The sequence below is a fragment of the Lactiplantibacillus sp. DA1 genome (assembly GCF_032681335.1).
Taxonomy (GTDB): Bacteria; Bacillota; Bacilli; order Lactobacillales; family Lactobacillaceae; genus Lactiplantibacillus.
The window spans coordinates 230,687-288,357 of record NZ_JAWHTQ010000001.1; the positions used below are offsets into that span (position 1 = coordinate 230,687).

The 57,671-nt window shown below is 42.3% G+C and carries 53 protein-coding genes, 1 tRNA gene and 2 pseudogenes (2 of these 56 running past the window's edge); 22 read left to right on the forward strand and 34 right to left on the reverse strand.

Annotated elements, in window-relative coordinates; translation table 11 throughout:
- Nucleotides 1-212 carry the end of a BREX-1 system adenine-specific DNA-methyltransferase PglX gene (gene pglX / locus RXV91_RS01115; protein WP_316438532.1) on the forward strand. It extends 1,912 nt beyond the left edge of the window, so only the last 212 of its 2,124 coding nucleotides appear in the window; the start codon falls outside the window, past its left edge; the stop codon is at nt 210-212.
- Nucleotides 212-1,300: a tyrosine-type recombinase/integrase gene (locus RXV91_RS01120; RefSeq protein WP_074161954.1), complete on the forward strand. Its 1,089-nt coding sequence runs from the start codon at nt 212-214 to the stop codon at nt 1,298-1,300. Before pglX (RXV91_RS01115) ends, RXV91_RS01120 begins: the two co-directional genes overlap by 1 nt.
- Nucleotides 1,301-1,357: 57 nt before the next feature.
- Here the strand turns inward: RXV91_RS01120 and pglX (RXV91_RS01125) are convergent, their stop codons facing one another.
- The 17 genes from pglX (RXV91_RS01125) to RXV91_RS01205 all read right to left on the reverse strand — a co-directional run bounded on the left by pglX (RXV91_RS01125) (nt 1,358) and on the right by RXV91_RS01205 (nt 23,219).
- Nucleotides 1,358-4,990, reverse strand: coding sequence for a BREX-1 system adenine-specific DNA-methyltransferase PglX (pglX, locus tag RXV91_RS01125; protein WP_316438319.1), 3,633 nt, complete (start codon nt 4,988-4,990; stop codon nt 1,358-1,360).
- A 24-nt stretch (nt 4,991-5,014) separates the two neighbouring features.
- A complete protein-coding gene (brxC, locus tag RXV91_RS01130; RefSeq protein ID WP_316438320.1) occupies nt 5,015-8,665 on the reverse strand; it encodes a BREX system P-loop protein BrxC in 3,651 nt (1,216 codons plus the stop codon).
- A 34-nt stretch (nt 8,666-8,699) separates the two neighbouring features.
- The gene (locus tag RXV91_RS01135; protein ID WP_251899319.1) at nt 8,700-9,281 is read right to left on the reverse strand and encodes a DUF1788 domain-containing protein; all 582 of its coding nucleotides are present in this window, start codon (nt 9,279-9,281) and stop codon (nt 8,700-8,702) included.
- Between the two features lie 2 nt (nt 9,282-9,283).
- Nucleotides 9,284-9,877 carry a DUF1819 family protein gene (locus RXV91_RS01140; protein ID WP_316438321.1) on the reverse strand — a complete coding sequence of 198 codons (594 nt, stop codon included), beginning with the start codon at nt 9,875-9,877 and terminating at the stop codon, nt 9,284-9,286.
- A gap of 199 nt (nt 9,878-10,076) precedes the next feature.
- Entirely contained in the window at nt 10,077-11,669 is a 1,593-nt protein-coding gene (locus RXV91_RS01145; RefSeq protein WP_316438322.1) for a hypothetical protein, read from the reverse strand.
- Between the two features lie 104 nt (nt 11,670-11,773).
- On the reverse strand, nt 11,774-12,106 hold the full coding sequence (locus RXV91_RS01150; RefSeq protein ID WP_021730203.1) for a PTS lactose/cellobiose transporter subunit IIA: 333 nt from the start codon (nt 12,104-12,106) through the stop codon (nt 11,774-11,776).
- A 362-nt stretch (nt 12,107-12,468) separates the two neighbouring features.
- Complete coding sequence (locus RXV91_RS01155; RefSeq protein WP_316438323.1) at nt 12,469-13,479, reverse strand: DUF4767 domain-containing protein; 1,011 nt, start codon at nt 13,477-13,479, stop codon at nt 12,469-12,471.
- A 131-nt stretch (nt 13,480-13,610) separates the two neighbouring features.
- The gene (locus tag RXV91_RS01160) at nt 13,611-14,411 is read right to left on the reverse strand and encodes a fumarylacetoacetate hydrolase family protein (protein WP_316438324.1); all 801 of its coding nucleotides are present in this window, start codon (nt 14,409-14,411) and stop codon (nt 13,611-13,613) included.
- Nucleotides 14,412-14,614: 203 nt separating this feature from the next.
- Entirely contained in the window at nt 14,615-15,055 is a 441-nt protein-coding gene (locus tag RXV91_RS01165) for an Asp23/Gls24 family envelope stress response protein (RefSeq protein ID WP_003641176.1), read from the reverse strand.
- A gap of 70 nt (nt 15,056-15,125) precedes the next feature.
- On the reverse strand, nt 15,126-15,548 hold the full coding sequence (locus RXV91_RS01170) for an Asp23/Gls24 family envelope stress response protein (RefSeq protein ID WP_021730198.1): 423 nt from the start codon (nt 15,546-15,548) through the stop codon (nt 15,126-15,128).
- A gap of 14 nt (nt 15,549-15,562) precedes the next feature.
- Nucleotides 15,563-15,745 carry a hypothetical protein gene (locus tag RXV91_RS01175; RefSeq protein ID WP_021730197.1) on the reverse strand — a complete coding sequence of 61 codons (183 nt, stop codon included), beginning with the start codon at nt 15,743-15,745 and terminating at the stop codon, nt 15,563-15,565.
- 12 nt (nt 15,746-15,757) lie between these two features.
- Nucleotides 15,758-16,303, reverse strand: a complete 546-nt coding sequence (gene amaP, locus RXV91_RS01180) for an alkaline shock response membrane anchor protein AmaP (RefSeq protein WP_316438325.1) — start codon at nt 16,301-16,303, stop codon at nt 15,758-15,760.
- 11 nt (nt 16,304-16,314) lie between these two features.
- Nucleotides 16,315-16,569: a GlsB/YeaQ/YmgE family stress response membrane protein gene (locus RXV91_RS01185; RefSeq protein WP_316438326.1), complete on the reverse strand. Its 255-nt coding sequence runs from the start codon at nt 16,567-16,569 to the stop codon at nt 16,315-16,317.
- 274 nt (nt 16,570-16,843) lie between these two features.
- A complete protein-coding gene (locus tag RXV91_RS01190; protein WP_316438327.1) occupies nt 16,844-18,688 on the reverse strand; it encodes an acyltransferase family protein in 1,845 nt (614 codons plus the stop codon).
- A complete protein-coding gene (locus RXV91_RS01195; protein ID WP_316438328.1) occupies nt 18,678-19,061 on the reverse strand; it encodes a hypothetical protein in 384 nt (127 codons plus the stop codon). The genes RXV91_RS01190 and RXV91_RS01195 overlap by 11 nt, the downstream gene beginning before the upstream one ends.
- A 483-nt stretch (nt 19,062-19,544) precedes the next feature.
- On the reverse strand, nt 19,545-22,049 hold the full coding sequence (locus RXV91_RS01200) for a CAP domain-containing protein (RefSeq protein WP_316438329.1): 2,505 nt from the start codon (nt 22,047-22,049) through the stop codon (nt 19,545-19,547).
- Nucleotides 22,050-22,535: 486 nt separating this feature from the next.
- A complete protein-coding gene (locus RXV91_RS01205; RefSeq protein ID WP_316438330.1) occupies nt 22,536-23,219 on the reverse strand; it encodes a CPBP family intramembrane glutamic endopeptidase in 684 nt (227 codons plus the stop codon).
- A 565-nt stretch (nt 23,220-23,784) separates the two neighbouring features.
- On the opposite strand from RXV91_RS01205, the gene RXV91_RS01210 reads away from it, so the two are divergent.
- Both RXV91_RS01210 and RXV91_RS01215 read left to right on the forward strand, forming a co-directional pair.
- Nucleotides 23,785-24,153, forward strand: coding sequence for a helix-turn-helix transcriptional regulator (locus RXV91_RS01210; RefSeq protein WP_316438331.1), 369 nt, complete (start codon nt 23,785-23,787; stop codon nt 24,151-24,153).
- A 233-nt stretch (nt 24,154-24,386) separates the two neighbouring features.
- Nucleotides 24,387-24,755 carry a membrane protein gene (locus RXV91_RS01215; RefSeq protein WP_003641164.1) on the forward strand — a complete coding sequence of 123 codons (369 nt, stop codon included), beginning with the start codon at nt 24,387-24,389 and terminating at the stop codon, nt 24,753-24,755.
- Between the two features lie 476 nt (nt 24,756-25,231).
- On the opposite strand, the gene RXV91_RS01220 is transcribed toward RXV91_RS01215, so the two are convergent.
- Nucleotides 25,232-25,825, reverse strand: a complete 594-nt coding sequence (locus RXV91_RS01220) for a type IV toxin-antitoxin system AbiEi family antitoxin domain-containing protein (RefSeq protein ID WP_316438332.1) — start codon at nt 25,823-25,825, stop codon at nt 25,232-25,234.
- Between the two features lie 238 nt (nt 25,826-26,063).
- On the opposite strand from RXV91_RS01220, the pseudogene RXV91_RS01225 reads away from it, so the two are divergent.
- A pseudogene (locus RXV91_RS01225) lies at nt 26,064-27,326 on the forward strand (ISL3 family transposase).
- 63 nt (nt 27,327-27,389) lie between these two features.
- Here RXV91_RS01225 and RXV91_RS01230 read toward each other — a convergent pair.
- Nucleotides 27,390-27,512 (reverse strand): annotated as a pseudogene (locus tag RXV91_RS01230) (helix-turn-helix domain-containing protein); the annotation flags it as partial.
- Nucleotides 27,513-27,652: 140 nt separating this feature from the next.
- On the opposite strand from RXV91_RS01230, the gene RXV91_RS01235 reads away from it, so the two are divergent.
- From RXV91_RS01235 to RXV91_RS01270, 8 genes are all read left to right on the forward strand, one after another.
- Nucleotides 27,653-27,994 (forward strand): helix-turn-helix transcriptional regulator, encoded by a 342-nt coding sequence (locus RXV91_RS01235; protein WP_316438333.1) that lies wholly within the window; start codon nt 27,653-27,655, stop codon nt 27,992-27,994.
- A gap of 5 nt (nt 27,995-27,999) precedes the next feature.
- The gene (locus RXV91_RS01240; protein ID WP_316438334.1) at nt 28,000-28,398 is read left to right on the forward strand and encodes an ImmA/IrrE family metallo-endopeptidase; all 399 of its coding nucleotides are present in this window, start codon (nt 28,000-28,002) and stop codon (nt 28,396-28,398) included.
- A 45-nt stretch (nt 28,399-28,443) separates the two neighbouring features.
- Complete coding sequence (locus RXV91_RS01245) at nt 28,444-29,298, forward strand: DUF4428 domain-containing protein (RefSeq protein ID WP_316438335.1); 855 nt, start codon at nt 28,444-28,446, stop codon at nt 29,296-29,298.
- Between the two features lie 36 nt (nt 29,299-29,334).
- A complete protein-coding gene (locus RXV91_RS01250; protein ID WP_316438336.1) occupies nt 29,335-30,189 on the forward strand; it encodes a DUF4428 domain-containing protein in 855 nt (284 codons plus the stop codon).
- 37 nt (nt 30,190-30,226) lie between these two features.
- Nucleotides 30,227-30,297, forward strand: a tRNA-Gly gene (locus RXV91_RS01255).
- A 147-nt stretch (nt 30,298-30,444) separates the two neighbouring features.
- A complete protein-coding gene (locus tag RXV91_RS01260; RefSeq protein ID WP_013355293.1) occupies nt 30,445-31,311 on the forward strand; it encodes a KilA-N domain-containing protein in 867 nt (288 codons plus the stop codon).
- A gap of 114 nt (nt 31,312-31,425) precedes the next feature.
- Nucleotides 31,426-31,611, forward strand: a complete 186-nt coding sequence (locus RXV91_RS01265; RefSeq protein ID WP_316438337.1) for a hypothetical protein — start codon at nt 31,426-31,428, stop codon at nt 31,609-31,611.
- Between the two features lie 5 nt (nt 31,612-31,616).
- A complete protein-coding gene (locus RXV91_RS01270; protein WP_316438338.1) occupies nt 31,617-32,792 on the forward strand; it encodes a tyrosine-type recombinase/integrase in 1,176 nt (391 codons plus the stop codon).
- 167 nt (nt 32,793-32,959) lie between these two features.
- Here the strand turns inward: RXV91_RS01270 and guaA are convergent, their stop codons facing one another.
- The 4 genes from guaA to helD form a co-directional block, all read right to left on the reverse strand.
- Nucleotides 32,960-34,516 carry a glutamine-hydrolyzing GMP synthase gene (gene guaA, locus RXV91_RS01275; RefSeq protein ID WP_219050783.1) on the reverse strand — a complete coding sequence of 519 codons (1,557 nt, stop codon included), beginning with the start codon at nt 34,514-34,516 and terminating at the stop codon, nt 32,960-32,962.
- Nucleotides 34,517-34,609: 93 nt separating this feature from the next.
- Complete coding sequence (gene coaA, locus RXV91_RS01280) at nt 34,610-35,539, reverse strand: type I pantothenate kinase (protein WP_021730178.1); 930 nt, start codon at nt 35,537-35,539, stop codon at nt 34,610-34,612.
- Between the two features lie 169 nt (nt 35,540-35,708).
- Complete coding sequence (locus tag RXV91_RS01285) at nt 35,709-36,638, reverse strand: nitronate monooxygenase (RefSeq protein ID WP_316438339.1); 930 nt, start codon at nt 36,636-36,638, stop codon at nt 35,709-35,711.
- 284 nt (nt 36,639-36,922) lie between these two features.
- A complete protein-coding gene (gene helD, locus RXV91_RS01290) occupies nt 36,923-39,229 on the reverse strand; it encodes an RNA polymerase recycling motor HelD (protein ID WP_316438340.1) in 2,307 nt (768 codons plus the stop codon).
- Nucleotides 39,230-39,433: 204 nt separating this feature from the next.
- Here helD and RXV91_RS01295 point away from each other — a divergent pair, with 204 nt between their 5' ends.
- From RXV91_RS01295 to RXV91_RS01315, 5 genes are all read left to right on the forward strand, one after another.
- A complete protein-coding gene (locus RXV91_RS01295; RefSeq protein WP_196241870.1) occupies nt 39,434-40,108 on the forward strand; it encodes a DedA family protein in 675 nt (224 codons plus the stop codon).
- A gap of 142 nt (nt 40,109-40,250) precedes the next feature.
- On the forward strand, nt 40,251-41,204 hold the full coding sequence (locus RXV91_RS01300) for a GrpB family protein (protein ID WP_316438341.1): 954 nt from the start codon (nt 40,251-40,253) through the stop codon (nt 41,202-41,204).
- Between the two features lie 21 nt (nt 41,205-41,225).
- A complete protein-coding gene (locus RXV91_RS01305; protein WP_316438342.1) occupies nt 41,226-43,082 on the forward strand; it encodes a cation:proton antiporter in 1,857 nt (618 codons plus the stop codon).
- Between the two features lie 70 nt (nt 43,083-43,152).
- Nucleotides 43,153-43,809 (forward strand): histidine phosphatase family protein, encoded by a 657-nt coding sequence (locus RXV91_RS01310; RefSeq protein WP_216781698.1) that lies wholly within the window; start codon nt 43,153-43,155, stop codon nt 43,807-43,809.
- Nucleotides 43,810-43,823: 14 nt separating this feature from the next.
- Nucleotides 43,824-44,501 (forward strand): histidine phosphatase family protein, encoded by a 678-nt coding sequence (locus tag RXV91_RS01315; RefSeq protein ID WP_316438343.1) that lies wholly within the window; start codon nt 43,824-43,826, stop codon nt 44,499-44,501.
- 329 nt (nt 44,502-44,830) lie between these two features.
- On the opposite strand, the gene RXV91_RS01320 is transcribed toward RXV91_RS01315, so the two are convergent.
- From RXV91_RS01320 to RXV91_RS01330, 3 genes are all read right to left on the reverse strand, one after another.
- The gene (locus RXV91_RS01320) at nt 44,831-45,028 is read right to left on the reverse strand and encodes a hypothetical protein (RefSeq protein WP_316438344.1); all 198 of its coding nucleotides are present in this window, start codon (nt 45,026-45,028) and stop codon (nt 44,831-44,833) included.
- A gap of 331 nt (nt 45,029-45,359) precedes the next feature.
- Nucleotides 45,360-45,674: a multidrug efflux SMR transporter gene (locus RXV91_RS01325; protein WP_316438345.1), complete on the reverse strand. Its 315-nt coding sequence runs from the start codon at nt 45,672-45,674 to the stop codon at nt 45,360-45,362.
- A gap of 141 nt (nt 45,675-45,815) precedes the next feature.
- The gene (locus RXV91_RS01330; protein ID WP_316438346.1) at nt 45,816-46,253 is read right to left on the reverse strand and encodes an NUDIX domain-containing protein; all 438 of its coding nucleotides are present in this window, start codon (nt 46,251-46,253) and stop codon (nt 45,816-45,818) included.
- Nucleotides 46,254-46,340: 87 nt separating this feature from the next.
- Here RXV91_RS01330 and hflX point away from each other — a divergent pair, with 87 nt between their 5' ends.
- Entirely contained in the window at nt 46,341-47,636 is a 1,296-nt protein-coding gene (hflX, locus tag RXV91_RS01335) for a GTPase HflX (protein ID WP_316438347.1), read from the forward strand.
- Nucleotides 47,637-47,748: 112 nt separating this feature from the next.
- Here hflX and RXV91_RS01340 read toward each other — a convergent pair whose 3' ends face one another.
- Nucleotides 47,749-48,309 (reverse strand): TetR/AcrR family transcriptional regulator, encoded by a 561-nt coding sequence (locus RXV91_RS01340; protein WP_316438348.1) that lies wholly within the window; start codon nt 48,307-48,309, stop codon nt 47,749-47,751.
- A gap of 87 nt (nt 48,310-48,396) precedes the next feature.
- Between RXV91_RS01340 and RXV91_RS01345 the strand changes: the two genes are divergently transcribed.
- Nucleotides 48,397-49,155, forward strand: a complete 759-nt coding sequence (locus RXV91_RS01345) for a sulfite exporter TauE/SafE family protein (RefSeq protein WP_316438533.1) — start codon at nt 48,397-48,399, stop codon at nt 49,153-49,155.
- A 119-nt stretch (nt 49,156-49,274) separates the two neighbouring features.
- Here RXV91_RS01345 and RXV91_RS01350 read toward each other — a convergent pair whose 3' ends face one another.
- The 3 genes from RXV91_RS01350 to RXV91_RS01360 form a co-directional block, all read right to left on the reverse strand.
- The gene (locus RXV91_RS01350) at nt 49,275-50,429 is read right to left on the reverse strand and encodes an MFS transporter (protein ID WP_041161656.1); all 1,155 of its coding nucleotides are present in this window, start codon (nt 50,427-50,429) and stop codon (nt 49,275-49,277) included.
- On the reverse strand, nt 50,429-50,860 hold the full coding sequence (locus RXV91_RS01355; protein ID WP_316438349.1) for a MarR family transcriptional regulator: 432 nt from the start codon (nt 50,858-50,860) through the stop codon (nt 50,429-50,431). The genes RXV91_RS01350 and RXV91_RS01355 overlap by 1 nt, the downstream gene beginning before the upstream one ends.
- A gap of 178 nt (nt 50,861-51,038) precedes the next feature.
- The gene (locus RXV91_RS01360) at nt 51,039-51,917 is read right to left on the reverse strand and encodes a TSUP family transporter (RefSeq protein WP_316438350.1); all 879 of its coding nucleotides are present in this window, start codon (nt 51,915-51,917) and stop codon (nt 51,039-51,041) included.
- Nucleotides 51,918-52,206: 289 nt separating this feature from the next.
- Here RXV91_RS01360 and RXV91_RS01365 point away from each other — a divergent pair, with 289 nt between their 5' ends.
- On the forward strand, nt 52,207-52,650 hold the full coding sequence (locus RXV91_RS01365; protein WP_316438351.1) for a transcriptional regulator, SarA/Rot family: 444 nt from the start codon (nt 52,207-52,209) through the stop codon (nt 52,648-52,650).
- A gap of 267 nt (nt 52,651-52,917) precedes the next feature.
- Nucleotides 52,918-54,249, forward strand: coding sequence for an amino acid permease (locus tag RXV91_RS01370; protein WP_316438352.1), 1,332 nt, complete (start codon nt 52,918-52,920; stop codon nt 54,247-54,249).
- A 121-nt stretch (nt 54,250-54,370) separates the two neighbouring features.
- On the opposite strand, the gene RXV91_RS01375 is transcribed toward RXV91_RS01370, so the two are convergent.
- The 4 genes in view from RXV91_RS01375 to RXV91_RS01390 are tightly spaced (at most 47 nt apart) and all read right to left on the reverse strand, a layout consistent with a single transcriptional unit that may run on beyond the window.
- Nucleotides 54,371-55,129 (reverse strand): ChbG/HpnK family deacetylase, encoded by a 759-nt coding sequence (locus RXV91_RS01375; RefSeq protein WP_316438353.1) that lies wholly within the window; start codon nt 55,127-55,129, stop codon nt 54,371-54,373.
- Between the two features lie 6 nt (nt 55,130-55,135).
- The gene (locus tag RXV91_RS01380; RefSeq protein WP_316438354.1) at nt 55,136-56,587 is read right to left on the reverse strand and encodes a PTS transporter subunit EIIC; all 1,452 of its coding nucleotides are present in this window, start codon (nt 56,585-56,587) and stop codon (nt 55,136-55,138) included.
- Nucleotides 56,588-56,634: 47 nt separating this feature from the next.
- Nucleotides 56,635-57,465, reverse strand: a complete 831-nt coding sequence (locus RXV91_RS01385; RefSeq protein ID WP_316438355.1) for a PRD domain-containing protein — start codon at nt 57,463-57,465, stop codon at nt 56,635-56,637.
- 33 nt (nt 57,466-57,498) lie between these two features.
- Nucleotides 57,499-57,671 carry the 3' portion of a PTS glucose transporter subunit IIA gene (locus RXV91_RS01390; protein WP_316438356.1) on the reverse strand. It continues 319 nt past the right edge of the window, so the window shows 173 of its 492 coding nt (coding positions 320-492); its start codon lies beyond the right edge, outside the window; it ends in the stop codon at nt 57,499-57,501.

Genomic DNA, 57,671 nt, shown 5'->3' on the forward strand with positions numbered 1-57,671 from the left:
TCAATAAGGATTTGGTCGAACCACTTGTACAAGCTAACGTGATGCTATCTAAAATGGATGAGGGATGCTTTGAACTATCTTGGGATTTCAACCGCCACCCGCTTCTGTCGCACATCGCTGACGATAATCTATCAATATGGTATTATTCAGTGGTATTGACCAATCGCGGTGCCAAAAATGTGCCAATATTTCGGCTTTGGGGGGTAAAATAATGGTTAGTTATCAAAAACGAGGCAATGTTTGGCAATACGAAATCTCATATAAAGATGCAGACGGAAAGTATAAAAAGCTCCGAAAGTCCGGTTTTACAAGAAAATCTGACGCTATCTTGGCTGCCAGCAAGATTCAATCGGAACATCCTAATTTAAAAACTGCGAAGGCGGGTAGCGAATCACTAGTCAGTTACTACGAGCGATGGATTAAGACTTATAAGCAGAACGCAGTATCACCTATTACTTACAATAAATACCAAAACACTGCTAAACATGCGCGAAAGTTATTTGGTAGCTTAAAACTAAAAGAGTTAACTAAATTAACTTATCAAGAAAAACTCAATGAGTTTGCAAAAACACATGCACGTCGAACCGTTTCTTGTTTACACAAGCAATTGCGCGCATGTATTTTAGAAGCAATGGATGAGCATATCATTGCTTCTGACCCCACGCGCAAAGCTGTTATTACTGGCCGATCACTGCCAAAAATGTCAAAAACGCTAAATTACAATGATTGGGCTAAATTGATTACGCACTTGGATACCGATCAAATTGATGAAATGACTATCTATCTAGCTGCAGTAACAGGCATGCGTTATGGGGAAATAGTTGGTCTAACAATCAATGACTTGGACTTACAAGCCGGCATTATCAATGTTAATAAAACTTGGGATTACAAATACAAGACGGGGTTTATGAAAACAAAAACGTCAACCTCCAATCGTAAGGTCTCAATCGATAACACAACCATCCATCGATTAAGTCACTATCTTTCAATCCACCATTTTGAACAAGATCAGCCTATTTTAATGGATAAGAATCATCACGTTTTAGTCAGTGCGGAAATCAATAATGCGCTAACAGCAAAACTACGAGTGCTGTCTATCCCAAGAATTACGTTCCACGGATTGCGTCATACCCATGCCTCTATACTCTTATACCGTGGTGTCAGTGTTCTATCTGTGTCCAGACGTCTAGGTCACAGCAACATCACCACTACTCAGTCTACCTATTTACACATCATTAAAGAGTTAGAGTCCCAGGATAAGAATAAGATTATATCCATTCTAAATGACACATTAAAATAATTGGCACTTTTTTGGCACAAAAGGAGCTCTCCGGCAAAGAGAGCTCCTTTATTATGACTATAATTTACTCAAAATTTTGTTTCCATCTTGTAACTTTTCATAGTTGACTAATACACCATCGTCTAAGTCAAGATTAATACGCTGGTCGGCAACATGTCGAACAATTGGATCATATTGCTTCAATTCTTTTAATTGTTGTGTGACATGTTTTAGTTTTTTCTCTAATTGCTTCTTAGTTTTAGTAACACTCTCATCTTGAACCCATTGCTGTAATTTCTCAATACGTTCTTCATAACGACTTTGTAACGGGTACATATAGTCAGTACGCATCATGGCTAATTCGCCCTCATCATAACGATGTAAGTACATCAATGCCTTCAGACCATTCTGCTTTCCACTGTTGAATTCCCAATAGATTGGCCGCTTCTGATACCCCTTCTTATGATCTTTAAAGAAGTCATCCACAAAATATTTACGAATAGCTTGCTCAGAATTATCGGCTTGTTTACCAATTACATAAGCAATGTAATCCATGTTTTCTTGAACATGCTCTTCTCCAAAAGTCACTGCTAAGAAGGTTCTGAATCGATTCATGATATCACGATCATCGTCAAAGTATCGGTCATCGTTTAACAACAACAAGTTGTCTTTATTTGGCACAAACTTCTGATATTTATCAGTATTCCACTCACCACCCGCATAGGCAAGTCCAAGAGTGTCTAACGAATATCTGCCGAACACAAGTCCAATAAAATACGATAACAAGGATTTAATATCACTTTCCTCATCTGCCCGACGCACGGAAACCTCTTTATCTTCAACTTCCGGCGTTAATTCATCGTTCAAACCGTACAAATCAATAAAAATTCGATTTAATTCTTCTTCATTTGCCTTTAATTGATCAAACCGCTCTTGTGCTTCAGTCTTCCAGATAGCGAAAGCATTTTCTAGTCGTCCACCGATCTCTGTTTGCTTATCGTCAGCGATGTGCAATAGAAGTGGATGAACTTTGAAATCCCATGAATTTTCATATTCATTCCAATCACTTTGGGCTAATAAAACATTTATTCTAACGACATGTTCAATATTTTGATCGAATATTTCTTTTTTTATCGGTAGCTTGTCCATATCACCATTCTGTAAAGACAATGTTGGATTTAAAACCTTAGTAATTAGAGTAGTTACTTTTGAGTTCAAAAATCCTAGCAGAGAAAATATTGTGCTATCATCATTTGAGAAAAGCATTGGCCCTTTGTTAGAATCAAATATACTACCTTGAGGACTATACCTGAACGTATTAGAAGCACTAGTCAATGCACTCCAAGTTATACCGCTGTGAAAGTAGTAATCTTTTCCCTGAAATCCAAAAGAGTTTTTGTTAATTTTGCCAAACTCAGCTATTTCCTGACCAGAATTGTAGTAGTTAACAATAAGCTCACGATTGCCGAACCATTTGTGGTTCTTTCCGCCTTTATTATACGGAAACCATTTTTTCTTAGACGTTTGATTTTTCCTCCAAGACCGGCTTACATCAACATGGTTGAATAGAACTTCCCACCAGTCATGAATAAATAAATTATTATTTCCGGTTGTCAGCCCACGCTGTGCGGGAGAAATATTTTTAAGGGGTATTCCTACTAAGAAATCATGTAACAGCTGATTGCTTACCCAATAAGCAATTGGACTTCCCGGAATCTTCTTGAAGTTCGCTTGATTAGTTCGATAAAGGTAGTCTACCGTTTGATCTCGAACGGCTGCTAAGTATGCCGTCTCTTTCCTATCTTGAGAATTAAAATCAATTAGACGTTCATACGTGCCCACATATTCAGTTAAGTTTTGCTTTTTCAGCACAAAAGCTGTCGATTGCACAACTTCGCCACCGATTTCTTCAAATGCTCGAGTTCCTAAATGAGCCATATTAATTAGTGTATCTTGTGTTAACGATTGTCTAAGCTTCTCGAAGCTAGAGAGAAACATCCATGCATGTTGTGTAATCATCGCATAGTAGCCATTGGCACTCACAAACATTCGCAATCGTTCCATGAAAGCAGCAAACAAATCTGCTTTTCCAGCAGTAAAATGTCGTTTTACGTATTTACTAAGAACATCATTCATTTTTCCTGAACCCATGTATGGTGGATTCATGACCCCTACTGTATATTTGTGACATAAAAGTTTCGAGACTGTAATAATTTCTTTTAGCTTATGTTTTTTCTCTTCTAATTCAATACTTTCAAAAGATAATTGATGTTCTCCGGGTTTTGTATCAATAATTGATTCAATTTCGAGAAAATCAATGGGGTCAGTAAAATGAATTAAGGAGCCGTAACTATTGCCATCATGAAAGGCGTTTAATAAACGCGTGATATCTGAAGACTGCTGGTCCGTAGTAATTAAATCTTCAAAATCCTGTACCGACAAATCTGTATATTCTGGAATATCAAAAACGTTTGGACTTAATCCCAAGGTTAAGAAATGCCGATTATATTCGCGCGCTTTCATAGATAAAGCAAAGTATGATAGTTGGAATGCTCGAGTATCAATGTCAAAACCATACAGATTATACTGAATAATATTTTCGGTAGCATCTCTCTTTGAATAACCTTCTGACTCATACAGCTGTAAAAAGACATCAAACGCGTAAACTAGCACGTGACCAGAGCCCATTGCTGCATCCACTAAAGTAATATCCTCGAGTTTCACTTCAGTAAGCTCTTTTTGTGCCTCTATAATCTTTAGAGATACTTGTTCGTTTTGCTGAGATTCGGGCATGTAATATTGCCAATGATAAGCCTGTGCTATTTCTACTTCTGATCGCGAATCATTTCTAGCATGTAAAACATCAATCCAATAACGGCCCAACGAGTTTTCAACCATATACTTGACAATCCAATCGGGCGTAAATAATTGGGTTACCGCAGGGATATCAGTTTCAGTGTATTTACGTTTTTTGAATGCTACTTCTTTTGGTTCAGTATTATAGTACTGATACAGCCACCCAATAATTTCAACCTGACCACCACGAGTAACGTCAAAATCGGCTTCATCAATATCGTTAATTAGATGCTGAATAACGCCGTCATGATAGTTTGGAGTGAACAATAATTCTGCATAATCGTTAGTTTTTTCGAATAAATGTGGTAGATTTGCATTTAAAGCGTTGGCTTGCTTAATAAATAGCATCCGATATTTGGCGTCCATGTCAACTGTGGCTTCAGTTTCCGAAGCATGTACCATAATTGCTTGCTCCTCGTTGCTAAAAGCACCAAGATACGGCACTAAATCGGCTTCGCTTCGCAACATAATATCAGGTTCATTGCGGCCTGATGAACTAGATAATACTCGAATCCGACTCGGCAAATAACCATTAACTTCCATAAACCGAATCGCAATTAGGCGATTGAACCAAGTATATGCAACCTCTTCGACCAACTCATTGTAGGCCGTCTCATAATCGGTTGCCTTCTCACGCTCATGTAATTCTACAACTAGTTTTTGGCGCTTAACAATGTTCGAACCAGTGATTGGGTTGCGGTCATCCACATAATACTCAATTTCAGACGTAGACGTTTCCAACTTATCGGAAATTTGTTCCTCAGTAATTCCCAACACTTTCATTTGTAATTTGATAGCCGCAATTAGTTTCCGTCGCGATTCAATTGCAAAATTTTTAATGGCTGTTTTGTCCATTTGTAATTCCTTTCAACTTGACTATTAAAGATCAATCTTCAATTCATCAACATTATCCAACTGAGCAATTAATACCTTTCGTAATTGTGCCAATTGCTCGTCAACCTCTTTGGCACTAGTTACTTGCCATGAACGGTTAACTGGCAAATTTTTAAGACTAACATGCTTCGTTGTCGGTACTTGAGGCGTTACCGTTATTGAAGTGGCCGTTGGAGTTTGGTCTTCATCTGTATTTGTTTCATCCTTATCCACTTGTTTCTGTGCACGTTGTAATGCAGCTTGTTTTCTCTCAATTTCAATGATTTCTTCATCAATGCGCGTCTGCAAGTTATCTTTCTTAACGGAAGCCTTAGATTTAATTACGACCAATTCATCCAAATTACGAGCTGCTTGTGCTTCTTGAATAAATTGTTCGAAAGCTTGATTGATGGTCGGTTCAAACTGACCAATTAAGTCCTTGTTCTTTGCATAATCCAAAGCTGCTTGCCATTCAATATTGACATTCGCTTTAATATCCGCCTCAGTTTTGTCAAACTCTGCACTATACGCGCTATTAAATTTTTCATTAAGACTGTTCAACTCATTTAACCGATCAGCCTTGTTTGCATCAACTCGATCTTTAATCTGCTTATAGATCTTGCCAACATCAGCCCCGCTAATAAATGAACTAGACTTCTCATAGATATCAATCTTAGAAAGTGCATCTTTCCAGATTTTCTCTTGAGTCGGATTATTGTAAAAATCGATCAACCCATAGTCATACATATCGTCGGACCAATCTAAGAAGTCATCTTGATGCTTAAATAATTTATTGTAAAACTGGTCCGTATCAGTCTGGCTAATTAAGCCATTCATCAGTTGTAAACCATTCTCTAAAACGTTTCTTCCTGGATAACGCGTAGATAGCCGCACGAACTCATTGAGTGCATCTCGCTCTTTAATCATACTTTGACGTAAATTGTTAACTAACGTATCATCTTCATCGTCATCAAAGCTCTGCCGGTTGAAGACGTCCTTAGCCACCGCTTTTAACGCTTGGCGTTTTTCCTCCGAAACAGCGACACGTGGAACAAACTGCATCTTGTCAACATACTGTTTCTTCACAAAATAGTTTGCTAGTTCAACTGGCTTAGTGGCATCTTCTATATTGATTAGTGCGTTGTTAACATATACTTTAATCCGGTTGTCAGCAAAAAGTTTGGCCACCATCCACTTAATGTCGATATCACGGTATCCATACGGTTCTACGCCAAAACGATCCAGAATCGACTTATAGGCCACTTTACTATGAGAACCGTTATCAGCATCCTGCACAATTCGATTCATGACTGCTTCCACCGCTTGTCTATTTTCATCGGGGGCAATTAACTCTTGATTAAATAGCGCAACAATATCTTTCTCCGATTTAATCGCCGTGATATAGCTTAAATTACGGTAAATTTCGTCAACTAGATGTTCCTGTGCCGTATTTAAACGTTGCTCAAAACTCTTGCTTCCTGCTTCCAGCAATTCGCCACCGACATAAATATCAGCATCTTCCAGTGCATCTTCCAAATCTACATGAACCTTTTCAATCAGACTTACCCGCTCAGCACGCTTAACATCAATAATATTGTTAGATCGAGCATCCTTTGCGTAAGCACCTGGATCCATTACAAATTTTTGAATTTTCAGTGCTTGTGATAAATTATGGGTGTAATCATCACGTCTAGGCATATCAATAATAATTTGTGGTTCACTAGGGGATAACGCGATTCGTCTTAATTCAGCTTCATCACGATTAGTATTACTTTCAGGAGTGTTCAATTTTAGGCTTAACGTATTGTTGGCCAACCCCAATGGCTGATCATCAACGAACTGATTGAAATTAAACGTATACTGCTTATTTAGCTTAGGATAGGTAAACTTTCGATCAATTTTTTTTGCCCCGAATAAATAGTTCCCAATTTCACGAGAAACTTCTCCAGGCTCTACATCTTGTTTTGAAATTGACCGGCTAATCTCTTGTTCAGCGTTAGTTAAAAATTCGAACCCTTTAGTCGTCTCTTCAATGAAGTTTTGATTCGTTAACTCAATCAAGGCTTCTTTAACTCGCTTTTCCAATTCAACCCGGTCGGTATCAATTGAATCAATCATCAACGTGACAACGTTATTCAGAGTAGCATTAAAATTATCTACATACTTCACCATGAACAGCGTTTCCAAAACCTGCACGGCAAATGGGTGTTCAACACCATCTGGATTAACACGTTCATTCTTAATCGCACGTTGAATCACAATCATGTGCGTGTGGTCCAAGAATTGATCAAGGCCCTGGAAGAAAATACTAAACGGAACTAACGCCCGCACGTCTTCATTTTCAATCCGTTGTGCTGATTCTTGAAAAACTGCTAGCATTGAACGTTCACCGTTTGCTAAGTGCTTACCGTCAGAACCGTTTTCCCGAATGGCAGTCAACGTATCTTGTAATAAATTATACTGATACGGTACAAATGGATAAACATCTGCAAAGCTTTCTGCACTTTGATAATGATCCCGCGTAATATCCGATTCAAATGTCATCAAGTTGTTGATGGCATGTTGATCATCTGAATACGTCTGCATCAGGGCCCGTTCACTTTCCGGCGTCTTGACTAATAATCGCTTATTAATTACTTCATCAACGTTCGCTGACGACATTGCAATTCGAGTATTAAAACGACCCTGAATTTTCGAGAAATCTTGTCCATTAATATGGTCCGTTACCTGATCGATTGCTTGTTGACTAGTCACAATTACCCAAGCTTTTCCATGCGTATATGTCCCCAAATCTTCGACAACACTTTGCAAATTCAGCATTCGTTGCTGACTATCGCCGATATATTGGCCAATCTCATCGACTAAAAACACAAGATGATAGTCTGGATCTGCTTGTTGTTCAATATATTCATTAACCCGTTGGGCAAAATCTTCTACACTGAGTGGGTATTCCGTTTTAAGCTGCTCGATAAAGCCATCAGCATTTTCTTCAGTCATTTCGCCGACAGCCACGAGTGCTTCTTTGATTGTATTTTTAAAAAATGCAAATCCATTTCGAGCCTCTAGCCAAGTTCTTCCCTTATCATCTAGTTCCTGGAACTTAGCCTGAAACGCCTCATATTTACCATCATGAATCAAGTTGCGTTCCATGTCGGCAATCCAAAAGTCAACGCCTATCAGACCAATTTTTTCATTAAAAACTTGCCAAAAAACATTTAAAATGGCATCTTTTTGTGATTTGCTACCATTCTTAGCTTTTGAATCAATATTAAACAATATCGTTTCATTATGTACTGAAGTTGCCAATTGAATCGCATCAACAGTCTCTTGACTACCAATCTTATTCTCTTTTAAGAAATAATCGATTGCTGGCTTGCCAGCAACACTCCGATTTTCCAACAAATAGGCCAGAATCTTTAAAAAGTGAGATTTCCCTGAACCAAAGAAACCTGAAATCCAGACTCCCATCTCCGAAGTGTCATGATTAATACTGGCAACGTATGCTTTAAAAAAATCATGGAAATGTTTTTGTAATTCGTGTGTGACAACATATTCTTCTAGTTCCTGTTTTACATTAGCATCTTGTTCATCACCAATGGTAATAACACCTTTAATATTACGATCAATTGGCTTAGCAAATATATCTTTAATCTTCATTATTTTGCCCCCTCAAGGCCTTGAAAAAGTAATTCTAATTTATTTGAAAAGCACGATAATAGTTATCTTCCTTAGTTTCCCCGAACATACTAAGACTTAAACTATTATATTCACCTGGGTAGAATAAAATAACGGGTACCGATGATATGATTTGGTGCATCGTATTCAGTATTTTATGTGCCCGAATTAATGGAAAAATTTCACCAATTCCAGTTAAAAAAATCACCGAGTTTTGGTTTTCTAAATGTTTTTCCATATACTTAACAAAAAGATTTTCTGAATCGGTCATCTTGAGTACATTATTTAACTGTTCAGTCAGGTACTCAATGCCTTCATTTTCCTCCATGTCAAAAACATTCTGTCTAATGCCAATTTCATCCAGTAATTTCCACATAATTTGATATACATTGAACTCAATAATATCAACACCAACTGAGGCTTGATTAAATCTACGTTCCATTTTATCAATAGCCTCCCGAACGATTGGCTTGTCCTGCGGTGCATAGCCTAGAATATAATACGAAACTTCGTTAGACAGTCCCCGACTTTCTTGAAAATCCTGATTCATAATTTTTTTCTGTAAATGCGCTAACTTCGTACTTGTGCTAACGATCATACTCACCTCCCTAAAAGCACGGCTAAATTGCGATGAGCGTGCTTAGCTTGTAACAAATCTTCTAATCTTAAATCTAGCATCGGCCGATTAACTTCGTCATAATCGCCAAGATCCTTGAGCAACTCTGCTTCGCGACAAAATGTTTTAAAAATTCCCGCTAATCGTTCAACGGTCTCCTCTGTCCAGTCTGCAATTTGCGCATTTTCAACCCGTTTCCGGTTAAAAAAATCCTCAATCTCATAATCATGTAAACGCGCATCGCCTAATAGCAATTCACCACGATAAACCTCATACATAAATTCGTTAAAGAGGCGATTCATGTTCATAATTGAAATAAGATTAACCAATTTTTGATTACTGATATCTAAACTTGAAAATAAAACAAAATAATCCTGGTCTAAAGTAACCAAACGTTTCTTTAGAACCTTCAAGAGATCTTGAGTTCGCGCAGCCGTTTTCTGTTTAAAATAATTATCTTCTTCTGCTTTAGCTCTAATATCATCTTCACTGTAGCCAGCATTAAGTAATTCAATATATGCTTGAAATTCAGCAAACCAAAAAGAATGTGAAACCATTGTTGCACTATATTTTGGCATTCAATTCCACTCCCAATTATCAACCATTGATTTGTCAACAACATTCCCAACTATATAAAAGTATATCATATGCATAGCTAATAAAAATTAGGAGTTCGACGATTCCCAAAAGGATTCATCAAGCTCCTAATCTTTGATGTAATTGACTTTTACGGTCTAGAGATACTACTCAATTTAAACAACTCGACTCAAGATATTTCTACCACGTATCTGATAAATATGTTCGTAGCAAGTATGCGGGATAACAGCTCCAGCCAAAACAATAACTATTTAGTAATGTCGATCCATATGGTGAATAATTGGCATCAGTTTGATCAAAGACTTCCCAAAAAGTATCCGCATCGTTAGCCACCATTGCCCCCCAATACTGCCGAATTATATCAGTTGCCACTTTAGTCTGACCATTTTGCAACAACACTTCAGCCAACAACGCTTCCGTACTTGGTGTAACTGCGGTATTGTTGAAGTCAAAATCATGCAATAGCTGTTGCAATGCACGTTGTTGCTCATTCGATGGTAATACATTGGCTAGTAGCAGCTGAATCTGAGCCAGTAAATTTACTTCCTGGTTCGGCCCACTAATAAATACAGCTTTATCACTATCATAGAATCCTTTAATTGTCGCAATTTTTAAATCTTTTATCCAAGCTTGTATTTCATTAACGTCCGGGTCCTTCCACTGTAATGCGAGTTTCAAAAAAGCTTTCATCGCCTGGACCAAAATACCTTGAACTGCGGCCTCCTTGTTACAATTGGTTGACCAATCAACAAAAACATCGGCACGTTGTCCCACCGTTAATCCTGTGGTTAATTGCACTTTAATAAATTCGAATGACCGCTTAACTACCGGATATAAATCATTTAATGCTACGCGATCTCTGGTAGCGTCAATATATTCTGCTACGGCCATAATGAACTGCAGTTGATAATCAAACCAATACAAGTCATCCGCAACTGGTATTTTAGTTCGTGTTAAGATATCCGCTGGTAAGCGACCATCTTTATCTGAAAACGCCCCAAATAAATACAAACATTTTTTTGCTAACTTCATGTGCTTAAAAGTAACGTAATTAACTTTGGCCTGCATTCGAAAATCTAACAACCATAAACGACGATCTCGTTTTGTACCATCCTCAAAAACTGTCTGCATGGTATTTCGCAAAGTCTCTAAACAGACCCGATCAATTTCATGCAATTCCGGCGGATCGTTACTGAATGGCTGTACAACTTGACTCAGCACTGCACTTGCTGCTCGAAACTCCGCATCCGCCAAAACCGGCTGCCACTTTAACGACTGGCCCACTGGCTCCAACATAATGTAGCGACAGCTGTAACGACGCTCAAAGTTGACCGTGGCTGGTAATAATTCAACGTGACGCGTATCGTCTTGAATCCAAGCCATTGGCAACCAACTCGTCACACAACTGGCATCAACACTTAATTCCTGTAACCGCTCAGCAAATCGTGTCCGCATCAGCAACGGCGCGTCCATCGGTGAACCAGCCACGTCAATGGCAACTTGAAAGTGACCCACATACAACGCCCCCAAATCGTAGATCAAGCGTTCATACCTATGTAGCGCGATGGCGCCCGTAACCGGTTGCCATGCAGCAGTCGCTAATGTTGCCTGATTAATCTTGGTCGCCACAAAATAACGTTGTGGTCGGATGGTACGGGTAGCTAGTGGTACTGATAAACTCGCTTTTGTCAGTAGTTTCGGATTGGCAGTAAAACATTGGTCAGTAATCTTCTGAAATTTGTGATCATGTTCATTACTAAAAGTAACTGTCATTTTTTAACCCCATCTCTATCCGTTTAATTTGCTACCAAATACCCGCTTCCAAGATCTAATCGTGAACAATCACCGCTGACTTCAAATCAACGCAATACCGCTGCCTAGGCTACTTCTGGTTCCCACCGTTCAAACGCCCCCATCAAGTTCTCTGTCATCTGAAACTCGCCCATTACACTGACCAACGCCGACTGCGCATTCATGAAGAGTGTCGAATGGACAAACCGTTGGGCTTGCGCATTCTCGACTAATCGCCGAACTTGCAAGCGCTGAGCCGTCATCAGTTCAACTTCGGCCCGGCTTAGCTTTTCACGTGCTGCTCCGTACCGATAACTTGCAATATCTGTCAAGGCAGCTGCTACCAGTGAACGAGCACTACCAATTTTTAAAATCATCGTCATCGTAACGTTGAGCGTGTGTTCCGTATTCTTTTGCATATTTTTCACCCTTTTCACTTAAATTTCCTACTCTTTGACCAATCGTGCACACCTGCGTTGACGGTAGTCATCATCATCACGCCATTCCCCCAAACGACAGTAATCATGACCGATAACTAACTTTGACTATTGCGCTGTTCACACGTTCAAAAGATTTAACTAGTTGTCTTGACACCGTGAACTTATGTCATAGTATAGCATTACTTTTCAGAAAATCACTCTTGGCTTTTCAATATATACACAAACTTTACAAAATGAAAGCCGGGGCAATTTACGTGCATTTGTCCCGGCTTTTTCATTAATATTATATTTTCACAATAATTAATTTATCCTACCCAAACTACCGCTCATGACACCCTTAATTAGTCCAATGAGTCAGCAGCTGGACTGGTCTTTGATTCATCCCCATATTGCCAGTCACGCATTTGATTTGCAGCGGCTGCTGAAGGATAGGCGTTATTATCGAACCAGGCCCCAGCACCACTGGCATTCATTAAGACTGGAATCTGGCGGCCATCAAAATAATGATATCGCACGTATTCAAAGTTCCCAGCGCCAGCAGTCTGTTCAGACCCCATAATATGAATCCATTTTCTCCCCTCAGATGCCGCATAGGATAGCTTCAACCCATTGGTATCATTTTGCGTCATTGAATTAATCTTGTGATCGTACTTATTATAGTAATACCAAGTCCCCTGATAACCTTGAGGCCATTGATTAGCCTTCGCATCACGACTCATGTTCACGTTCAACGCACTATCTGTCAGTGTCGTCGGTCGACTACCCGTAATGATTTTGGCAAAACCGGCTTGCAAAGCACTATTTTGCGTATCATGAATGATCAACTCGTCCCCGTTGGTCGTCTGAGTCACAAAGACGACTGGTCGCCGATTATGGAGGCAAAAGAAGTACGTGTTTGGATATTGTGCTTCCGCCTTACCACCCGTTGCGACGGCCACCACTTGAAATTCACTACGATCTTCGCCGTCTTTGGACCACTTGAGATCCACTGACTGTGAGCCCCACTTGATTCGGCCTGCTAAGCTACCATTAAGCAAAGCATTGGGAAAACGAAAGCCTAAATGATCCGGAACCTTATCATCATACGTCCCGACATAGGTCTGGCCCATCTCACGTTGCCAAGAGGCCATAAATGTCGATAAGGCTGCTTCCTTGCCCGTATTCCACAAGGTTGCCTCAGCCTGTGATGAAGAATCACTGCTAGCGGTATTTTTTTGGCTAGCGGCCTGCTTTGCCGCTACCTTGGTTGACGTTGCTTTTTGACTCGTCTTGGACGCTGACGACTTGGGCGACGTCGCGCATCCCGCTAATAATAAACTTCCTAATAATAATCCGACCCACACCTTTTTCATATCTCTCCTCACCGGTCCCGCACCGGTATCCCCCTATTCAATGATTACTTTTATGGTACCAAAAAAAGTCGGTATTGTGATTGGCGTTATATTATAAACCTTCACCACTCACACTTACCGACTACGTTTATTTATTTAATTTTGATATTTAACGCCCCTAAATGCGTAATTTGGCCGCACAGTTGATCGCCGGCTTGCAAAAAGACTTGAGGATTGCGACCAACGCCGGTCCCACTAGGCGTCCCGGTAAAAATCAAATCACCTGGTTGTAACTCACAGACCGTCGACAGGTAGTGCACCAAATCCGGTACCTTGAAGATCAGTTGGCTCAACGGCGCTTGCTGCATCGTCTGACCATTGACGGTGGTCGTGATCACCTCATCGTCTAAGTTAGCTAACTCATCGACGGTCGTTAACCACGGCCCGACTGGTGCGTAGTTTTCAAATGACTTGCCCATTGAAAACTGAGGATTGTCATTCTCGAACTGAACGGCGCGATCAGATAAGTCTTCACCAACCATCACTCCGGCCACGTGCGCCATTGCATCAGCCGCCGCAATCTCGCGACCACCCTTACCAATCATCACAACCAGCTCAGTTTCCCAGTCAGTCTGGGGGCCATGCGTCGCCACGGTCACATTCGCTGGCGCCAGTGAACTACTAAACTTCGTAAAAATACTTGGGACCTTCGGCAGCGTGATGTGGATCTCCGCCGAATGGTCGCGGTAGTTCATCCCTACCGCAAAAATTTGCCGCGGATCAGTGACGGGTGCCGCTAATTCTTGTGGTGCAAACGTTTCAATCGAACCAAGCTGCCGGTCCACTGCTGATATATACAGCGCTTCCAAAACTGTATTCGCGTTTAAAACAGCTTGTCCATGCTGTTCATCCGTAATGATAAACGGTCGGTTGGCCCACATGCCAATTTTCATATTAATCACCTCATTGATATTATTGTACACTCATCTCATGAATCATAACAATAATGATAGTTGCGTGACGGTCATTCCGGACAATCTTCATGAACGTTCAAACGCAATTACGAACTTAGCTCAGGATATTTCTTCATGTAACGCTCATCACTAAAAAAGGTACCCGTCTAATTTGCGGGTACCTTTAACCGTTACGGCTAACATTAATGTGGACCGTCATCCTTTGGTTCTGGGTGTTTCTTTTCTGGTGCTTTTTCTTGCTTGTCATTTTGTTGCCGCCATTCCTCCGTCGTTAACATGTCTTTAACGACTAATTTTAACTTGGTCACTTGATAACCAGTCATTGATTTGACGGCCTTAGCAACCTTATCTGCCACCCGTGCTAGAATTTCTTGACCATTCTTCCCATAAGCTAGAATGGCCGTTAATTCGATACCGACCGTCTGATCATCGTCATCGGTATCCACTGACACACCGGTCTGCGGGCGATCCTTATCCGTAAAACGGTTGGAGATATCATCAATCAGATTTCCCTGTAAGCTCAATACCCCTTCAACTTCTTGGGCCGTGTTACTAGCAATCTTGGCCAATACTGTATCGTCAAAAACAACTTCTGGTTTTAAAGATGTCGCTGTTGCTTCCATCAAGATTCCTCCTTGTTTTGTCAAAAATCAACTTGCCAATGAATCCCCTAGTAGTCGCTAATCAGCCGTCCTATTCGACTTGCCGTTTCTCCGTCGACTGATCCGTATTTGGTTTGCCAGTAGCCTGATCTTGCCAATCGCGCTTGCTCATGACGTCACTGACATGCACCTTAATTTCAATGACCTTCAAGCCAGTATACCGTTCAACATCTTGCTGAACACGTTGACAAATTTGATTGAAGATTTGTCGCATGTCCTTACCATATTCAACGATCATCGTCATGTCCAATGCGACTTGCTTCTTACCAACTTGCGCGTCGACCCCCTGAGTCGGGTCAGCTTCATCACGAAAACGGTTGGTCAAGTTGCTTAACATGCCGCCTTCTAGGGATAATACGCCATCAACATTGCGTGAAGCTAGACCGGCGATTTTTTCAATCACACCGTCATCAAACGTCAATTGAGTCTGTAATTGTTGTTCTGGTTGTGCCATTGTAATTCCTCCCATTATTTAGATAAATACTCACTCAACTTCTGGCTAAGTGCGGCTAGATCAACGTGGACAAACCGTCCAATTGCCCAGCCGATTAGCCCTAAAACTGCGACTAATAAGACTGCCGAAAAACTGGTTAATACCCAGACGATGCCTAAAAGCAGTCCAATCAGAAAACCATACTGTGCGTTACTCATCAGGACCCTCCTTTACACCACGGTTAACTTACGCTGGTGATTTGCTGGCTTAACTTGGACTACTGGTTGTTCGACCGTTAGTCCTAATTGATTTTTCAAATAGTCTTGCGCCAAGCTTGCTGCCTGTTGGGCCGTTGTTTCCAACTGTGCGTCGGTATTAACCATCGCGTCAATCTTCACTCGTACCCGCCGACGATGACGTAACTTTACATGAACCTCAGGATCAATCAGATTCAGCTGATTGACAAGTCGGTACTGTAAATCACGTTCTAACGCTCGTTGGGGAATCGTTAACCGACCAACTTTGCCATCATATGTCAATGCACTGACTTTAACTGGTCGAAACAAGCCGACAATCACCAATAAGATGCCGACGATTCCTGCGATAACCGCAAAGACCATCAACAAGCTACTCCAAACCATTGGGTAGTTAACTGTTACTTCCGATAACCAGGCCGTCAACCACGGGATTGGGTACAACTGACCCAGTTCAAAAACCGCTAATAACACCAATACAATTCCGACTAACGTCACCGTAAACTTAGCTAAGCGGCTCATCTAATCACCGCCTAACGTTTCTTACGCATGCCGAAGATTGCAGAAACAATTAAGACTAAAATAATTGCACCTAAGATTGATGGCACCAATGCCATACCAGCTAACGATGGTCCCCAAGTTCCAAGCAATGCTTGACCAATCCAGGCACCAACTAAACCAGCAATAATATTACCAATAATCCCCATCGGAACGTCACGGCTAGTAATTGCACCTGCTAACGCACCAATCACACCACCAACAATTAATGACCATAGCCATCCAAACATTCTAATCACTCCTTAAAGTTTTATTTGATTACATGCTTATGATAACTATAATTTTATTAACGAACAATCAATATGCACATCGCAGATTATTAACGACTTGATAATCGGGTATAATTCTCGTTAGCCAAGCTTGACTTAGCAGTCTTCAGCATTTACCAATGCAAAATAAAAGTCAGCTTGCAATATTGCAAACTGACTTTGAATTGCTGGTCAAAAATCAACTACTTTTCGCTTCACTCTGGTTAGGCCAATCACTTTTACAAGCAAACTCATGTTAGGCAGACTTGGCCGGCGTCTTTTTAGCAACTACTAACGCCTGATTGATCACTTTGGCATACAAAATATCGCCAGCCCGAATACCGCCAAAGTGTACACCATCCGTGCCCTTAAAGACTTCCGGATGTTGAGCCGCTATTTTGCCCCAATCTGCAATTGTAATGAACTTATACTTAGCTGGCAGGCGTCGTTCCAAAACCGCTAGCTTCGATGAGTTCCAGTCTGCATCAGCCCGCGCATTATAGGGCGTCATCAAAATCAACTTATGCCCTGGTTTCAAATCATGAATGATTTTCATAGTTTGTTCTTCATAATCATCCAACGCATTGGTGCCAATGCAAATCACCACGTACTGTCGTAGCGTGTGACTTCGTTGCTGGTTCATCATGACTTTGTACGCCAGGTTCATCGTCCGATCGCCTTCCGCATCAATGCTACTATTAGGAACATGGGCGCCTAGATAACTGCGCGTCCCCAATGTGACACTGTCACCAATAATTGAGACCCCCGGCGTCTTCGCCTGATCGGCTTTGGGGGCCGTCTTCTTCTTTGGCGCCACGGCCGCTAATACGGCGTCGTGGGTCGTTCCGATTTTATCAATGTCCTGATAAATGCCACTCACCCATAAATTCCGTTCCAGCGTCGAAAGTTGCGGTGCATTTTTGACCACGACCCCGGTATTGACTGCCAACAACACTCCTGCAGTGATAACGGGGAACTGCAACTGTCGCCACGTCAACGTGTGACCGAAGACATGGGCACGTTTGCCTGCAATCACTGGTTCTAACACGTAGTATGACAAAGCAGATAAAATGATTGAAAGCACCGTTGTTACTAGTGCAGCTAACCAGTTGACCATCATGTGCGAAAAAATCACGTACAACGGCCAGTGATAGAGATACACGCTATAGCTAACGTCCGCTAAAAACGTCATCCACCGTGGTTCCTTGAGGTTCGGCGTATGGTCATGCAACAACCGGGCGCCATAGATCATGATGCCAGCGAGTACGGTAGCCAGTAACAGCCCACCCTGATACGTTTGTAGCGCATCGAACTTCATCCGATCGCCTAAAGCAACTAACAAGATAAAACTAATAAGCATCACCGCGCCCGCAATAATCGGGTTGCAGTGCGCTGTGGTCCAACGATAGATTGGCCCTTGAGCTTTGATGCCGCTCAGGACACCGATAAGCCCACCGACAAAGAACGGAAAACAGTGGGTCAGACTTGAAAAGTAGACTGGTGAAAAGTCCTTTAAGCCGACCGCGCCAAAGGACATCATGACAAAGCTCTCAATCGCAAAGGCAGTGGTCAACAGCCCTAAGCCCCAGCGAAAACGGGTCAATGCGCGCCGACCACTCGCCAACCGCCGACTGATTTTAGCGACCAACCACGCAATCAGGCCCCATAAAATATAAAAATGCATTTCAACCGCTAATGACCACGTATGGACAAATAAGTGCGGAATAAACTTGTTTTCATAACTGCCACCCGTCGCAATTTCAAAATAATTAGTCGTAAATCCGAGAGCCGCCGCGACCTGCTTACCAATGTCGGTCACAAAATCGTGATCAATCAAGTAAGTTAGCGGTAAGACCAGCAACACCGCGATAAATAATGGTGGCACAATTCGATAAAACCGGCGACCATAAAAAGCCATTAATTTAAAGTTATCCGAGCGGGCAAATTCGTCCACCATTAATGACGTAATCAAAAACCCTGAGAAGGTAAAGAAGATGTCCACCCCAATAAAACCGCCAGTAAACTGGGTTTGGAAAAAGTGGTACGTCAATACCAGCACAAGTCCCGTTATCCGTACTAAACTAAACCATTTAATCCGCATTTTCTAACTTACCGTCCCCCGTAATTTTTTTGGCATAAGTCTTGTTGCCGACCCGCAGTTTGACCACACCATTCAACGCACCCTTGCTGAAGTCCCCTTGCAAGCGCCAACCGTTTGGCGCAATGAATTCGCCTGGGCCTTCAAACCGACCGTTGGTAAAATTACCCACGTAGCGCCCCTGTTTGTTAACCTGCAACGTACCCTGACCGTCAAACTTGTGCTTCAAAACGGCCCCGCTGTAGCTCATTCGTCCGTGATCCAATTGCACACTTTGCTGCTTCGCCGTTGATGGTGTTAGACTGATAACGGCAAAAGTGACAATACCAATAATCGTGATAATTTCAAAGACCATTCTGCTACTGATTTTTCCCATACCTCTATTCCTTTCACAACCTTAATTCCCCTTAAAACAATCGGCAGTTAGCCACCCTGGATTTCCCAATCATCCACGGGATTATACGGACACATTATGTACCATGGCTGTCAATTGCAACTCTGCGTTTAATAACGGGTCATTTTTCATTCCGTTAATTATCCATTAATTTAATTCGTTTATTTAAATAATCAAAAAAACTTCAATGACCGTATTACTTAATATATTACTAAATATTAGCCTTGCCGTGTACAAAATATCAAAAATGAGTTGTCTTTTATTGTTAATACCGGTTATGTTTAATTCACTAAACTTAATATCTAACCACTAAAAAACAGTCAGGCCAAGGATTTCGGCTGATTGACAACCATAGGTAAGCATTCATTGCCTATCTATCATTCCCGGTATCCATCGGCTATCCTAGTCCAACTGTTTTTATTATTTCATATGATCAATAATTCTAAAAATCTTTGAGCTCAGAAGTTAAGCGCGTTTACGTAACTTTGTTAATCCCAACAATGAGAACCCTGCCGCTAGTAATCCTACTGCCATCAAACTCGATGACTGTTTTTCATCCGTTTGTGGTAAAGCCGTGGCCTGTGCGGCAACTGGCTGTTGTTTAGCTCCCGCAACCAGCTTAGTTGTTGCATCGCCATCTGAAACATCTACGCTAGTACTCGTGGCATTAATGGTACCATTGTTATTCGCTACGGTTTTAGTAGCTGTCGCATGTGGTGCAGTAACACCAGTCGATTGGTCAACATTTGTTGTTTCAGCAATTCCATCAGCCGCCGCAGCCGTCGTCGTTGTAAATTTGTTAGCTTCGACGCGTGCCAAGAAGGCTTTAGTAGCCGTTAAATCACCTTGTGCAACGGCGAGATCAACTCTGGCAGCGCCGAGCACCTGCTTAAGTTGTGCTAAATCGGTCTTTTTACGATCCAGTTGCGCTTTTCCAGCAGCAAGTTGCTCGTTTGCTGTATCAACTTGAGCCTGCCCCTGCGCGAGCATGGCCTTGGCAACAGCGATTTGTTGTTCAGCAGTAGCAATTTGGGCCTTCATGCTTGCAATCCGCGCGGGCAGGGCCGCGATTTCGGCCGCCAATCGGGCGTTTTCAGCGGTCAAATCGGCTACCAATGTCTTGGCACTGGCTAAGTTTTTAGCGGCTTGCGTGGCAGTTACTTGTGCCGCAGCCGTCTTCGCGATTGATGTCTTCAAATTACGAACGGGCGATAGTTGTTGCTGTTGCGCCATTGCTAATTGCCCTTGAGCTTGCGTCAAAGCAACATTAGCCGCTGTCAAACTAGTTGCAGCAACTTGAACTTGGGCCTGTTTAGTCGTAACAGTCGCTTGTAAGCCACTTGTCTGGTTTTGTAAAGCTTGTAAACTGGCATTTTGGTTAGCCAGCGTGGTTGCTAATGTCTTCCCGGTATTTTGTAAACCATTCAAACTAGCCGTTGCAGCAATCAACGTTGCGTTAGCCGCCGCAATCTTCTTCGGATCAGCGGGGGCCGTCTGGACGTAATTGAACGTGACAGCTGGTAAGGCCTTAGTCCCAGTAGCGGCATTCGTATGGGCATTGTCGAACAAATCAACATACTTGTCTTGCTGTGCTTCCGTCATCCCGGCATTATCGACTTCAAATGCCGCCACGTGTTTGGCCAAGTTGATGGCTACTCCGGCATCACCAGTCGAGTATATTAGGTTGACGCGGTGACCAAAGGAACCGGACTCAATGTTATTGGATTCATCATACCAACCCATCACAGCATTATAGGCCGTTTCTTGATCGCTCATGAACCATTGCGGATAAACTTGTGTTAAATTCTCTGCATAAGAAAAACCAGTATGATCCAAGCCACCGTCGACTTGGGCAGCTGCTCGCGCAATCGCATTATTTTGCAACGTCGCCGTCTGTTTCAATGCTGGTTGACCATTCAGCGCCCGTAGCTGATTGATATATTCAAACATATACTGATTGATTTTATCCGCATTAGGCACATACTTGCCATTACTTGGATAGGCGACGCTGACTGTTTCGGCCCCAGTCAATTGAGATTGTGGGAATTCGGCAGCGTCATACTTATTTTGCGATTCCGTCGTGGTCGTTGGCCGTTCTGCTGCCGCTAAAGCTGCTTGAGCTGCGGTCACTTTGGCTTGCGCTGTGGAAACAGCTTGATTATTCGCATTAATTTGACTGGCCGTATTTTGAATCGCTGTCTTGACAGAACTGATTGCCTGGGTATTTTTATTAACCGCATCTTGCGCTGATGCTACGGCCACTTTAGCTTGATTTGCTTGGGTGGCCGCTTTTTGCTGGGCGGCAGATGCTTGGTCGACCGTCGCCTGTTTAGTGGCAGTGACGGCACTGGCTGCATCGGCATCAGATTGGGCCGTGGCCTGTTCAGTTTTAGCTTGCGTCAAGGCCGTGTCAGCCGCGTCCTTAGCCGTTTGTGCTTTCTTCTCGGTGGCTGGCTGGTTGGCGATAGCGACTTTGTTGGCCGCAATTTGCTGTTGATCAGCTAGAATTTGCGTTTCAGCTGCTGCCATTTGCGACTTAGCAGCGTCGACTTTATTCTCAGCCTCAGCGAGGACCTGATTGTTAGCATCCAGTGTTTGTTGTGCACGGTCAACTTGGGCTTTACCAGCATCATACTGGGACTGTCCAATCGCAACTAATTGACTTTGATTAGTCACTTGCCCCTGCGCAGTCGCCACTTTAGTTTGTGTTGTATTGACTTGGTTTTGAGCCGTGGCTACGTTCCCCTTGGCAGTCTGCACGTTGGCTTGATACTGTTGCTGACTAGTCGGTTTGACCGTTGCTAACTTTTCGTTAGTTGCCGTCTGAGCGCTCCCCTGCGTGGCACTCGTCTGATTCGTCGTATCGCTGTTATCAGTTGCCGTGTCGGCCTGCGCATTGTTAACACCCAATTGGGTCTCCACGAATAATGCCGCAGTGGTAATACTGGTATACAATAATTTCTTATTCATAAACTCACTCCAATAAGTTAATATAAATATCATTATAAACCAATGATGCCATAATACTAGGTGGTGTTTACACCCTTATGTCCTGATTGAACATTGGAAAGCCTTATTTAATCAGGACTATTATGAATTTTAGTCGTTGAATAAGTCGCAAATCAGGAAGTACCATTGTTCCAATTTTACAGTATAAAGTTATTTTGATAATCAACAATTGCTAATCAAACATTACCTAGTTATCATTAATAACCACTATTCCAAAAACAAACGAAACTGGTGTGGTATATTTCTATCCGATTAACGACAGTCTTTCAACAATTCGTATCAGATTGTTAGATAAACGTTATTAATGACGTTACCATGACCAATCCCTATCTATTATTAACTCAGCCCTACCAAAACAGGCAGCGCCCAAAATTTGGACGTTGCCTGTTTTAATTATTACACGTCACGCGACTAATACGCGCATGTCAATTGCTACGTCAACCTGTGTTAACGTGAAAGCAAGGTCAACATGCCAACCATGGCTAATGAATTATTGATAATGTGCAAGGCGATACTATAGCGAATATCGTTGAACCACACGTACGTAAAAGTCAGCACGACGGCGATCGGTAAGTAGGCTAGTAGCGCAGGGCTAAACGATAACGTATGGGCAAGGGCAAATACTAAACTCGCAAAAACTAATGCAACCGTGAAACTCACCCAATTTGTGACCCGCGGAAATAACCAACGATACATCAGCCCGCGAAAAATCAGTTCTTCGACAATCGGTGCCAGTACTGCCATCATGACAACATTAATGACTGGACTAGTAGTAAATACCTTATCCAAAATCACTTGGTTTTCAGGGGTTTGTTTCACGATAAGTCCCGCCAACACGTTACCTAACTCAACCAGGATAAATAGGCCCACTAATGTTAACGCTGGACGTTTTGGTCGCGATAAATTGGTCACGACTGGTGCTTGACGCCGGTAAATCGTCACCAACCACCAAATGAGTAACCCGAGCAAAACTAAACTTGCCACTCCGGCAATTAGTGTTGCCGTAGCCGAGAACCCATGTCGAATTGCTGGCATCATCGTTGGAATCATAGCGAGTTGATATAGTGCGAATAGACCAATTAGTTTAACGATATTGAGGAACCAGGTGACAATAGAACGATTCGATTTCAAAATTTTCCAACCTCCTTATGTGTTTGCATCAGCTTTTCAGCTCGTTTTGGGATTAGTCCGCCAAGCTGACTAAACATCCACTAGTGTCCTTGTCATAATACCATAATGAAGACCATTTGATTGTGAACAATCACCTCTTCAGAGTGAAATTATGATTGCACTATTTGACCAGTCTATCTTAAGAAACCATAATCATCGGAAAACAGTGATCGTTTTAAGTCTAACCACCTATTTTTAATTATTTATCTGTTTGGAGAACTCTGCCGATATTCCAAATCATACTAATTCTCAAATCATTATCTCCGTATATATTAAAGTGAGAAAAATCGTATCTAAATCTAGTAGCATCCTAGGAATAAAACCATCATCTAGATAACACTTGATACTAATCTATTTTGTTCCAACAACCTGAATGCATTATAATTAACAAGCAATTAATTTATATCGATAAATCATGTTTTATATTAAATAGTTTATTTAAATAAGTTATTTCTTAAATTTTTTATTTAAAAATATAAATTTTACGTTTAAATATTATACAATACGTTCATTGGGAGACTATAACATGCCAGCAAAAACACAAAACAACTTCATTCGAAGACTAATTAGCCTTCGTGACAGTCGGAACTGGTCAAAAACTGAGGTGGCCAGGAAATTAGGGTTGAGCAGTATGCAGCGATATGCCAACTATGAATATGGCACGAATGAGCCAGATTTGAACATGCTTAAACAGATTGCAGATCTATATGATGTGACAACCGACTACCTGCTGGGTGAAGATAGCGCATCTAAATGGATTGCTAGAAAAGATACCACTGACTTAAAAGACTTTCTCACAGCTCATGTGGATTCGATGACATACGGAGGCGAAGCACTTACGGAAGAAGAACGCCAACAAGTACGAGTAGCAATGGCCGTCATCTTCTGGGAATAGGGCTAAACGCGACTAACGCCCCTTACGATGAAGTATCTTAATGTTCGAATCAAGTTACTTCGGGCACGCTTATGGAAAGCGTATTTATCGGCCAGAATATTGGTCACCTTTGTTTATTTATACGAAAAATAAACCTATCAATACGGGGATTAATGGTTTGGGTAGGCTTCAACAACTTATGTCCAATAAACTGATCGACACGAAAAGCTGTTAATAAAGGGAGGAGCTTCAACATGAAGTCAAAAAATTTAGCACTTACTAACGGGATTGTAGGGCTAGTCGGCGGCATTATTTTATTATTCGGGGGCTGGTTTATTGCTGGTGGCATTGTTAGCGATGCTGCCACTGGATCAGTATCTAATACATCAGGTGCGGCAGCTTTCCTAAACATTTTGAAAATTGCTATTTTAGCATTAGGAATTATTGCATTAATTTATTATAAAGGTGATAAGCGTGTCGGTACTGCATCAGGCGTTTTACTAATTGTCGGCGGCGCAATCGCGCTTATTCCATTCTTGGGTTGGATTGGCGGAATTCTCGCAATTATTGGTGGATCTTTATATTTAGCTTCATTAAAGCATTTTAGTCAACCACAAGCATAGTCTAATCTGCAATCAGTTAGTAATATCAGCCCTTAACTGGGCTTTTATTCAGGCCCAAAAAGAACGTACGTTCTAATCGTAAAAAGCTATCTGAGGGTGCCGCTCTGATCTACTCTCATAATCATGATATGAAAAAAACTGCCTTCGCAGATATAACTTCGAGGGCAGTCTTTTTGTACATCGTGTCTTTGTTGGTTCTGGTTTACGCCCATATGAGAACAGATACCCTCTCAGTTTATGAGATTAATCAACTGCGGTTTGGTACAAATAAATAAGTTTTTAACTCTCAATGACTGTAGGTACTATTTTTAAAATTATTAGGATACAAATTTTATGGACGCTATTTCTAAAGAAGGTGAAATTCAATCAGATCATCTAAATAATCTCCTGCAACATAATCTGTGGTGTGATTTTTCTTTCCTTTGCCAACTTTCTGATTCTAGCCAGAAACTGCTTCTGGTCAGTAAATTCAAGTTTCACAGTAGGACCTCCATATACGCTCTAATCTCTTCTTCTACTTTAAATATTCTTGCGTACGTCATTAATTGGCGGAGATTTTTTCCTTTCCGATGGATATAACTATTCATTGCTTGTTTAATTGTCTCAGCATCAGACCTATCTCGCGTTCGCAGGATATCACACAAGGTACGCTCAACATCGTAAACCTTAACTAGATGTCCACCAGGAGTTTTAGTTGTTGTTATACCAATTTCATAAAGCTCCTTTTTTTGTCGATAAATCTTGATTGGTGCATCGTTTTTAGTACTATACGCGTATGGCAACGGAAAGTTCATTTCGTAGGTACTTGGCGTTCGATCAATCATTCCATAAAGGAAAAGTGCTGTGTCTTTGAAAAAGATACCTTTCGAAAGGCTATACTGTAGTGCAGCAATATCGTCGCCAAACTCAAGTGGATCAATATAAACACCCGGTGCTAATCTTTCTAGCTGTCCATGAGCATACATGCTGCGTAACACCCTAGGTGAGATACCCATTGAATTAGCAGTTTTAGACGTAATTTGACCACCATTCTTATTCAAGTACGCAATGATTTCTTCTCGTTGGCCCATTGGTTTCACCTCAATCTAAAAGTCCGTTTTATACTCAAATCATAACATATAGTAAGTAAAAAACGGATAAATTGATTTAGGACTTTTGGAATTTCCTGTTAGTCATAATTTTTTGGGCCTATGATATTTAGCGTCGATGGATAAAATCCATCAACACTATTTTTATGTACAACAAAAGGACATATCGTCCTGTGCGACAATCAAGTCGACCAAAACCAATTGAAAGCGAGTGTCAGATATGTCCCAAAGCCATGCTACTAAAGTACTGCTCCAAATTAAAGGTCCAAATATTACTGATTTAGTTGTTCAAGAAGCGACTAACGGAAGCCTACAAGTGCTTGAGAAGCTAACGTATCCCAGTTACTGTTTGCGCACGTTGTGGTAAACGTTCCATGGTTAAGAATGGCTTTAAGACCGCTCACATCAGAATTCCTAGAATTAGCGAACGGGTCACCATCCTTAACTTAAAGAAGCAGCGATTTATCTGTAAAAATTGTGATAAAAGTAGTTTAACAACGACTACGCTGGTTAAAAAACATCATCAAATATCTGAAAACAGTCTGCATGCCATTGATCTGTCATTAACTGAAGACCATGCGATGGCGAGTATTGCGGCTCAATACAATGTCTCGACCAATACGATTAGTCGCCAAATAAAGTTACTCGGACAAGGTACTCAACCAGCTTTTAACGGACTACCAACGATGCTTTGTATCGACGAGTTTCGATGAGTTTCGTTCAACTGGTAAAAAAATGAGTTTTATTGCGGTGGATGCCCAAACCCACGACATCATTACAATTTTACCAGGACGTAAGAATGCCGATATTAAAGACTTCTTTCTCAATCATTATTCTAAACGTCATCGTGACCGCGTGACTCGGGTTGTGATGGACTTTAATTCTCAATATCAACCCGCGATTCGAACACTCTTTCCGCACGCCAAACTGGTTGCGGATAACTTTCATCTTGTTCAAATGGCCTTACGATCTTTGAATCAAACTCGGGCCCAACTCATGAAACGTTTTAACCCTAAGAGTCGTGAACACCGAGTGCTTAAATATTATTGGCGGTTATATTTAAAAGATTATGACAGCCTCGAAAAGCGCAACCCCCAATGGTTTGCGCATCTTAAAGATCGCATGACACAAGAGCAATTAGTCGTAGCTGGTTTAAATCTAGACCAACAGTTTCGACAAACCTACCAAGCCGCACATGCCTTAGTTAAGGCTTTTCAAAAGCGTGATTATCGATCCTTCAAAGCAGCCCTAGGTCATGTCGAAAATGTCAGTCCTCAGCTAATGACCAATATTAAAAGCTTTATCAAGAACCGGCAACTCATCAAAAATATGACTACCGGCCGATTATCAAATGGTCCCGTCGAAGGTGTGAACCGTAAAATCAAGCAAATCAAAAGAACCGCATATGGTTACAAGAACTGGCAAAACTTTATTTATCGAATTCAAAATCAAAATCGAAAAAAAGAACCCAATTCGTAAATGAATTGGATTCTAAATATAACTTCATCAATACCGGTTGACAGAGACCCATTTTTCCAAAATAAGAGGCCGTTTTCCGCATTGTATCGATAGACGGTTTCTTATTGCCAGATTCCATCTTAGTATACATGGAATAACTAATCCCTATGCCTTCAGCTGTTTCCACTTGAGTTTGTTTTAGTTCTTGTCTAGCCTTTCGTAAAGTATTCTTAAATAAGCACCTCCATCACTAGGAGTGTTAGTCAACACTTTTAGTAAAAATACTTATTCCACTCTTTTATTTCACTATAAGTGATAGTATGCTATAAATAAATACAAGGAGTGAAAAAGATGACTAAAGGACAACGTATAGCTAAAATGCGTAAACGTAAAGATGAAAGTCAAAATGTACTTTCTAAGGTTCTTCACGTTAGTCCAAGTACTATTGGAATGTGGGAAACCGACCAACGTGCAATAAAAGACGAAGATTTATCCAAATTAGCAGACCACTTTGGTGTTACCACAGATTATATACTAGGGAGAAAGGTTGATTTGGGTAATGTGCCTGTTGCTGCACATATAGATGGCGACTTTGAAGATTTAACCGATGAGGAGCGTCAAGAAATAAATGACTACATCGAGTTCAAAAAAGCGCAATTCAAAAAGCGCAAAGAGAATGAGAATAAGGACTGAGGCTTTTGGACAAAATCGAACAATTGATGGCAAAGTACCCGGATATTAATTTCTATTTTGAACCAATGCCTATCAAACTCGGCGGAATAGCCATCGAAAATCAGGTTACAATTAATTCTAAAAAAAGTAAAACTGAACAGTTTCAATGGTTATTGGAAGAAATAGGCCACGTTAAAACATCAGTCGGTGATATCAGTGACTATGACTCCCTTTCCAATATGAAACAGGAACATGAAGCACGCACTTGGGGGTTTAAACAACAAATGACACGCTCACAGTTAGATAAACTAAGAAAGTGTTATGCTGAAAATGATTATGAGTTAGCCGATGATTTGGGAATTCAAGTTGATTACTTACATGAAGTCGGACAAAGTTATGGACTACATTACAAGCATGTTCGCTAATTAATTTAATGCTTTTTCTAATAAATCGAAATGAAGGGATTTATCATGGCTAAACAATGTGTTGTATGCGGTAATAAAATTGGAATTTTATCAAGTTATCTGAATATAAAAGATGGGGTAGCTTGTATCAAATGTGCTAAAAGCATTGGACTGGGCAGTGGTTGGCGTTCTGATGAAATTGGTTACGAATTAACGAGCGAAGACGTTAAAAAATATCAAGCCTCAAACACTAAAATAAATATTAAACAGCGCTATGGCGATATAAAATCTAAGGAAAAACAAGATGCTTTTAACAAAAAAACTGAATATGAAAAATTACTCATCACTTTCAAAAAAGAAGGCGATGGTCATGTTGGCAAAGTGTACATGGATAACAAACGACAACAGTTTTTGATTAAGCAAACATTTACCGAACACTTAGATGATACCCCACCTACACTTTACAACTACAGCGATTTAGAAAGCTATGATCCAATTGAAAATGGTACTACCATTGAAAAGAAACATGGCTTATCTCGTGCGATTGCTGGTGGTTTAATTGCTGGCCCGACCGGTGCAGCACTTGGCGCTTTTTCAGGTAACAAAGCTTATGCAGCTGTTTCGAAAGTCTCAGTTGTCTTATACTTCAGCGGAGATCATCGTGTTGAAGCGGTTCTACTAAATACCGATACTAAAACAAATAGTGGTGAGTACCATGCCGTAAAACAGCTATTACTACGATTCTGTCACGAATTAGACAATATCATTGCCGAAAATAACAATGCTACTAATACCGCAACATCAGCACCTACTATTTCAACAGATACTGATCAATTAAGAAACTTAAAAGGACTGCTTGATGATGGCGTCATAACACAAGCAGATTTCGATGCTAAGAAGAAACAAATTTTGGGACTATAATGTTATCAACTTACTAATGAATCGAAGGAATCTATCATGGCAAAAAATTGCGACGTATGCGGTAAAAAATTAAAATTGTTTAAATCTGTCAATGTCACTGATGGTAAAGTATGCTATGACTGTATGAAGCAAATCGGCATAGACTACCTCAAACTACCAATGTCTTTAACTATCGAAGACACGTTGACAATTAGTGAGGTCAAGGATTTCCAGACTAAAAAACAAATTATTAACGTACATCAGCGCTGGGAAGATTACAAAAATAACAAAATGCAAAACAAAATAGCTGAACAACGAAACAGAATTGCTAAGCAAGACAAATACGAACAACTCAAAGCTAATATTAAAGCTGATAAGCCCGTAAAAAAAGGAAAAGTCTATTTAGATTTCGCTAAAAAACAGATTTTCATCGATAAAAATTTACTTGAAGATTATCACCTTTATAACTTTTCTGATTTTACGAGTTACAAGACCATCGAAAATCCCACTACTATTAATAAAAATCATAGTCTATCTCATTCAGTTATAGGCGGCCTAGTTGCTGGCCCTACTGGTGCTGTAATAGGTGCTTTTGCTGGCAACAAATCCTATGATGCAGTTTCAAAAATGGCAATAATTTTATATTTTAAAGACAACAACTATAAACAACTGAATTACATATCCACTGCAACAAAAATAGACACTATTAATTACCGAACTGAACAAGAAAATATGCAACGCTTTTGCGCTCATCTTGATAAGATTCTTGCCTACAATACTACTGATGTATCAGACACTCTTTCCGCCCCTGTTAACACTGATCAATTAAGAAACTTAAAAGGACTGCTTGATGATGGCGTCATAACACAAGCAGACTTCGATGCTAAGAAGAAACAAATCTTGGGATTATAATATTATCAACCACTGGCTTCTATCAGCTAGTGATAACGCGAGTGTAGTTTAGTGGTAAAACGACAGCCTTCCAAGCTGTAGTCGCGGGTCCGATTCCCGTCACTCGCTTTGTATCATAATGCACGTCACCGTAGACGATAATACGGAATAAAAACAGTTCAAAGACAAAATGTAAACAATATATTTTAATAGATTAGTAATGTTCGTGTTCTAAACCCGTCGATTTCGACGGGTTTAAAAATGGAGGTTAATACAATGGCACTTGATAGAGAAATAATTAATGCAAACGGAACACAAGTTGAAGCATTTAGAAATAATGACATAGATGCAGATTTCATCAGTATTACTGATATTGCAAAATACAAAAATCAAGATAATCCAAATGATTTAATTCGCAACTGGATGCGATCGCGAAATACTATTGAGTATCTTGGCCTTTGGGAACAAATGAAAAATAATAACTTTAATACTGATAATTATCAGGAACTGCTCAATGAATCGGGTTCAAATACTTTTGTACTATCTCCCGCCAAATGGATTAAAGAAACAAATGCTATTGGTATTATTTCAAAATCTGGTCGCTACGGTGGTACTTATGCTCAATCTGATATTGCTTTCGAGTTTGCTTCCTGGGTATCACCTGAATTTAGATTATACTTAATTTCGGACTATCAACAGTTAAAACAAAGTGAATCAAGCCATCTGAATTTAGACTGGAACGTAAATCGAACACTTTCAAAAATCAACTATCAGATCCACACAGATGCAATTAAAGAGAAGCTCATCCCTTCTACTGTGTCAAAGAAACAAGCTGGTTATAAATACGCAAGTGAAGCAGATAGATTAAACATGGCACTCTTTGGAATGACCGCTAAACAATGGCGTAGTAGTGGAAAAAGAGGCAATCTCCGTGAAAGCGCCACATTAGAGCAATTGACAGTCCTAGCCAACCTAGAGAGTATGAATGCAGAGCTTATTAAAAATAACGTCTCAGAGTTCGAACGGACTATGCGATTAAATAATATGGCTAAGGACCAGATGGCAACATTATTAAAAAATAGTACTAGTATGAAACAGCTTAAAAACTTAACAGCACATAATTCACCAAAGAAACTTAATTAAGGGCATTAGCCCTTTTATTTAAGCCGCCAAAAGAACGTACGTTTGCTAAGTGCTCACGGTTCAAATACGGTACATTTTGATATTCAAGAATAATTGAAAGGAGGCCTTATAATCATGGATTTTAGCAATCGTATAGAAGTCATAGAACACCTAAAAGATGATTTGGAATCTACAAACTGCGACTTTCTTACTACAGATATTCCCTTCCCAACAGATAAAGAAAGTTATCAACAGTTTATCCACACCATCAAATTTATGGACTCAGCTATTACGGACTACGAACGTACAAGAAAGGAATGAGCTAAGTGCCACGTAAATGGACTCCACTTAAACGCTACCCCGGTGTTTACTCGTATCCAACCCAGAAAGGTAAACGTTATGGGACAAGGCGCAAGTATAAATCAAGTACTGGCAAGTCGGACTATTGGAGTAAGTCAGGATTCTTAAGTGCAGCCGATGCCGACTTACTTTTGAAAAAATTTGAGCTAGAACTAGCCACCGGCAAAGTTGGCCAAATTGAAGGGCATAAAGTCACAGTAGACGCTTACTTCTGGCGAATCTATGACCGTAAAGTAAAACTCAACATCTGGCGGCCCATCACTTCTAGGAGCATGAAAAATTATTACAAGGAATGGTTTCAAGCGCCCTTTGGGAATGTCAAGCTTGATGAGCTCAGTCGCTCCGCCTACCAAGAATTTATTGATAGTTTAGCCGAAAAGGATCTTGCCAAAAACACGGTTGAACGAATTAACAGCGTGATGCAATTAATCATGAATGATGCCGAAACTAACGACATCATTTATAAAAATAAATTACGCCATATGAATATCAATGGTAAAGCACCGCGTGACCAGTCTCTATCTAAGGATGATTTTGATGCGTACATGAAATACGCTAAGGAACATCTGAGTCGCTATGACTATAGTATGATCTATATGCTAACTCTTGGAGAACGTCGCGCGGAGTTAATGGGTCTGCGAACCCGTTCATCATTTCAATTTGAATTTGATGAGGTTAATCAACGTGAGGTCTGTGCCATTAAGTTCGACATGGGACGAACCTCGGAGGCCAAAGATGGTGGCCCGTTAAAGACGCCATCCGCATACCGAACAATCTGGGTCTACGGTGAAATGGTCGATACGATTCGGTTTGCTATTAAAGCATCAGATAATATCCTGATGAACTTAGGAAAACCAGTTCCACAGGATCACTTTCTATGGCTGAATCCTCAGACAGGTAATCCATTTCACCCGGCACAACCTTCAACGCTCATGAAGCGATTATCAGGAAAATGTGGGATTAAAGTTCATCCCCATCAGTTGCGTCATTACTTTGCTACTCGCGCAAAATCAGACCGCCTATCCGACTCAGATGTTATGCACTGGTTGGGACACACCAATATCCAGCAAACTAACGACTACACCCGTGCTTCAAAAGAAGGTGCTATGAATGTGTTTAACGGGATCAAAAACGACATTTGAAATTCTGTACCACCCGCTGTGCAAAATAAAAAGGCGGTACCACCTTGGGTACCACCTTTTTATCAAATTGTATCTGATTGTATCGTATTTGATTTTTGCTAACCACCGCAAGAATCAGCGTTTATTGCCAATTGGCACTGATAGGAATCGTTGAATTTCAATAAATCCTATTCCCATTCAATTGTCGAAGGTGGCTTACTCGTAACATCGTACACGATGCGGTTAACGTGATCGACTTCATTGACGATCCGCACTGAGATCTTTTGTAAGACATCCCATGGAATACGTGCAAAGTCGGCGGTCATACCGTCGATTGATGTTACGGCCCGAATACCAACGGTGTAATCGTAGGTCCGGCCGTCACCCATGACACCGACTGACTTGATGCCTGGTAATACGGTGAAGTATTGCCAGATTTCACGGTCCAATCCGGCTTTTTTGATTTCATCACGTAAGATAAAGTCACTATCGCGCACGATTTCTAACTTATCTTCCGTAATCTCCCCAATAACCCGAATTCCGAGACCAGGGCCGGGGAATGGTTGACGCCAAACAAGGTCAGACGGCATCCCTAGCTTTTCACCGAGTTCCCGTGCTTCGTCCTTGAATAACGTCCGTAGCGGTTCAATCAACTTGAACTGCATGTCTTCTGGCAAACCACCAACGTTATGATGTGACTTGATTGTTTGGGCCGTTGAAGTCCCACTTTCAATCACGTCGGTATAGAGGGTCCCCTGTGCGAGGAATTCCATCCCGTTTAACTTCGTGGCTTCTTCATCAAACACTTGGATAAATTCGTTACCAATGATCTTACGTTTCCGTTCAGGATCACTGACACCAGCCAGCTTGCTTAAGAATCGATCCTTAGCATCAACTTTAATGATGTTCAAACCAAACTTACCTTCTAGGCTCGCCATAACTTGATCAGCTTCGCCCTTCCGTAACAAACCGTGGTCAACGAAAATACTTGTTAATTGCGTGCCAATGGCCTTGTGCAACAGCACACCGACGACACTGGAATCAACCCCACCGGAAAGTCCCAGTAAGACCTTTTTGTCGCCAACTTCAGCGCGGATCTTTTCAATCTGCATATCAATGAAATCATCCATTGACCAGTTAGCTTCAGCTTGGCAAACGTCAAATGCAAAGTGCCGTAGAATATCATTACCGTAGTCCGTATTCCGAACTTCAGCATGGAATTGAATCCCATATAACTTCCGGTCAACATCTTGAATTGCCGCAATCGGGCAGTTCTTAGAAGTGGCCACCACGTCAAAACCATCAGGTGCTTGGGTCACCAAGTCACCATGACTCATCCACACTGACTGCTCAGCTGGTGTACCCTTGAACAGGGTCGCCGAGTCACTCGTCACGTCAATGTTCGCCTTGCCGTATTCCCGGTTATCAGCTGATTCGACCTTCCCGCCCGCAAGCGTGTAGGTCATCAGTTGCATCCCGTAACAAATCCCCAAGATTGGTAAGCCCAACTTGAAAATCTCCGGGTCAACCCGAAAGGCGCCATCATCGTAAACACTGTTGGGGCCACCAGAAAAGATAATACCTTTCGGGTGACGGGCCTTGATTTCTTCAGCGGTAATCGTGTTCGGAAGTAGTTCCGAATAAACGCCGAAATCACGAATGCGCCGGGTAATCAATTGATTATACTGACTACCGAAATCCAATACCAAAATGGAATCGAAAGACGCGGTATCCGTTTTTGCCAAGTTGTTCACTCCTTTGGATTAATTAATGCTCAATAGGTCTATCATACTGATTTCTAAACGTTCGGTCAACCAGTATGAGAAATTTCTTAGGTGCTAATATTTGCGGAAATACACGGCATCAATCACATGATGTGCAACTTTGTGTAAAATTAAATCCGCACGATTACGGGTTGGTAAGATATAATCATTCAAGTTTTTTAGATCAACCTCTTCCCACACCCGTTCAGCCATGGCCATCGCGTCCTTGGGGTCACCAATTGCCCATGGATAGAAATAGTTCGACGGGTCTTGGAAGGCGGTCTTCATTAACGCTTTGAAGCGCTCCAAATACCAATCCTCGACTAGGTCAGCATCCGCATCCACATACACTGAAAAGTCAGTAAAATCACTAATATAAATCGCTTGATTACTAGGTAGTTGCAGCACGTTGATGCCTTCGATAATTAAAATATCGGGATGTGTGATCACGTCAAAGCGATTCGGTACAATATCATAGGTTTGGTGTGAATACACCGGCGCCTTCGCCAACGGCTTACCACTCTTCACATCGTTTAAGAATTGGATTAGCCGCGTCATATCATAACTTTCTGGAAAGCCCTTGCGTTCCATCAGCTGCATCTTTTTAAGCTCAGCATTGGGATATAAGAAACCATCCGTCGTAATTAGCTGGGTTCGCCGATCTGGATATAAATATTTAAATAATATTTCTAGTAGCCGAGCCGTCGTCGTTTTACCGACCGCCACACTTCCAGAAACGCCAATGATAAACGGTGATTGACGGTTCTGCCGATGTAAAAAGACGGACTCCGTTTCCCGCCACGATAAATAATGCTCATACTTGGCCTGCAACAAATGCGCGAATGGCATATAAATATCCCGGACATCATCCAAACTAATCCGGTCATTAAACGCCTTGATTTCGTGTAAGTTATCTGCGGTCAACGGTACTTGGTGTTGATTGTTACGGTAAAATTGCTTCCACTGTTCTCGCGAAAAGCGATAGTAGTTCATCTGATCTTCCATAATTTCTGTCTGCCACCATTACTAAATTAATGGGTTGATTATAACATGAAACCCTTATCAAACGCTGATTAAAATTGAAATAAAGTGACCACCTAATTTGAAAACCATTAGTAAAAGATCGCTCGATACTAGGTCATAATTGCCTAGTACCGAGCGATCTTAATGTTCATTATTCAATTTTTAACTGTGTCACGACTTCCTGAGCCTGACTAAACAAATCGGTAATGATTTCCTTGACTGGCCGAATTGTCGTCATCATCCCTGCCACTTCGCCGGCCATGGGCGTACCATGTTCCATATCGCCATCTTCAACGGCTTTCGCAAATGAACCGTCCGCTAACGCGTGTAATTCCGCTACCGGCGCGTTAGTTTGCTCTAATTGCAAGTATTGCATTAGCATCGGGTTAGTTAACGCTCGGACGGGATCGCGCTGGCTGCGGCCAGTCACGATTGTATCCGTGTCACTGGCTGCCAGTACCCGTTGCTTATAACTAGCGGGAACCGGACATTCTTCAGCGGTCAAGAAGATCGTACCACATTGCACACCCTGGGCGCCCAGTGCAAACATCGCCGCGATTGAACGACCATCACCGACACCACCAGCACCAATCACTGGAATATCAACGGCATCCACGACTTGTGGTAATAACGCCATTGTCGACGTTTGACCGATATGTCCACCTGATTCTTGACCTTCCGCAATCACCGCATCCGCACCGGCTGCCACCATCTTGTGAGCATGGTGGACCGAAGCAATCACCGGAATCACTTTAATACCGGCCGCGTGTAACGGTGGAATATATGAAGTCGGGTTACCCGCACCAGTCGTCACGACCTTAACACCTTCATCAATGATGACCTGTGCCAGTTCAGGGCAATTCTTCATCTGTAACATTAAATTAACGCCAAACGGCTTATCCGTCAGCTGACGAGTTGCCCGAATCTCGGTCCGCAATTGATCAGCGGTTAGCCCTGCAGAACCAAGAACACCGAGACCACCAGCCTCCGAAACTGCTCCAACTAATTCATGAGTAGCAATCCGCATCATCGCACCAGAAAAAATGGGATATTGAATGCCTAACATTTCAGTAATTGACATAGTCACGTCCTCCTCAAATTACTAACAATTCTTTCTGTTTAATTGTTAGCATCTTCACGATATTGTAGTCGTAGTCGGCACTAAACCATTTCGATCATCAACCGATTCGTCTACTTGATGAACTAATTTTAACGCTTATCTACTGATGATGACAGCGTTTTCTTTTATATTTCGACACAATCTGATAATTGTTTTAATACACATTACCATTGATTGCCTTAAGATTTTATTCACAAAAAGCACCACCTCACTAACTGGAGGCGGTGCTTTCATCATATTGCTAATTAAACTTTTGCTTCATTCAACGTATACAAGCTGTGGTTCACACGCGTCAATAATGGTGATAACTTACCAACTGCGACCACCGTTAACTCGTGCATCGCCCGTGAACAAATCGTGTACAGTAACTGCCGTTCATCTTCACGCTGATAATTTTCCTGATTAGCATTCCACACGATCACCGCGTCAAATTCCAGTCCCTTGGCCAAGAATGACGGCACGACGATGACGCCAGGAGCTAACCGTTGATTTTCTGTTTGGATCAACGTGACCTTCTCACCTCGCGCCTTCAACGCTTCAGTCAAGTCCTTACATTCAGCCAAAGATTTTCCGATAATTGCCGTTGTATCCCGTTCAGAATCATTCATCGCTAATTGATCGACTACTTGATCAACACCCGCTTCAAAATCAGCTGTCACAACCACGTTTGGTAGGTCCCCTTGGCGGTCAAACGCGGTCACGGCTTCACCATTCACCAAAATTTCTTTAGTAAAATCGGTAATTTGCTGGGTCGATCGGTAAGACTTGGTCAACTGTACGACCCGCGTCTTTTCTGGGTTAAATAGCGTGGCCAATTCATTAATTAACGAATGACTATTTTCTTTCGTAAAGATGGCCTGATTTAAATCTCCCAACATCGTAAAACGCGCTTTTGGAAAACTAAACTTCAGGAACGCTAGCTGAAAGGCGTTGTAATCTTGAATCTCATCCAGAAAGACAAACCGAATGTCGCGTTGTCCATGTTTCCCCGTCATCAAATCATGCAGATACATATAGGCCGAAACGGTCGTTAAAGAAATATGCCGGTCCTTAATTTCAGCCAGCTTGTGTTCAACCGTAGCGTCCCAGTCAGCCGTGGAAATTCCGTAATCTGCCAGCTTAATAATCTTCGGCACTTCACGTAAGAAATGCGCGTACTGCATATTGATACTCAAGAAACGATTGCGGACAATTTGCGTCCGGGCCTTGCCAAGCCGTTGCATCACAATCTTACGCGCTAGAAACTTAAATTCTTTATCGCCGTTCTTAAACTCCCGCGGCTGATTGCCATACAATTGATTGATTTCTTCGCGCGATAAGTCTTGGACCGCTTCTTCAACCCATTTAGAACGCATCTCCGATTCAACCTTGCGATTCAAAATCTTGATTAATTCTTCCTTAGTTGCTGACAAGCGGTTCGCTAAGTGATAGTTTTCGTTGAAAGAATAGTAGATTGACTTAATCTTTTCCCGGGAAATAATCACTTCATCGTTCAGCGTAATATTACGGAATCGCATGTCGGCTTGTTCCAAATGCCGGCCATACGTGGTAACCGCGTTGAAAAAGGCTAAGCTACCTTCCAACTTAGTAATCTTCGCCATTTGCGGTGTGTTTTCAGTTTCAAACCGTTGCTGTAACGTCTCGACCTGCATATGGGGTAGCCGGTATGAGGCATATTGGAAATAAGTCATTTGGACCATGTTTTGCTCACCCAATTCTGGCAAAACCTGGTTAATATAGTCATTAAATAACTGGTTAGGTGAAAATAAGATAACTTGGCCAGCCGTCAAATTACCCCGGTAACGATACAATAAGTAGGCGACACGTTGCAACACTGACGATGTCTTCCCAGAGCCAGCCGCCCCTTGCACGAACAAGAGGTCGGAACTCGTATCCCGAATAATGGTATTTTGTTCCTTTTGAATTGTTGTGACAATGCTCTTCATCTTCACGTCAGACTTTTCGTCCAACACTTCGAGCAACATCGAATCGCCCACAGCTTCATCGGTATCATAGACGGTCACAACTTGACCATCTTCCACCATCAGTTGGCGCTTCAACTTAACGTTAACCGTCTGCTCACCATCTGGAGTCTGGTAAGTCACGTGACCTAAACCACCGTCGTAATAAATACTGGAAATTGGGGCCCGCCAATCATAAATTAAAAAGTGATCCGGTGTGTCAGAAAACGAACTTAACCCAATATAAATGGTTTCGGGCTTCGGTTCACCGTTCTCATGAAAATCAAGTCGCGCAAAATAAGTGTTCTTTTCCAACTTTTTCAAGGTCGACAACTGTTTAGTCGCATGTTTCCAACTATTTTGCCGCTCGTCCATCATTTGCTGTTGCTGGCGCACGGACAGTCCAGTCTCCATCATGCCTTCGTAACTATCCGTTTTAATATTGATGTTATTCAGCAAATCCCGCTTGATGTCGGCCTGATCCTGTTCCGAGCGCGTAATGGTTTGGCTTTGCTGCTCTTCAGCCACCTTAATTTTCGCAACCACATGATCTAAGTGTTCCTGTTCTGCAGCTTTAATTGACTTAGCCATTGAACGCCCTCCATTCCTAAATATCGAACAATAATTTTATCACTATCAGCGGCCCGACTCAATTAATAACCCATGCCACATGCTAATTTTTGCCTTTTTATGTAAAAATGTTTGAACATTGGTTTACCAAAGTTACGATTGTGTTAAACTAAATGAAATGTAATCGGTTTCATCTGTTTTTCAATCCGCAGACGCTTATAATAAATGCAACTTAAATTGGAGGTGGCGCCGTTGGTCAATTTAATAACCATTTTAACCCATTTAGAACAAAGTATCGTCCCGCTATTAACCACGCTTGGTAGTTGGTCTTACATCTTATTATTCGCCGTTATCTTTCTTGAAACGGGCATGGTCGTTTTCCCATTTCTTCCCGGCGAATCATTGATCTTTCTCGCCAGCACGATGGCTGCAACTCACAGCGACGCCCTCAGTATTCAAATTCTGGTGCCAGTATTCTTTGTGGCTGCTGTAATTGGCGACACTGTCAATTTCGAAATTGGCCGCCACCTAATTCGCTTACCGTGGTTGCAACGCCACCTCCCCCAATCCAAGCAACAACGCGCACAACAATTTTTTGCTAAGTATGGCGCGAAAGCTGTCATGTTTGGCCGCTTTGTTCCACTCGTGCGGACCTTTGTCCCGCTGAGTGCCGGGGCCGCTAAAATGCCACAAACGACCTTCGCTATCTGGAACTTAGTTGGCGTTGGTATCTGGGTCAGTGTCGGCTGTTCACTCGGTTACTTCTTTGGCTCGATCAGCTTTGTACAGAACCACCTCTCGCTCTGTTTTCTAGGAATTATGGCCGCCGCGCTCATTCCAGCCACGGTGGTTGCGCTGATTAAGACCTGGCGACAACGGACAACACTCAATCTCAAATAAGCGCCACACACAACACGGTTGATCTGCAATCGTGTTTTTTTATTGCTTCTCGCTTTGAAAGGCACGTCTTTCCTTTTCAAAACCACTCAAAAAGTGTATCCTTTCAATGACTTTAACGTTTTTTAATGAGCGGAGGGATTCTATGCAACCAATTCAATTAACTGCCTATCAATCTGACTGGCAAAAGCAAGCCACCGAGTATCAAACCTTGTTACACCAGCAATTACAGGCGAATCTATTAAAAAGTAGTCACGTGGGTAGTACGGCCATGCCCCAATTATTGGCGCGTCCAACGATTGACTTGGCGTTGCTTGTTAAAGATCAGGCGGCTGCCGTAGCTACGTTACACGCACGACCGGTCGCTGGAACGACGCATACTTACGCGACACAATTAGCTGCTAACGGCATCCACGTGATTATTACAACTGATGAACAGCATTATCAGCAATTGCTCACTTTCCGGGATTATCTTAATGCGCACCGGACAGACGGTCGCAAGTATACTGCCATTCGCGAAAAAGGTGTGCGCAATGGGCAAGCCGATCTCGCAGCCTATCTACAAACGAAAGCAGCCTTCATGGCCAGCATCAACGATAAAGCTCAGGATTGGTTGGCCACTAAAGATCAACACGAACACCACGACCGGACCGTCCGTGCAGAACTCGTCAACATGTGCCTCATTACCAACCCCAAGACTGGCGACGTCCTCGTTGAAAATAAGATTGACGCCCAGTGGTCGGGGTTAACTTTTCCTGGCGGTCATGTTGATCGCGGTGAATCACAAGTAACCGCGATGAAGCGTGAAGTATTAGAAGAAACCGGCTTGCACGTCAATCAATTGAAATTAGTCGGCACCGTAACGTGGGTCGAAAATGCGGACGGCGACGTGTCGCTTGGTACCTTATACACTACTAGTCACTATCACGGCGATTTGCTAGCCGGCTCATACGAAGGGGCTATTAGCTGGCAACCATTAGACCAACTAACGCCCGATAAATTAGCACCCGGTGTTGACCAAATTCTGAAAGTTTTCACTGACAGTCACGCTAACGAAGCATTCTGGAGTTTTGATGACAATCAGCTCCGCGTGTACTAAAACGAATCGAGGTATTTATTCATGGATCAAGTTTCCTTAGTCATTATTTTATTAGCCGCATTATTAATTCCGCTTATCATGGCTAAATTCAAAATCAATAGCTTGCCGACTGCCGTCATGGAAATCATTGTCGGCATCGTGATTGGGCCCAGTGTGTTCAATTTTGTGAACACTTCTGACCTTATCTCACAATTATCAACGATTGGCGTCATTGTCCTGCTGTTCTTAAGTGGACTTGAAATTGATTTTAGTCTATTTAAGAAGCGGCGCACGGCGTTAACACCGTTAGAGCAAAAAAATGCGGTCAACACACCGAAATATTCGCCCGTCCGGCTTTCAGTGTACGCCTATGGCACGATTGTTGTCTTATCACTGCTGCTAGCAGCCGCCTTTAAGGTCAGTGGCCTCTTTAGCGACTTCTGGCTCGCCGCTATTTTGTTTGGTACGATTTCACTTGGCATTGTAATTGCGGCTTTGAAGGAACAAGAATTACTTAGTAAAGCCTTTGGACAAACGATTCTGTTAATCTCCGTGTTTGGTGAACTCGTGCCAATGATGGGGCTGACGCTCTATGCATCCGTCTACGGCAGTAACTCACAAAGTCTCTGGTTACTATTACTCATTTTAGCCGTCGCCGCACTATTACTCTTACGGTTCAAACCATTCTTCCGCTTCTATCAAAATATTAACAAATCGACGACACAACTAGATATTCGGTTAGCCTTCTTCCTAATCGTGACCATGGTCACGGTAGCTGAGTCAGTTGGTGCCGAAAACATTCTGGGTGCCTTTGTGGCCGGGATCGTCTTAAAACTCTTGAACCCTAGTGAAACGACCCGCGAACGCTTGGATGCTATTGGTTACGGCTTCTTCATCCCTATTTTCTTCATTACGACTGGCGTCGATTTGAACTTACGGACCTTATTAACAAGTGGCAAAACCTTACTATTAATTCCATTATTTTTCTTAGCATACATGGTTGCCAAGATTGGCGGCTACTGGGTCCTAAAGTTACGGTTCAAGCAAGCCAACGCTTTAGCCGGTACCGCACTGACTGCAACGACAATGACAATGGTATTAGCCGTCCTGCGAGTTGCCAAGTCAATGAAGACAATTACTAGTGACCAGTCCGGCGCTTTCTTACTCGCAGCGCTACTCACTTGTGTCATCTCACCCCTGATTTTTAACAAGTTTTATTCAGCTGAAAAAGAAGACCTGGTCAAAACAGCGGTCCACTTTATCGGCGCTAACTTAAGCACCGTACCCGTTGCACAACAGCTACGAAAAGGCTGGTACGACGTGTCAATGTACACGAATCATCCTGAGAATTATCAAACCTACCACGCGCAAGTGCCAGTGACCTTAATGGAAAACTTCACAGCCCAGGACTTACAGGATCACGGCGTCTTTGACACGGATATTTTGGTACTCGGCCATATTGATGCCGAGCGTAACTACGAGCTTGCTAAAGCCGCCAAAGCATACGGTGTACGGCGGATCATCGTTCGGTTTGAAGACCGCAATGTGCTCAATGAACATGAAGACGATCTCCGCGAACTCGGTGTCGAAGTCTACAATACACCAGAGGCCAACATTACCTTACTGCGTGCCTTAATTGAATCGCCGTCAACCTTGTTACTGCTCAATGATACTGAAAATAGCATCTACGAAGTCCGAGTTCTCAACCATCTTTACACGAATGTTCAAATTAAGAACTTACAGTTTGCTCAGGATATTACCATTAGTCAAGTCATCCGTAATCGGAAACTGATCGCGCCCAATGGAAATACGACGATTATGTACGGTGACCGCTTAATCTTTACCGGGAATAAGCAAACGGCCGCTCAGATTCGACAAGCCTTAGCAACTGCTAATTAATCGCAGTGCATTTTATGGTAAACTAAACACATTATGGCTTAGTTTTGAACACCAAGTAGAGGAGTAAATAATGGCAACTTTTTCCGTTTACATGATTCGTCATGGTCAAACCTACTTTAACAAGTACCGCCGAATGCAGGGCTGGTGTGATTCCCCCCTCACAACGGTCGGCGAACAGGACGCTCGCAATGCAGGTAAAATGCTCAACGGTATTGATTTCGATGCCGTTTACGCCAGTGACATGACGCGGGCAATGCGCACCGCAGAATTAATTCTTCCTGCCAGTGGCAATACCGATTTGACGGTTCAACCAATGGCCGCATTCCGTGAAGCCTTTTATGGCTATTTTGAAGGTGATGATACGTCGCAGACCTGGTTCATGGTTGGTGCGCCCCATCAGGCACCTAGCTTGTCCGCAATTATTGAACAATACGGCATCGAAAAAGCCAAAGATTTCTGTAAAGAAGCTGACCCGTTCCATCGCGCCGAAAATAACGCCGAATTCTGGCAACGGGTCAATGGCGGTCTCGATACGTTACGTGCTCACCATCACGACGGGGACAAAGTTTTGGTCGTCAGCCACGGCAATACGATTTACAGTATTGCTGCTCGTTTTGCCGCACTGACCTCACCAGCGCGGCCCCAAAATGGGAGCGTCACGAAATTCACAATTAGCGACAACGATGTGACGTTAGACTACTTTGGCCGCAAAGACCATCTCGACTAAATAAGGAGAAACACATGGCTCAATTTTCAATTTACTTTGTTCGACACGGACAGACTTTTTTCAACTTATATAATCGCATGCAAGGCTGGTCTGACTCGCCGTTAACTGAATACGGACAAGCCACCGCAACCAAGGTCGGTCAAGCACTAGCGAACACGGCTTTTGACTACTACTACAGTAGTGATTCTAAGCGAGCAATCGACACCGCTCAGCTCATTCGACAAGCGGCGGGTGCCACCGCCCAGCCCTTTAAAACGCTGATGAACTTTCGGGAAGTTTTCTATGGTTATTTCGAAGGTGACGATTCAAGTCGGACCTGGTCACTAGTTGGCCGCCAATACGGGGTCACCAGCATGCACGAACTTCTTGAACACGTGCCTATCGATCAGACCCGCGATCTGATGCGTGAAATCGACCCTTGGCATGAGGCCGAAGACAACACGATGTACTGGGAACGGATCAATCAGGGCTTTGACTACTTGAAAGCCCACCACGACCACCATGAAAAAGTACTCGTGGTGACCCACGGCACGACAATCCGCAGTATGGTCGCACATTTCGCTCCCGAAATCGACATCACGAATGGCCCCAAAAACGGGAGCGTCACTCGCATCGACATCGATGGCGATCAAATTCGCGTCGTCGATTATGCGCAAGACTTAGCCGACGTGAAAGTCAATCAACACTTATAATTTTGCTCATCAAACAAAACGCTCGCAACCACTGACTGGTCGCGAGCGTTTTTATATTGGTTCTAAAATAACTGTTGTTGGTAATTAAATAGAAACTTGATTACTGACAGCAGGTAGTTTTGTCTGTATTTTAATCATGGTCTATTAAAAATGTTCGCATTGAAAAAGGTGCTTGCCGTTGCGCGGCTAAGCACCCATGAAAATATTATCAATATCAGTTGACAGAAAAACCAATTTTTCTGTCTGGTCAATGGTAATACTTAAAATTTCACTAGTTAAATACGTGTTTAGAATCTATAAAAATTCAAAATATTTTGCCCCAATTCAAACTATCTTTTCAAGAAAGTAAGCACGTTCTTAGCCGGTTTCATGCTTCCTGCTAAGAATGCAATTACGACTGCCACAATAGCAAACAAAAGTTCCCAGACCGACCAGTTAAAAACTACTGTTAAAACTAACATAATAGCAGCTGCAATCATCAAGACGCCATCTCTAGGGCCTAAATTCAGATATGGATACATCATCATCAGACATCTCTTCTTTCCCCATTTAGTATACATTGAATAAGCTCAACTAAGACTATAACGGAATTACTGACGAAATTAAGAATCCCCTTCTAGAGATAGGGCGTTGACTGAGTGTTGCCGGTGAAGCAGGCAGATTCCGTAGAATCTTGGTAACTGTGCGTCTATCTATGGTCGAAAGAATCTGAGCATCATTCAAACATCCATTTAAGTCCTAAGAATATTATAACACCGTTTTCATTTGTTGTGAAAGTTCTTTTATAATGGCAACTATTGGGATCTTCACTGGCGAGCAGGCATTGGCAAGTCGTCCCACTAACACAACCGCCCAATCCTAACTCGTGACTTTGATACCAATAATGCCAATGACCAGCATTGCAATGAAAATCCACGTGATAGGAGCAATTGTATCCTTAAAGAATACCAGCCCCACAATAATCGCACCAACCGCGCCGATTCCAGTCCAAATAGGATACGCAATACTCAACGGCAAGTGTTTAGTTGCCAATGCTAAGAAACTAAAGCTCAAAATCATTCCCACCACCGTGGCGGCAGTATAACCTAAATGACTAAATCCATTACTTAATTTCATCATCGTGGCCCATACTACTTCAAATAATCCGGCAATAATTAAATAAATCCACGTCATTATCAATTCCTCCTCAAAATAAAAAGGACAACGTCCACCCAACTTCCACAATGACCTAAGGAAGTTGGGTTAACGTTGTCCGGTGACAATTCATCTTAATATTTCAGTCCACTATAGCAAAGCTCATCGGCATGGTCAAGCTTACTCGCCACACAACATCCATTTTGTTAGTGGCGTCAACGGTGTCGGCAAATCATCTAAAGCGAAAAAGGCCGCAGTACTCGTCTCATTAGTGGCTTGAATCAACTCACCACCCGTTGTATTGGCGCGGTATAACGTGGTGACACTGTCAATGATATCCCCATTAGGATACTGATAGTGCATCTTAGGACCACTGAAGACATCAATGAGCGTTAACTCGCCCACGGTTAATCCCGTCTCTTCTTCTAATTCTCGTCGGGCCGTCTGCTGAACCGTCTCACCAGGCTCAGTTGACCCGGCTGGTAATCCCCAACAATGATTATCCGTTCGATAGATCAACACTATTTTTCCCGTTGAATTTTGAGCCAACATCGCCGCTCCTGCCACTACTAATGGCTGATGACCAATTTGTTGACGCAATTTAAGCACATAACCCATTTAATTGCCCCCCTAATACCCGAAGTCGTAATATTTTGATTAGACATGTTATACTTAATGCAATCATAACACGTTAGGAGTGAGTGTATGTCTGAAACCAACGCTCAGAAAGTACAAGAAGTCATTATTGCCGGCATGTCTAAGACGGTCGCCAATTACGACTACGCCATGTCCGAGCTAGAAGCACTCGTTGCAGCCAATAATATGCACGCGGCCCTGCGAATTGACCAAGGATTGGAAAAACCCAACCCGGCCACCTTCTTCGGCAAAGGTAAAGTTGTCGAAATCAAAGAAGTCGCAGCCGCCAACGATTTGCACATTATGGTCATCAACGCGGATCTGACCCCTAGTCAGGTGCGTAACTTAGAGGAACAAACGGACATTCAGATCATCGACCGTACTGGTCTGATCTTAGAAATTTTTGGTAACCGTGCGCGGAGCAAGGAAGCCAAATTGCAAGTTAAGATTGCCCAATTACAATACCAACTTCCCCGATTACGAACGAGTATCTCCAATCGCCTTGACCAACAGGCCGGGGCCGCTGCTGGTGGTGGCGGGGGCTTTACCAACCGTGGTGCTGGTGAAACGCAACTGGAATTAAATCGCCGGACAATTCAAGACCGGATCAGTCACGCGAAGCACGAACTTAAGGAACTCAATAAAGACGAAGTAGTGCGACGCTCACAACGCGATAAAGCCGGGCTCCCTAACGTCGCATTAGTCGGTTATACTAACGCTGGTAAATCAACGACTATGAATGGTTTAGTGAAACTGTTCGGTAAGGGTGAAGATAAGCAAGTCTTCGAAAAAGACATGCTTTTCGCAACGTTAGATACAAGTATTCGTCAGTTAACCTTCCCTGACAATAAGCAGTTACTGCTCAGTGATACAGTCGGGTTTGTCAGCGACTTGCCGCATAACTTGATCAACGCCTTCCGTTCAACGCTAGCCGAAGCTGCCAATGCCGACTTACTCATTCAAGTCATCGACTACGCAGATCCCCATTACAAGGAAATGATGGCGACCACTGAAAAGACGCTCAAAGAAATCGGTGTGCACGATGTCCCTATGATTTACGCCTTCAATAAGGCTGATTTAACCGAAGCCGACTACCCGAACCGGCAAGATGATCAACTCATCTATACGGCGCGTGATGAGGCCTCACTACAAGCTTTGACCAGTATGATCAAAGCCAAAGTCTTTAAGAATTACGTGACAACAACGTTATTAATCCCATTCAATGATGGTGAAGTAGTGGCCTACTTAAATGACCACGCCAACATTCTCAAAACGGATTACTTAGCTGATGGCACCCAATTAACAGTCGAACTCAACACTGTCGATGCCCAACGTTATGAAAAATACGTGGTGACACCTGCTTAAACGACTCATTCAAAAAAATGGCTCTAGGATTAACTGCCTAGAACCATCTTTTTTGACTTAATAATCAATCTACCCCTGTCAATCGCTAAATCACTAGTGCCAATAGCGAACATCATTCAGTCACCATTAACGCGTGCAATTGCGCCAATAGTTCGGACTGCGACCGTCCTCGCCACTGACGTTGAAAAGCATAACTAGTCCCCTTCAGCATGGCAATTAACATATCAGCCTGAAACTCACATACCGGTTTCGAAAGCGTTGGCTTCAAATCATGAACCAGTTGCGTTAATAAGTCACATAATTGTTGATAAAGTTCGCTCTGATAAAATTGACGGCGACCAGGTTCACCGGCCTCGACATTCATTAATAACGCCATGTTGTGCTCACGAATCGCTAGATATTCACCAATAACATGATCAAAACGCGCCGCCGCACCTACCGAGGTCGTGGTCAAGTAGACTTGATTGGTTTTAATAAAAGTTGCGACTCGGTCCGTCACTAATGCCAAACATAGTGTACTTTTATGGGCATAGTGACGATACAACGTTCCGGGACCGATACCAGCGGCCGTCGCAATATCTTTCATACTAACGGTTTCGATTGAACGCGCGGCAAAGAGTTGTCGCGCAGCAGTCAAAATTTTCTGTTGGTTAATTTGTGCATCCTTTCGCATTCGACACACCCTCCTATGTACTTAAGTTCACCATACACTTTTACGCATCGCTTGACAAACGGAGTATACTCCGTTTAAGGTATAATTATACAATTTAAGGGGGAATTCACTACGTTTGTCTTTTTATCCGGATTACTAATCGGCATTTTCGTTAGTCTGATTGGTGGCGGAGGTGCCGCCCTATACCTAGGTGTCTTAACCAGTCAAGTAGGCCTGGCAACCGCGATAGCCGTACCAACCTCCCTAATCGTCGCCTTACCAGCCTTATTTTTTGGTTTTCTAACACAGTTGAAAATCAAAAATGTCAATTTCAAGATTGGCAATCAAATGATCATTGCGGCCGTTCCCGGTATCATCGTCGGGACATTCAGCGCACAATTTATTCCCCAACAACTGTATAACTGGATTGTCGGGATAATTTTTTTGATTATGGGTGCGATGGTACTAATCAAGTATGTTCACCATTCTAAACAAACTACAGCCAGTCACCAACCTTGGCAAGCTGCCTTCTTTGGCCTTTTAAGTGGATTGATGGTCGGCATTGGCGGCTTAAGCGGTGGTGCGACCACGGCTGCCGGGTTAGCAATTCTTGGGCTAACGGCCGTTGAAGCCGCTGGTACTGCCACCTATGTGTTAACTGTTATGTCCACAATCAGTTTAATCGGCCATCTCTTTACTAGTACTTTTGCTTGGCAATCAGGATTGGTCCTCATGATTGGCGCAATTATCGGCGCAATCATTACACCACTCGTGATTCGCCATTTAAATTTAGATAAGGTCAACCGCGTATTAACGCCATTTCTTGGCCTTATTATTATTTATTTTGGCATCAAAATGTTTATATAAAGGCAGATAAAAAGTCACTTCAGGCAGTCGTAAACTTGAAGTGACTTTTTGATATCCCCTACTGAAAAAATTCATAATCATGTGTATACCAAGAACAACCTTCTCCAGCATGTTGGTGGCTAAGCTAACTGCCGACGACTGACTAGGTAAACAACGATAATCAGTGGCAACGTCACCATCATCACGGGATAAAACCACGCCATTGGTAATTGACTGCTAATCAGCCCGCCAATGATGGGGCCAAGTGACATCCCGAGATCAACACCAATATAAAACGTACTATTGGCTAGCCCATGATCAGCTTTCGGCACGAGCATCAATGCTTTAGCTTGGCAAATTGAAAACATCAAACCGTATCCGGCGGCCAGTCCTGCTGCACCCAGCAGTAGCATCGCCCAATTGTTCATGTCAGTTAAGCCAATCAATCCTAATAGATTAAAAATTAAACATAACCAGATGAACCGTTTAAATGGCACCCGGTCGAACCAGTCGCGGAGAATAATTCGCAATACTAATAAAATACCCGCGTATACCGGGAAAAATACCCCCGCTGCCACATGAAAATGCCGTGCAGCGACGTAGCTGACAATATAGGTTTGGGTGGCAAAATATGGTAATGAAAATAAAAGCAAAATCAAGGCCACGGGAATTACTCGTGGTTGTACGATGCGAATATGGTGCTTAGTCGTAGCCGTTTGAGGCGTCACAATTGGTTCACCATGATCACCGACGAATTGAATCATGATGACGAGCAGTAAACTACAGCCCGCTGCTAACCAAAAAACACTCTGGTAACTGTAATGTTGATACAAGAAGACACTAATTGCCGGCCCGCACGCCATTCCAAGCGCATTCGCTAACCCATAAATGCCCATTCCAGAGCCAATTCGATCGGGTGGCAATAAACTAGCCATCCAGGTCGCCATACAAACTGAACACAAGGTATATCCCAACCCATTCAAAATTCGCAATAACATGATTAACGTCACATTAGTTGTCAAACTATAACCTAAACTAGCTAGTAGCAACAAGCAGCCCCCCACGAAGGTCAAACGGTACTTAGAGACCCGGTCGGTTAAATTCCCAGCAAGTGGACGGAGCACTAGCGATGTCAAATTCGTCAACCCGGCAATCGTACCGGCAAGCACACTACTAGCGCCAATCCCATGCGCAAATCCTGCAATCACGGGATTGATTAACATTGGACTCATTAAAAAGAAGAAACTAGCCATTAACACTAACTTTACATCCGGCGTATATAAACGCGTCTTCATCAATTCTCATCACTCTCTAAATTCTGATTAACTTGTCGTAACAAATCTAAAAACACCTGTTGTTGTTCGGCATCCAAATGGGCAAACATTTGCGCACTCGTCTGCCAACCATGTTGACGGAGTTGCTCGCGTTTGGCACGCCCACTCGGGGTCACCACCACTTGCTTGGCACGCGCATCCGTTGGACTGACCACTAATTGGACATATCCGCGCGTCTGCAAGCGTTGCACGATCATCCTGGCCGTCTGATGGGTGATCTCTTGATGTATCTTGAATGCTGTTACCGTACCGCCTGGCTGATCCGCAAAAAAGGTTAACGCATCCGCTTGTTCAGCCGTTAGCCCTAAAGTCCGTAAATGCTGATTACGGCGCCGTTTGATTTGGCGAGCCAAGACTAAAACTTGTCGGGCCACCATTTCATCATGATTCATCTTATCACCTGCCTTTTTATTTATACAGCTAGCTGTATAAATTGTCAAATCACACCAGCTTTGCCAACATAAGTCCCAACAACTTGCTTAACCACTTTTTACAATTAATAAAATTCACGAAAAAAGAGTTGCCAGGTCGTTAGTCAACCTCACAACTCACAGTGTGCCAAATGATTATTTATAAAACATGCTTCTGTCGCTGAGCTGCACGCCAAAGTGAAAAAGCCGTCCAACAACTAACCAACACGATCAGCCAACTCAGGGCAGTTAAGGACAATGACTTAACCAAGGTCGCTGCCACCACCACGCCAATAATACCGCCTAAAATAATGCCGAATAAGCCGCGATAATCGACGCGATCATGACGAATAAAGTTAACCGCCGAAATCGGCATCAATAATGCGCACGATAGCATCATGATTGGAAAAGCGGCGATTGGAGTCAATCCCAAGAAATACACCATCACCATGCACGGCGCGTACAACCCAACACCGGCTGACATCAACAGGCCTAAAATGAAATTGCCACCAATACCGATCAACAATTTCCAACCGGACAACCCCGTTGCTTGATTGGCAACACCTAACAAACTGATCCAACCTAATAACTTAGCCGCCATCAACAAGGCGGTAATAATCAATGCGCCGGCCATAGTCAATTGTACCCACCGCTGATTAAGCTTCGTCATCACTTCACTACCAAGTAACGCCCCCAGCGTCGCCGCCAGGACTAGACTAATTAAGGTCACTGGCTCGACCGTCACCGCCGTCACAAAGAAAAAAGCCTCAAAGGCAGTTGGAATCGCATGCATCGTATTCAAAGTTCCTGGTAACTGACGTTCATCTTTCAAATAGTGACTCGCCTGGAAAATCGCCGTTGACACCACAAAACTACCAATACCTAACGTATCAAGAAAATCCGTCACGGCCCCAATGACCATGCCGAAACCAAAACTGTGGTCAAAAACTGGTGCTGTCTGCCGTTTTGCGCCGGCTAACAGCAACCCAAATAAGCCGATGCTGAGCAGCATCAACAACACCACAATTACAATTACCATCAATCTAACCCCACTCTCTTCCCTACTCGTAGCATTATACTTTATTTTGTAGACGGAACCAAAAATTATTACCAGATTTTCTCACGATCCTTAAGGCAACACACGTAAACCACCTTGCGTTATCAGCATAGTCCAGCAATCAACAATGACTCTAGTTAGCACAACTTCCCCTATCACTGGTAGAATGTGCTATAATCCAGTCAATTAATTGTGCACAACCGTTGTTTATAACCAGCGGTATGTTCAATACAACATTCAACTACCATCGTTAAGAAGGGCGGTAATCACCATGAAACCAACTATCATTCGGCCGCTTGAAGACCACGTCTGCTTTTCGGCTTATATAACGGTGCATGCTATTCAGCGCCTATACCAGCCAACATTGACTGCTCATCAACTCACCTATCCACAATACTTAGTCCTCGTTGCACTCTACACGACAACCTCGCAAGCTGTTCCCGTCAAAACACTGAGTAGCCAGCTTAACTTAAGCACCGGTACCCTAACGCCCGTTCTAAAACGTATGACCCAAGCCGGCTTAATTACCCGCCATCGGAATCCACAGGATGAACGTAGCACTTTAATCAAGCTTACTCCTTACGGTACGGCGACCCGCATTGCGCTAAATGACTTACCCGCACTATTAACGGCTAAAGGTGGGCTTGGTCAGACCGAATGGCAACAACTAACAGCGTTATTGAACAAATTAATGACTAATCTGAACACTAAATAAGATTCATAATATCAAGAAAATTAACAATTTAATTTTAACTTGTCATGGACACAGGCTGCCTTTTAGACCAAACCCGAATTTCTAGCTAATTCAGGTTGGTCACTTTTTATTTTTTCGAACTTTAATATCAAAATATCATTAATTAGTTCGGATTCTAGTTAAAAATCAGTTCTAAAAATCGATATTTGATTGTCATCACCATTAATCTCTGGTATGCTAAATGCAATTATTCAAAATTGGGCTGTTTCAAGGGAGGATCTCAAGTTAATGCAGGAAACAAAACAAGCAACGACCCTGAACCGTTCACTTGGTTTTTGGTCAGCACTTTCACTCGTTGTCGGTACGGTTATTGGGTCAGGAATCTTCTTTAAGCAGTCCTCAGTTCTCGATAGTGCGGGCTCACCAAGCGCTGCGTTACTCGCCTGGTTACTAGGTGGGCTGATTACGTTAACGGCCGGTTTAACGATTGCGGAAGTCGGGGCTCAAATGCCCCACACTGGTGGTCTATACGTCTACATGGAACAAATCTACGGTAAGCTGTGGGGCTTTCTCTCTGGTTGGATGCAAATTGCCGTCTATGGCCCCGCCATTATCGCCTCAATCGCTGCTTACCTTGGTATTCTACTAGTCGGTTTTTTCAATCTGCATACCAATTGGCAGGCCCCACTCTCGATTAGCGTCATCGTCTTGATTGGGATTCTCAACATGTTTGAAAATCGTTGGGGCGCGGCTTTCCAGATTGCAACCACGTTAGGTAAATTATTACCGATTGCTGCCATTATTATTTTTGGGCTCTTTTATGGTAATCAGAATGCGCTGGGACAATCTTTACATACAATTACCCAATCAACTGGTAGTTTTGGGGTCGCCGTACTTGCAACATTGTTCGCTTATGACGGCTGGATCTTAGTAGCTAACTTGGGCGGCGAGATTAAAAATCCACAGAAATTATTGCCACAAGCCATTATTTTAGGTATTTCCATGGTTTTAATTGCTTATACCTTAGTCAGTTATGGAATTCTCCACTTTGTTCCAGCAGCAACGATTCACCACCTGGGGCAGCAAACGACCCTATACTTTGCACAAGCAGCATTTGGTACCATCGGCGGACGCTTACTCAATATCGGAATTATCATTTCGATGGTTGGCTGCCTAAATGGCAAAATTATGACTTTTCCACGCATCGTGTACGCTATGGCTGATCACAATCAGCTGCCATTTGCCAAGCAACTCAGCTACTTGCACAAAAAGTCCCACGAACCAATTGTCGCGACCATGGCCATTCTCGCATACGCTAGCATTATGATTCTGTTCTTTGACCCCGATCGTCTTTCAGATCTTTGCATCTTCACGGTCTACTGCTTCTACGTGGCGACCTTCATCGGTGTCTTTATTTTGAGAAAACGACGCCCCGCTTTTGAGCGCCCGTTCTCAACACCAGGCTTTCCAGTAACACCAATGATTGCAATTCTGGGCGCCCTCTTTGTGATTATCAGCGAAATTGGCTCAGATCTATCCGGCGTTTTGATTTCCCTGCTTATCGTGGCGGTTGGCTTCCCAATTTATTATTGGAAACGGCGACAAAATAACAATCATTAGATTCACCACAGATCTACTGACAACTATAAATAGTCAAAAATTAGCGGTTACTGAAATTCTAAACAGTAACCGCTAATTCTTTTGACATTATCTTGTGACTTGCTAACAATCAATATCAGTCTTAAAGCTCACTGTACTTCATTAATGTGACTTGATGTTGAGACAACCAATGGCGCATTTGCGGATCGGTCAACATAGCGACTTCTTGCGTCCGTGGCGTTGTTAAACTTGAATGCGTCAACAGATAGTGATCCAAATAGCCGGGATGGCAAATCATCATTGCATACCCCTCATCATAATGTGCTCGAGCCGCCCGCTTGAGTGTTCGATACGGGTCATAATTAGCACCCATACTTTCCATAAAGACATGTAATCGATTATCTTTGAACAAGACACTGGGACTATCTGGTCCTAGCGCAAAACGCAAAAAATTTAACTGGTGCCGCTCAGCAACAATGGCTAAGCCCTTAACAAAATTAGCGCTAACCACTGCATGACCTTCAAAATAATCTGGTTTGCGCCCCACTAAAGTGACAAACCTTTGATACTGCGCTTCAATTTCAAGTACGACCTCATCAAGATCGACAAAATCAGTTGACGCCCTCCGATAATCAGTTGAAGAACGGAAAGTGCCATCAGAATTAGTCATGCTTGGGATTAACCGTGCATCAGTTAGTGGTCGCCCAGCACATATCACCGTATGCAGTCCCAAACACACATCTGTATCTTTAATCATTTCTAATCCTGAAACCGTCGTTGGCATGTTGACCATCACGCCAACATTATTAATCAATCCATGCCTAACAGTTCGATCAATACCGACATTGACCGCATCTGAATAGCCTAAATCATCAGCTCGCACAATTATTTTTGTTTCCATTATTTACTAGGCCTCCACTAATTTAAATTCTTGCTCAAATGGCTGACTTGGTTTTGATTCAACACCAATCATATAGGTCACGATTGCAGCGACTGTAAGTGCAATCACCCCACTAAGTACCCCGTTAACCACGTTAGCCGTTTGACCACCAACATATGTCGTTAATGCTAAAAAGTTGGCGACCGGCACCATTATGTAGGCAGTAATCGTTGTCATACCAGCATACAAGCCACCACAGAAGCCACCAACCATCATACCAATAAATGGCCGTTTATAGCGTACGGCCAGGCCATAAAGACCAGGCTCTGTTACACCACCAACCATACTTGCAATTAAATAACCCCAAGCCAATGCTCTTTGGTCCTTATCTTTGATTCTTAGTGCAGCACCTAAGCACATCCCAGCAACCGACATACTTGCCGCAACCGCTCCAAGGGTTACAAAATTTTCATGGCCTGATTGCGCAAAAATCATCATCATCGTTGTCAGCATTAACAAGTGCATCCCTGTCATGACTAAAATTTCCCAAAATGCTCCAATGACGCCCACAGCAATAATCGTTGGTAGGCCACCCAACTTACCGAACGCTAGGATACCCTCACAAATATAATTGCCTATGAAATTTCCTGCTGGTCCCAGTATGCAAAGCGCAACTGGCAACATTACCATAATGGTTAATGTTGGCACTATAATGGTACTGATAGCTGCTGCCGTATAACGTTTAAAGAAGCGTTCAACATACGACATTACCCAAACCGACAAAATAACCGGAATTACTGTATTAGCGTAATTGACTAATGGCATTGCAATCCCAAAAACATTAAACGGCTTACCGGCCGCAACGATTTTAATCAAATTAGGATCAATTAAAATTGCCCCCAAAAACATCGCAATAATGTTGGACGTATGAAACTGTTTGGCTGCCGTATAACCTAACATAATTGGGAAAAAGTAAAAACCAGCGTCACCAACTAACACAAATAACTGATATAATGCCGTTTTGGTACCAATAACATTCAACATACTTGGCCCCAAAATCGCCGCAAACATTTTAAACATTGACGCAGCAATCAGCATTGGAATTAACGGCGTTAAACAACCAGCCAATTTGTTTAAAACCAAGTTACCAACAGCTTTGAAGGTTAATTTGGTTTTAGGTTGTTCATCCAAGTTCTCATCAACTGGTGCATTACGAGTTAGCTCACCAGCTGCAATTAAGGCATCATATACTTGATTAACCGTTTGACCAATGATGACTTGGTATTGCCCCCCCGCACGATTAACACCGATCACGCCTGGAATATTTTGAATATCACGATCCTTAGGAATACTTTCATCCTTCAAGTTAAAGCGTAACCGGGTCATACAATGCGTAACTGAAGCAATGTTAGCACTGCCGCCAACGCCCGATAACACCCCGGTTGCCACTTGCTGATATTGTTGGGTTTTCTTATTCATAACTAATCCTCCACTCGTAATTCTGATTACTTATCATACCGATATCTTTATTTTTTATTAACAATTCGTTTAACATAAATCATGAGATAAAAAATTTCGTCAACATTACTACTAGTCCTGAGCTGCTCATCAACATAGTCAGCAATACGCTTCGCACCCAGATAAATTTCAGGCTCATCACGTTTCATTGTTGTAAATAGCTTCGAGTTATCATTATCAGAAAGTTGTTGCTGGTTACTCATTCGTTTAAGATAGTAGCGCAAGTGCATCACAAAACGATTGTACGTAAACTCAGACCGATCGATATTAATTTCAAATTCTTGTTCAATAATTTTAGTAATTGTATTAATAATTTCATCATTACTTGTTTCATCTGAAGTTGCAGTGATGGCAACCGTTTGTGAATTAACGAAATGCATGGCTATTGCGGTAACTTCAGCTATCGGTAATTTAACTTTTAACTGACGATTAATCAATTTCACAGCGTAATACCCAACGGCCGTTTCTTGTGGATATAATTGTTCTACATCATAAGAAAATGGTAGCTGCGCACTTTGATACTGTGTTAACCGTGTTATTGCAAAGTTAATGTGATCGGCTAAGCTAAAAATCATGTTAGGATTAAACACTTTTGGAATTAGCTTTTGAGCTCGCTCAACAATTGCCGCGCTTAAATCAAATATTTCAGTAGGAATTTCTTTCAGCAATTGATAGTATTGATAGTTTAATTTATAAAATGTCATGGTAATCTTATTCATGTCAGTTAATTCATATGGTATTTTGGGAAATCCTAAGCCTTTACCAAAAGCAACCAACTCTTCACCATGGCGGTCCAGACAAACGACGACATTATTGTTGATCTTTTTCACCACTCGCATGTCGTGACACTTCCTCACCTATTTATTGCAGTTCTACGCTTGTTTAAGAACAGGATCACCGGCTTTCAAATGTTGATCTTGTTTATGACCAATTGGTACCGTCCCCGTATAACCATCCGTGAATACCACCATCGTTGTCATATCTAAACCAGACGTCATCATTAAGTTCCAATCTAACGTCAGTAACGGCGTACCAACATCAACAG

What these genes read in the sequence shown, in the direction of transcription:
- RXV91_RS01120 (WP_074161954.1), top strand. Translation starts at nt 212, where the DNA reads ATGGTTAGTTATCAAAAACGAGGCAATGTTTGGCAATACGAAATCTCA.
- pglX (WP_316438319.1), bottom strand. Translation starts at nt 4,990, where the DNA reads ATGGACAAAACAGCCATTAAAAATTTTGCAATTGAATCGCGACGGAAA.
- brxC (WP_316438320.1), bottom strand. Translation starts at nt 8,665, where the DNA reads ATGAAGATTAAAGATATATTTGCTAAGCCAATTGATCGTAATATTAAA.
- RXV91_RS01135 (WP_251899319.1), bottom strand. Translation starts at nt 9,281, where the DNA reads ATGATCGTTAGCACAAGTACGAAGTTAGCGCATTTACAGAAAAAAATT.
- RXV91_RS01140 (WP_316438321.1), bottom strand. Translation starts at nt 9,877, where the DNA reads ATGCCAAAATATAGTGCAACAATGGTTTCACATTCTTTTTGGTTTGCT.
- RXV91_RS01145 (WP_316438322.1), bottom strand. Translation starts at nt 11,669, where the DNA reads ATGACAGTTACTTTTAGTAATGAACATGATCACAAATTTCAGAAGATT.
- RXV91_RS01150 (WP_021730203.1), bottom strand. Translation starts at nt 12,106, where the DNA reads ATGCAAAAGAATACGGAACACACGCTCAACGTTACGATGACGATGATT.
- RXV91_RS01155 (WP_316438323.1), bottom strand. Translation starts at nt 13,479, where the DNA reads ATGAAAAAGGTGTGGGTCGGATTATTATTAGGAAGTTTATTATTAGCG.
- RXV91_RS01160 (WP_316438324.1), bottom strand. Translation starts at nt 14,411, where the DNA reads ATGAAAATTGGCATGTGGGCCAACCGACCGTTTATCATTACGGATGAA.
- RXV91_RS01165 (WP_003641176.1), bottom strand. Translation starts at nt 15,055, where the DNA reads ATGGAAGCAACAGCGACATCTTTAAAACCAGAAGTTGTTTTTGACGAT.
- RXV91_RS01170 (WP_021730198.1), bottom strand. Translation starts at nt 15,548, where the DNA reads ATGGCACAACCAGAACAACAATTACAGACTCAATTGACGTTTGATGAC.
- RXV91_RS01175 (WP_021730197.1), bottom strand. Translation starts at nt 15,745, where the DNA reads ATGAGTAACGCACAGTATGGTTTTCTGATTGGACTGCTTTTAGGCATC.
- amaP (WP_316438325.1), bottom strand. Translation starts at nt 16,303, where the DNA reads ATGAGCCGCTTAGCTAAGTTTACGGTGACGTTAGTCGGAATTGTATTG.
- RXV91_RS01185 (WP_316438326.1), bottom strand. Translation starts at nt 16,569, where the DNA reads ATGTTTGGATGGCTATGGTCATTAATTGTTGGTGGTGTGATTGGTGCG.
- RXV91_RS01190 (WP_316438327.1), bottom strand. Translation starts at nt 18,688, where the DNA reads ATGCGGATTAAATGGTTTAGTTTAGTACGGATAACGGGACTTGTGCTG.
- RXV91_RS01195 (WP_316438328.1), bottom strand. Translation starts at nt 19,061, where the DNA reads ATGGGAAAAATCAGTAGCAGAATGGTCTTTGAAATTATCACGATTATT.
- RXV91_RS01200 (WP_316438329.1), bottom strand. Translation starts at nt 22,049, where the DNA reads ATGAATAAGAAATTATTGTATACCAGTATTACCACTGCGGCATTATTC.
- RXV91_RS01210 (WP_316438331.1), top strand. Translation starts at nt 23,785, where the DNA reads ATGCCAGCAAAAACACAAAACAACTTCATTCGAAGACTAATTAGCCTT.
- RXV91_RS01215 (WP_003641164.1), top strand. Translation starts at nt 24,387, where the DNA reads ATGAAGTCAAAAAATTTAGCACTTACTAACGGGATTGTAGGGCTAGTC.
- RXV91_RS01220 (WP_316438332.1), bottom strand. Translation starts at nt 25,825, where the DNA reads ATGGGCCAACGAGAAGAAATCATTGCGTACTTGAATAAGAATGGTGGT.
- RXV91_RS01235 (WP_316438333.1), top strand. Translation starts at nt 27,653, where the DNA reads ATGACTAAAGGACAACGTATAGCTAAAATGCGTAAACGTAAAGATGAA.
- RXV91_RS01245 (WP_316438335.1), top strand. Translation starts at nt 28,444, where the DNA reads ATGGCTAAACAATGTGTTGTATGCGGTAATAAAATTGGAATTTTATCA.
- RXV91_RS01250 (WP_316438336.1), top strand. Translation starts at nt 29,335, where the DNA reads ATGGCAAAAAATTGCGACGTATGCGGTAAAAAATTAAAATTGTTTAAA.
- RXV91_RS01260 (WP_013355293.1), top strand. Translation starts at nt 30,445, where the DNA reads ATGGCACTTGATAGAGAAATAATTAATGCAAACGGAACACAAGTTGAA.
- RXV91_RS01265 (WP_316438337.1), top strand. Translation starts at nt 31,426, where the DNA reads ATGGATTTTAGCAATCGTATAGAAGTCATAGAACACCTAAAAGATGAT.
- coaA (WP_021730178.1), bottom strand. Translation starts at nt 35,539, where the DNA reads ATGGAAGATCAGATGAACTACTATCGCTTTTCGCGAGAACAGTGGAAG.
- RXV91_RS01285 (WP_316438339.1), bottom strand. Translation starts at nt 36,638, where the DNA reads ATGTCAATTACTGAAATGTTAGGCATTCAATATCCCATTTTTTCTGGT.
- helD (WP_316438340.1), bottom strand. Translation starts at nt 39,229, where the DNA reads ATGGCTAAGTCAATTAAAGCTGCAGAACAGGAACACTTAGATCATGTG.
- RXV91_RS01295 (WP_196241870.1), top strand. Translation starts at nt 39,434, where the DNA reads ATGCAACTTAAATTGGAGGTGGCGCCGTTGGTCAATTTAATAACCATT.
- RXV91_RS01300 (WP_316438341.1), top strand. Translation starts at nt 40,251, where the DNA reads ATGCAACCAATTCAATTAACTGCCTATCAATCTGACTGGCAAAAGCAA.
- RXV91_RS01305 (WP_316438342.1), top strand. Translation starts at nt 41,226, where the DNA reads ATGGATCAAGTTTCCTTAGTCATTATTTTATTAGCCGCATTATTAATT.
- RXV91_RS01310 (WP_216781698.1), top strand. Translation starts at nt 43,153, where the DNA reads ATGGCAACTTTTTCCGTTTACATGATTCGTCATGGTCAAACCTACTTT.
- RXV91_RS01315 (WP_316438343.1), top strand. Translation starts at nt 43,824, where the DNA reads ATGGCTCAATTTTCAATTTACTTTGTTCGACACGGACAGACTTTTTTC.
- RXV91_RS01320 (WP_316438344.1), bottom strand. Translation starts at nt 45,028, where the DNA reads ATGATGATGTATCCATATCTGAATTTAGGCCCTAGAGATGGCGTCTTG.
- RXV91_RS01325 (WP_316438345.1), bottom strand. Translation starts at nt 45,674, where the DNA reads ATGACGTGGATTTATTTAATTATTGCCGGATTATTTGAAGTAGTATGG.
- RXV91_RS01330 (WP_316438346.1), bottom strand. Translation starts at nt 46,253, where the DNA reads ATGGGTTATGTGCTTAAATTGCGTCAACAAATTGGTCATCAGCCATTA.
- hflX (WP_316438347.1), top strand. Translation starts at nt 46,341, where the DNA reads ATGTCTGAAACCAACGCTCAGAAAGTACAAGAAGTCATTATTGCCGGC.
- RXV91_RS01340 (WP_316438348.1), bottom strand. Translation starts at nt 48,309, where the DNA reads ATGCGAAAGGATGCACAAATTAACCAACAGAAAATTTTGACTGCTGCG.
- RXV91_RS01350 (WP_041161656.1), bottom strand. Translation starts at nt 50,429, where the DNA reads ATGAAGACGCGTTTATATACGCCGGATGTAAAGTTAGTGTTAATGGCT.
- RXV91_RS01355 (WP_316438349.1), bottom strand. Translation starts at nt 50,860, where the DNA reads ATGAATCATGATGAAATGGTGGCCCGACAAGTTTTAGTCTTGGCTCGC.
- RXV91_RS01360 (WP_316438350.1), bottom strand. Translation starts at nt 51,917, where the DNA reads ATGGTAATTGTAATTGTGGTGTTGTTGATGCTGCTCAGCATCGGCTTA.
- RXV91_RS01365 (WP_316438351.1), top strand. Translation starts at nt 52,207, where the DNA reads ATGAAACCAACTATCATTCGGCCGCTTGAAGACCACGTCTGCTTTTCG.
- RXV91_RS01370 (WP_316438352.1), top strand. Translation starts at nt 52,918, where the DNA reads ATGCAGGAAACAAAACAAGCAACGACCCTGAACCGTTCACTTGGTTTT.
- RXV91_RS01375 (WP_316438353.1), bottom strand. Translation starts at nt 55,129, where the DNA reads ATGGAAACAAAAATAATTGTGCGAGCTGATGATTTAGGCTATTCAGAT.
- RXV91_RS01380 (WP_316438354.1), bottom strand. Translation starts at nt 56,587, where the DNA reads ATGAATAAGAAAACCCAACAATATCAGCAAGTGGCAACCGGGGTGTTA.
- RXV91_RS01385 (WP_316438355.1), bottom strand. Translation starts at nt 57,465, where the DNA reads ATGCGAGTGGTGAAAAAGATCAACAATAATGTCGTCGTTTGTCTGGAC.